The organism is Pseudochelatococcus sp. B33 (assembly GCF_053570585.1).
Genome location: NZ_JBSEFH010000019.1, coordinates 1 through 56,805, shown reverse-complemented (window position 1 = coordinate 56,805; position 56,805 = coordinate 1). Strand labels below are relative to the sequence as shown.

The 56,805-nt window shown below is 62.6% G+C and carries 53 protein-coding genes and 1 tRNA gene (1 of these 54 only partly in view); 32 read left to right on the top strand and 22 right to left on the bottom strand.

Annotated elements, in window-relative coordinates; genetic code table 11:
- The 8 genes from ACUSIJ_RS20200 to ACUSIJ_RS20165 all read right to left on the bottom strand — a co-directional run.
- On the bottom strand, positions 1–531 hold the 5' portion of the coding sequence (locus ACUSIJ_RS20200) for a 2-keto-4-pentenoate hydratase (RefSeq protein WP_449310218.1). Its footprint begins 261 nt before the window's first position; the window shows 531 of its 792 coding nt (coding positions 1–531); its start codon is at positions 529–531; its stop codon lies beyond the left edge, outside the window.
- Positions 528–1,610 carry an Ldh family oxidoreductase gene (locus ACUSIJ_RS20195; protein ID WP_449310217.1) on the bottom strand — a complete coding sequence of 361 codons (1,083 nt, stop codon included), beginning with the start codon at positions 1,608–1,610 and terminating at the stop codon, positions 528–530. Before ACUSIJ_RS20195 ends, ACUSIJ_RS20200 begins: the two co-directional genes overlap by 4 nt.
- Positions 1,611–1,629: 19 nt before the next feature.
- Positions 1,630–2,295, bottom strand: a complete 666-nt coding sequence (gene ehuD / locus ACUSIJ_RS20190; RefSeq protein ID WP_449310216.1) for an ectoine/hydroxyectoine ABC transporter permease subunit EhuD — start codon at positions 2,293–2,295, stop codon at positions 1,630–1,632.
- Positions 2,292–2,957: an ectoine/hydroxyectoine ABC transporter permease subunit EhuC gene (gene ehuC, locus ACUSIJ_RS20185; protein ID WP_449310215.1), complete on the bottom strand. Its 666-nt coding sequence runs from the start codon at positions 2,955–2,957 to the stop codon at positions 2,292–2,294. Before ehuC ends, ehuD begins: the two co-directional genes overlap by 4 nt.
- 65 nt (positions 2,958–3,022) lie before the next feature.
- Positions 3,023–3,781, bottom strand: coding sequence for an ectoine utilization protein EutA (gene eutA / locus ACUSIJ_RS20180; protein ID WP_449310214.1), 759 nt, complete (start codon positions 3,779–3,781; stop codon positions 3,023–3,025).
- A gap of 297 nt (positions 3,782–4,078) precedes the next feature.
- The gene (gene ehuB, locus ACUSIJ_RS20175; protein ID WP_449310213.1) at positions 4,079–4,924 is read right to left on the bottom strand and encodes an ectoine/hydroxyectoine ABC transporter substrate-binding protein EhuB; all 846 of its coding nucleotides are present in this window, start codon (positions 4,922–4,924) and stop codon (positions 4,079–4,081) included.
- 50 nt (positions 4,925–4,974) lie between these two features.
- Positions 4,975–5,763 carry an ectoine/hydroxyectoine ABC transporter ATP-binding protein EhuA gene (ehuA, locus tag ACUSIJ_RS20170; RefSeq protein WP_449310212.1) on the bottom strand — a complete coding sequence of 263 codons (789 nt, stop codon included), beginning with the start codon at positions 5,761–5,763 and terminating at the stop codon, positions 4,975–4,977.
- A 99-nt stretch (positions 5,764–5,862) separates the two neighbouring features.
- A complete protein-coding gene (locus ACUSIJ_RS20165) occupies positions 5,863–6,810 on the bottom strand; it encodes a LysR family transcriptional regulator (RefSeq protein WP_449310211.1) in 948 nt (315 codons plus the stop codon).
- Between the two features lie 122 nt (positions 6,811–6,932).
- Between ACUSIJ_RS20165 and ACUSIJ_RS20160 the strand changes: the two genes are divergently transcribed.
- The 11 genes from ACUSIJ_RS20160 (at position 6,933) to ACUSIJ_RS20110 (ending at position 19,027) form a co-directional block, all read left to right on the top strand.
- Positions 6,933–8,201: a M24 family metallopeptidase gene (locus tag ACUSIJ_RS20160; protein WP_449310210.1), complete on the top strand. Its 1,269-nt coding sequence runs from the start codon at positions 6,933–6,935 to the stop codon at positions 8,199–8,201.
- A 64-nt stretch (positions 8,202–8,265) separates the two neighbouring features.
- Positions 8,266–9,513, top strand: coding sequence for a hydantoinase/carbamoylase family amidase (locus ACUSIJ_RS20155; protein ID WP_449310209.1), 1,248 nt, complete (start codon positions 8,266–8,268; stop codon positions 9,511–9,513).
- Positions 9,510–10,415: a DMT family transporter gene (locus ACUSIJ_RS20150; protein WP_449310208.1), complete on the top strand. Its 906-nt coding sequence runs from the start codon at positions 9,510–9,512 to the stop codon at positions 10,413–10,415. Before ACUSIJ_RS20155 ends, ACUSIJ_RS20150 begins: the two co-directional genes overlap by 4 nt.
- A gap of 294 nt (positions 10,416–10,709) precedes the next feature.
- Entirely contained in the window at positions 10,710–11,690 is a 981-nt protein-coding gene (locus tag ACUSIJ_RS20145; protein ID WP_449310207.1) for a Bug family tripartite tricarboxylate transporter substrate binding protein, read from the top strand.
- A 128-nt stretch (positions 11,691–11,818) separates the two neighbouring features.
- Complete coding sequence (locus ACUSIJ_RS20140) at positions 11,819–12,937, top strand: CapA family protein (RefSeq protein WP_449310206.1); 1,119 nt, start codon at positions 11,819–11,821, stop codon at positions 12,935–12,937.
- A gap of 26 nt (positions 12,938–12,963) precedes the next feature.
- On the top strand, positions 12,964–13,866 hold the full coding sequence (locus tag ACUSIJ_RS20135; RefSeq protein WP_449310205.1) for an HpcH/HpaI aldolase family protein: 903 nt from the start codon (positions 12,964–12,966) through the stop codon (positions 13,864–13,866).
- Between the two features lie 63 nt (positions 13,867–13,929).
- The gene (locus ACUSIJ_RS20130) at positions 13,930–14,379 is read left to right on the top strand and encodes a tripartite tricarboxylate transporter TctB family protein (protein ID WP_449310204.1); all 450 of its coding nucleotides are present in this window, start codon (positions 13,930–13,932) and stop codon (positions 14,377–14,379) included.
- A gap of 4 nt (positions 14,380–14,383) precedes the next feature.
- Positions 14,384–15,937 (top strand): tripartite tricarboxylate transporter permease, encoded by a 1,554-nt coding sequence (locus ACUSIJ_RS20125; protein ID WP_449310203.1) that lies wholly within the window; start codon positions 14,384–14,386, stop codon positions 15,935–15,937.
- Positions 15,927–16,967, top strand: a complete 1,041-nt coding sequence (locus ACUSIJ_RS20120; RefSeq protein ID WP_449310202.1) for an amidohydrolase family protein — start codon at positions 15,927–15,929, stop codon at positions 16,965–16,967. The genes ACUSIJ_RS20125 and ACUSIJ_RS20120 overlap by 11 nt, the downstream gene beginning before the upstream one ends.
- 34 nt (positions 16,968–17,001) lie before the next feature.
- Positions 17,002–17,949 (top strand): ABC transporter substrate-binding protein, encoded by a 948-nt coding sequence (locus tag ACUSIJ_RS20115; protein WP_449310201.1) that lies wholly within the window; start codon positions 17,002–17,004, stop codon positions 17,947–17,949.
- A gap of 40 nt (positions 17,950–17,989) precedes the next feature.
- Positions 17,990–19,027: an AbrB family transcriptional regulator gene (locus tag ACUSIJ_RS20110; protein WP_449310200.1), complete on the top strand. Its 1,038-nt coding sequence runs from the start codon at positions 17,990–17,992 to the stop codon at positions 19,025–19,027.
- Between the two features lie 271 nt (positions 19,028–19,298).
- Here the strand turns inward: ACUSIJ_RS20110 and ACUSIJ_RS20105 are convergent, their stop codons facing one another.
- Complete coding sequence (locus tag ACUSIJ_RS20105) at positions 19,299–20,513, bottom strand: LysR family transcriptional regulator (protein WP_449310199.1); 1,215 nt, start codon at positions 20,511–20,513, stop codon at positions 19,299–19,301.
- A 163-nt stretch (positions 20,514–20,676) separates the two neighbouring features.
- Here ACUSIJ_RS20105 and ACUSIJ_RS20100 point away from each other — a divergent pair, with 163 nt between their 5' ends.
- From ACUSIJ_RS20100 to ACUSIJ_RS20080, 5 genes are all read left to right on the top strand, one after another.
- Complete coding sequence (locus tag ACUSIJ_RS20100; RefSeq protein WP_449310198.1) at positions 20,677–22,032, top strand: MmgE/PrpD family protein; 1,356 nt, start codon at positions 20,677–20,679, stop codon at positions 22,030–22,032.
- A 177-nt stretch (positions 22,033–22,209) separates the two neighbouring features.
- Positions 22,210–23,184, top strand: coding sequence for a Bug family tripartite tricarboxylate transporter substrate binding protein (locus tag ACUSIJ_RS20095; RefSeq protein WP_449310197.1), 975 nt, complete (start codon positions 22,210–22,212; stop codon positions 23,182–23,184).
- A gap of 100 nt (positions 23,185–23,284) precedes the next feature.
- Positions 23,285–24,166: an isocitrate lyase/PEP mutase family protein gene (locus tag ACUSIJ_RS20090; RefSeq protein WP_449310196.1), complete on the top strand. Its 882-nt coding sequence runs from the start codon at positions 23,285–23,287 to the stop codon at positions 24,164–24,166.
- A gap of 30 nt (positions 24,167–24,196) precedes the next feature.
- On the top strand, positions 24,197–24,649 hold the full coding sequence (locus tag ACUSIJ_RS20085; RefSeq protein ID WP_449310195.1) for a tripartite tricarboxylate transporter TctB family protein: 453 nt from the start codon (positions 24,197–24,199) through the stop codon (positions 24,647–24,649).
- A gap of 3 nt (positions 24,650–24,652) precedes the next feature.
- Complete coding sequence (locus tag ACUSIJ_RS20080; protein ID WP_449310194.1) at positions 24,653–26,158, top strand: tripartite tricarboxylate transporter permease; 1,506 nt, start codon at positions 24,653–24,655, stop codon at positions 26,156–26,158.
- A gap of 5 nt (positions 26,159–26,163) precedes the next feature.
- Here ACUSIJ_RS20080 and ACUSIJ_RS20075 read toward each other — a convergent pair whose 3' ends face one another.
- From ACUSIJ_RS20075 to ACUSIJ_RS20065, 3 genes are all read right to left on the bottom strand, one after another.
- The gene (locus tag ACUSIJ_RS20075; RefSeq protein WP_449310193.1) at positions 26,164–26,643 is read right to left on the bottom strand and encodes a PaaI family thioesterase; all 480 of its coding nucleotides are present in this window, start codon (positions 26,641–26,643) and stop codon (positions 26,164–26,166) included.
- Positions 26,644–26,734: 91 nt separating this feature from the next.
- Positions 26,735–27,691, bottom strand: a complete 957-nt coding sequence (speB, locus tag ACUSIJ_RS20070; RefSeq protein WP_449310192.1) for an agmatinase — start codon at positions 27,689–27,691, stop codon at positions 26,735–26,737.
- 93 nt (positions 27,692–27,784) lie between these two features.
- Positions 27,785–29,053 carry a hypothetical protein gene (locus tag ACUSIJ_RS20065; RefSeq protein WP_449310191.1) on the bottom strand — a complete coding sequence of 423 codons (1,269 nt, stop codon included), beginning with the start codon at positions 29,051–29,053 and terminating at the stop codon, positions 27,785–27,787.
- Positions 29,054–29,319: 266 nt separating this feature from the next.
- Here ACUSIJ_RS20065 and ACUSIJ_RS20060 point away from each other — a divergent pair, with 266 nt between their 5' ends.
- The 6 genes from ACUSIJ_RS20060 (at position 29,320) to ACUSIJ_RS20035 (ending at position 34,450) form a co-directional block, all read left to right on the top strand.
- Entirely contained in the window at positions 29,320–30,156 is an 837-nt protein-coding gene (locus tag ACUSIJ_RS20060; RefSeq protein ID WP_449310190.1) for a GntR family transcriptional regulator, read from the top strand.
- 312 nt (positions 30,157–30,468) lie between these two features.
- Positions 30,469–31,158, top strand: a complete 690-nt coding sequence (locus tag ACUSIJ_RS20055; protein WP_449310189.1) for an ABC transporter substrate-binding protein — start codon at positions 30,469–30,471, stop codon at positions 31,156–31,158.
- Positions 31,159–31,187: 29 nt separating this feature from the next.
- Positions 31,188–31,967, top strand: a complete 780-nt coding sequence (locus ACUSIJ_RS20050) for an amino acid ABC transporter ATP-binding protein (RefSeq protein WP_449310188.1) — start codon at positions 31,188–31,190, stop codon at positions 31,965–31,967.
- A gap of 19 nt (positions 31,968–31,986) precedes the next feature.
- Entirely contained in the window at positions 31,987–32,679 is a 693-nt protein-coding gene (locus ACUSIJ_RS20045) for an amino acid ABC transporter permease (protein ID WP_449310187.1), read from the top strand.
- 52 nt (positions 32,680–32,731) lie between these two features.
- The gene (locus tag ACUSIJ_RS20040; protein WP_449310186.1) at positions 32,732–33,448 is read left to right on the top strand and encodes an amino acid ABC transporter permease; all 717 of its coding nucleotides are present in this window, start codon (positions 32,732–32,734) and stop codon (positions 33,446–33,448) included.
- Between the two features lie 69 nt (positions 33,449–33,517).
- Positions 33,518–34,450 carry a 3-keto-5-aminohexanoate cleavage protein gene (locus ACUSIJ_RS20035; RefSeq protein WP_449310185.1) on the top strand — a complete coding sequence of 311 codons (933 nt, stop codon included), beginning with the start codon at positions 33,518–33,520 and terminating at the stop codon, positions 34,448–34,450.
- Between the two features lie 163 nt (positions 34,451–34,613).
- Here ACUSIJ_RS20035 and ACUSIJ_RS20030 read toward each other — a convergent pair whose 3' ends face one another.
- The 3 genes from ACUSIJ_RS20030 to ACUSIJ_RS20020 form a co-directional block, all read right to left on the bottom strand.
- A complete protein-coding gene (locus ACUSIJ_RS20030) occupies positions 34,614–36,575 on the bottom strand; it encodes a tripartite tricarboxylate transporter permease (protein ID WP_449310184.1) in 1,962 nt (653 codons plus the stop codon).
- A 75-nt stretch (positions 36,576–36,650) separates the two neighbouring features.
- Positions 36,651–37,778 carry a tricarboxylate transporter gene (locus tag ACUSIJ_RS20025; protein WP_449310183.1) on the bottom strand — a complete coding sequence of 376 codons (1,128 nt, stop codon included), beginning with the start codon at positions 37,776–37,778 and terminating at the stop codon, positions 36,651–36,653.
- A gap of 34 nt (positions 37,779–37,812) precedes the next feature.
- A complete protein-coding gene (locus ACUSIJ_RS20020; protein WP_449310182.1) occupies positions 37,813–38,208 on the bottom strand; it encodes a cupin domain-containing protein in 396 nt (131 codons plus the stop codon).
- A 494-nt stretch (positions 38,209–38,702) separates the two neighbouring features.
- On the opposite strand from ACUSIJ_RS20020, the gene ACUSIJ_RS20015 reads away from it, so the two are divergent.
- Positions 38,703–39,248, top strand: a complete 546-nt coding sequence (locus ACUSIJ_RS20015; RefSeq protein ID WP_449310181.1) for a hypothetical protein — start codon at positions 38,703–38,705, stop codon at positions 39,246–39,248.
- 5 nt (positions 39,249–39,253) lie between these two features.
- On the opposite strand, the gene ACUSIJ_RS20010 is transcribed toward ACUSIJ_RS20015, so the two are convergent.
- From ACUSIJ_RS20010 to ACUSIJ_RS19995, 4 genes are read right to left on the bottom strand one after another with little or no spacing between them, the layout of a single operon-like run.
- On the bottom strand, positions 39,254–40,489 hold the full coding sequence (locus ACUSIJ_RS20010; protein ID WP_449310180.1) for an LVIVD repeat-containing protein: 1,236 nt from the start codon (positions 40,487–40,489) through the stop codon (positions 39,254–39,256).
- Positions 40,486–41,469, bottom strand: coding sequence for a CobW family GTP-binding protein (locus ACUSIJ_RS20005; protein ID WP_449310179.1), 984 nt, complete (start codon positions 41,467–41,469; stop codon positions 40,486–40,488). Before ACUSIJ_RS20005 ends, ACUSIJ_RS20010 begins: the two co-directional genes overlap by 4 nt.
- Entirely contained in the window at positions 41,469–42,140 is a 672-nt protein-coding gene (locus ACUSIJ_RS20000) for a TetR/AcrR family transcriptional regulator (RefSeq protein WP_449310178.1), read from the bottom strand. The genes ACUSIJ_RS20005 and ACUSIJ_RS20000 overlap by 1 nt, the downstream gene beginning before the upstream one ends.
- A gap of 58 nt (positions 42,141–42,198) precedes the next feature.
- A complete protein-coding gene (locus ACUSIJ_RS19995; protein ID WP_449310177.1) occupies positions 42,199–43,176 on the bottom strand; it encodes a cyclase family protein in 978 nt (325 codons plus the stop codon).
- 210 nt (positions 43,177–43,386) lie between these two features.
- On the opposite strand from ACUSIJ_RS19995, the gene ACUSIJ_RS19990 reads away from it, so the two are divergent.
- Complete coding sequence (locus tag ACUSIJ_RS19990) at positions 43,387–44,262, top strand: 3-keto-5-aminohexanoate cleavage protein (protein ID WP_449310176.1); 876 nt, start codon at positions 43,387–43,389, stop codon at positions 44,260–44,262.
- A gap of 667 nt (positions 44,263–44,929) precedes the next feature.
- Here ACUSIJ_RS19990 and ACUSIJ_RS19985 read toward each other — a convergent pair.
- Positions 44,930–45,421 carry a MarR family winged helix-turn-helix transcriptional regulator gene (locus ACUSIJ_RS19985; RefSeq protein ID WP_449310175.1) on the bottom strand — a complete coding sequence of 164 codons (492 nt, stop codon included), beginning with the start codon at positions 45,419–45,421 and terminating at the stop codon, positions 44,930–44,932.
- 225 nt (positions 45,422–45,646) lie between these two features.
- Here ACUSIJ_RS19985 and ACUSIJ_RS19980 point away from each other — a divergent pair, with 225 nt between their 5' ends.
- The 6 genes from ACUSIJ_RS19980 (at position 45,647) to ACUSIJ_RS19955 (ending at position 52,239) form a co-directional block, all read left to right on the top strand.
- A complete protein-coding gene (locus tag ACUSIJ_RS19980; RefSeq protein ID WP_449310174.1) occupies positions 45,647–46,012 on the top strand; it encodes a Rieske (2Fe-2S) protein in 366 nt (121 codons plus the stop codon).
- Positions 45,999–46,298, top strand: coding sequence for a hypothetical protein (locus tag ACUSIJ_RS19975; RefSeq protein ID WP_449310173.1), 300 nt, complete (start codon positions 45,999–46,001; stop codon positions 46,296–46,298). Before ACUSIJ_RS19980 ends, ACUSIJ_RS19975 begins: the two co-directional genes overlap by 14 nt.
- A 108-nt stretch (positions 46,299–46,406) precedes the next feature.
- Entirely contained in the window at positions 46,407–47,660 is a 1,254-nt protein-coding gene (locus tag ACUSIJ_RS19970; RefSeq protein ID WP_449310172.1) for an amidohydrolase family protein, read from the top strand.
- A gap of 2 nt (positions 47,661–47,662) precedes the next feature.
- On the top strand, positions 47,663–49,141 hold the full coding sequence (locus ACUSIJ_RS19965; RefSeq protein ID WP_449310171.1) for an aldehyde dehydrogenase family protein: 1,479 nt from the start codon (positions 47,663–47,665) through the stop codon (positions 49,139–49,141).
- A 101-nt stretch (positions 49,142–49,242) separates the two neighbouring features.
- Positions 49,243–50,292 carry an ABC transporter substrate-binding protein gene (locus tag ACUSIJ_RS19960; RefSeq protein ID WP_449310170.1) on the top strand — a complete coding sequence of 350 codons (1,050 nt, stop codon included), beginning with the start codon at positions 49,243–49,245 and terminating at the stop codon, positions 50,290–50,292.
- Positions 50,293–50,436: 144 nt separating this feature from the next.
- On the top strand, positions 50,437–52,239 hold the full coding sequence (locus ACUSIJ_RS19955; protein WP_449310169.1) for a thiamine pyrophosphate-binding protein: 1,803 nt from the start codon (positions 50,437–50,439) through the stop codon (positions 52,237–52,239).
- 425 nt (positions 52,240–52,664) lie between these two features.
- Here the strand turns inward: ACUSIJ_RS19955 and ACUSIJ_RS19950 are convergent.
- Positions 52,665–52,740, bottom strand: a tRNA-Glu gene (locus ACUSIJ_RS19950).
- A gap of 357 nt (positions 52,741–53,097) precedes the next feature.
- Between ACUSIJ_RS19950 and ACUSIJ_RS19945 the strand changes: the two genes are divergently transcribed.
- Both ACUSIJ_RS19945 and rpoH read left to right on the top strand, forming a co-directional pair.
- Positions 53,098–54,123, top strand: a complete 1,026-nt coding sequence (locus ACUSIJ_RS19945) for an RluA family pseudouridine synthase (protein ID WP_449310298.1) — start codon at positions 53,098–53,100, stop codon at positions 54,121–54,123.
- Positions 54,124–54,333: 210 nt separating this feature from the next.
- Positions 54,334–55,233: an RNA polymerase sigma factor RpoH gene (gene rpoH, locus ACUSIJ_RS19940; protein ID WP_449310168.1), complete on the top strand. Its 900-nt coding sequence runs from the start codon at positions 54,334–54,336 to the stop codon at positions 55,231–55,233.
- An 82-nt stretch (positions 55,234–55,315) separates the two neighbouring features.
- Here rpoH and ACUSIJ_RS19935 read toward each other — a convergent pair whose 3' ends face one another.
- The gene (locus ACUSIJ_RS19935; RefSeq protein ID WP_449310167.1) at positions 55,316–56,740 is read right to left on the bottom strand and encodes a methyl-accepting chemotaxis protein; all 1,425 of its coding nucleotides are present in this window, start codon (positions 56,738–56,740) and stop codon (positions 55,316–55,318) included.
- Between the last annotated feature and the right edge of the window lie 65 nt (positions 56,741–56,805).

Sequence of the window (56,805 nt, the reverse complement as noted above, 5' to 3'; positions counted from 1 at the left end):
GTCAGGCAGGTGGCCGGCGCCGTAGAACAGCGCGCCATCGGTGCCGTTGTCGGCGATCACCGAATGGATGTCCTGATCGGCCCAATCCTTGAGATGGCCGGCGACAAGCTCGATGGCGGGGTGCACCGCTCCGGCGGCGTCGGCCACTTCCTCGCGCGTGTAGGGCGTCTCGCGGACCGGCAGGTCCCGCGCCAGAACGAAGACGAACTCGCATTCGAGCACGATGGGCGGGAAGTCGCCGGCCGACACCTCTGCGGGGCTCGGCCGGATGAGATCGCCGAACAGGCGGGCCCAGTAAGGGCCGTCGAGCCCGAGGCGGCGCTGGATGACGGGATTGGTTCCGCCGCTGAACCAGCCGCCGACGGGCCGGCCGAGCTTCTCGGCCAGCCGGTCCTGGATCCGGTACGCATCCTCGAGGCTGCGCGGACGCGCATCCGCGGGAAGACCGTCGATCACGCGCACACTGCGCCGCGCTTCCAGCAGGGCCTCGGCCGCCTTGTCGACCGCCGCTTGAGACAACCGCGATGTCATGCCCGCCCCTCCGCATCCGCGCGCCGGAAAGCCTCGGGAACGGTGACGCCCAGCCGTTCGGCGAAAGGCTGCACGTTCCGCCAGCTCGCGCTCAGCACCGCGACTCCGGAGGCGAGCTGGCGCCGGCGCGTCTCGGCTGCGCGCTCGCCGGGAATGCGGATGCCGTCGAGATCCGACGCCTTCGCCGAATGGCGCAGAACATCGAAGTACCATTCGCTGCGCTCGATGAACCGCTCGGGCGCTCCGAACGCGGCCGGGTCGATAGCGATGAACAGATGGCCCTGGGTCTGCGTCTCCCCCGCCGCCTGCCAGCCCGCCAGCTCGGGGCCTATCCCGCTGCCGGTCAGGGGGCCGCACAGAAGCGCGACGCTGAGCGCGAGGCCGAACCCCTTGTGTCCTCCCAGCGGGCTAATCGCTCCCTTGCGGATCGCGGCGGCCTCCGTCGTCGGGAGACCGTCCGGCCCCCGGCCGCTGCCCTCCGGCAGATGCCCCCCTTCGTAGGCCGCCTGACGGACGCGCGAACTCGCGACCGCGCTCGTCGCCATGTCGAAGACGTAGGGATCGTCGCCCGCGCGCGGAAAGCCGAAGGCAATCGGATTGGTGCTGAGCAGCCGCTCCGTCCCGCCGTGCGGATGCACCAGCGGCGGTCCGGAGGTCACGACGATCCCGACCTTGCCGCGACGCGCAATCCGCTCCGCATAGTGGCCGATCATGAAGATATCGGTCGAGTTGCGCACGGCGACGGTCGCCGAACCCGCCTCGTCCGCGATCGCGGCGGCGAGATCCGCGGCCATGATCGCGGCCGCCTGCCCCAATCCGCGGTGACCGTCGATCACGGCCGCGGCCGCCCTGCGGCTGACCACTTCCGGCTCGGCCCGCCCGTCGATGAGGCCGCGCTCCAGGCTGTTCAGCGTGTAGGGCAGATAATCAAACCCCTGCACGCTGGTTCCCTTGAGGTCGGCGTCGAGATGCACGTCCGCCGCGCATTCCGCATTTGTCCGCGAGGCGCCGGCAGCGCACATGAGGTCGACCATGAACCGCCTCAGTTCGGCGGCATCGAGAATGACGGTGTGAGCCATGTTTCCTCCGATCCGTTCTTCAGACGGCTTTTTTCCGTTTGTCCTGCCGCGCCTCGATCCAGCGCACGAACCAGGCGGCGGCGACGCTCATGACGAAGTAGAGCGCCGCCACGAGGGTCATCGGTTCGAGATAGCGGTATGTATCGTTGCCGATGTTGCGCGCCATGCTCATGAGCTCCGGCACGGCGATGATCGACAGCAGGGACGAATCCTTGAACATGAAGATCACGTAGTTGCCGAGCGCCGGTATCATGGGAGGAATGGCCTGCGGCAGGATGATGCGCCGCCACATGTCCCACTTCGTATAGTTGAGCGCCTGCGCCGCCTCCCACTGCCCGCGCGGCACGCTTTCGATGCCCGCGCGGTAGACCTCCGACATGTAGGCGCCCGTATGCAGGCCGAGCGCGATGATGCCGGAGACGAACCCCGGCAGCAGGATCCCGACTTCCGGCAGCACGAAATAGATGAAGTAGATCTGCACCAGGATCGGCGTGCGCCGGATGAACTCGACGAAGCCGTTGATCGGCAGGCGGATGAACGGATTCGTGGCCCGTTTCGCCATGGCGAAGACGAGGCCGACCGCCAGCGCCAGCAAGGTCGCCAGAAATGCCGCCGACAGCGTGACGCGAAGCCCTTGCAGAAGCAGCGGAAGAACCTCGAAGGCAAAGTCCCAGTCCCAGGTCATCGCGCGTTCACTCCCACGTCCATCCCGCGCGAGACGCGGACTTCGAGCCGGCGGATGCACCAGACGATGAAAGTCGAAAACAGGAAGTAGCCGAGCATGATCGCGCCCAGCGCAAAGGCCGTGTTGCCGGTCTGCTGGCGCACGAGGATGGCGTTGTAGGTGAGATCGGACACCGTGATGAGCGACGTCAGCGGCGTCAGCTTCAGAAGGTCGATGAAGAGGTTCCCGGCCGGCGGCAGCATGGTGATCAGCGCCTGCGGAAACGTCACGTGACGAAAGCGCTGGAAAGGCGTGTAGTTCAGGGCGACGGCCGCCTCGTACTGGCTGCGCGGCACGCCGGCGAGCGCCGAACGCACCACTTCCGACCCATAGCTGCCGACATTGCTGCCCAGAACGAGCACGGACACGGTGAAGGCGTCGAGCAGGATTCCCATCAGCGGCAGCGAGAAGAACACCCAGAAGAGCTGCACATAACAGGGCGTGCCGCGAAAGATCTCGACGAATGCGGTCGGCAGCAGGCGCACGAAGAAGCTGTGCGACATGCGCATGATGCCGGTGGTGAAGGCGACGAACACGGCGACGACGGAAGCGACGACCGTTATCTTCACCGTGACCCATGCACCCTGCAGAAGAAGAACGCCATAGACCGAAAGCTCATCCATCGCACCCCCCGGCCTCCCGTCGCAAGAGTTCGTACAAGAGTTTATCAAGGTCCATGCCCGTCTCCTCAGAGAGGAAGGCCGAAGAGCCGCGCGCGGGAGGACACGGGCGTGTCGATCCCCGCGAGCCGGCGGACCATCCACGCCGTCGCCAGATTGCTCGTGACGACCGGCTTGCCGATCCGCGCTTCGATGTCCGCCGCGGCGGAGGCCGCCCGCAGCGCGGTGCAGGAGATGAACAGCGCATCCGCCTCGTCCGAACAGGCTTCGGCCGCGGCCTCCACCAGCGAGGCGGGCGCGATGCGGGCCATGTCCCGGTCGTCTTCGAGGCCGAAATAGGTCAGATGCTGTACGTCGAAACCGGCCCCGGCGATGTATTCGCCCATCATCGTGCTGGTTTCGCGGTTGTAGGGCGTCAGTATATCGACCGTGCGGGCGTCGAGGGCGCTCAGGGCGGCGACCACGGCGCGCGTGGGCGTCACGACGGGCACGCCCGGCTTCACGGCCTGAATGGCACCAGCCACCGCATCGTCGCCGATGACCATGGAGGCCGATGTGCAGGAATAGCAGATCGCGTCGACCTCCTGATCCGGGAAGATCAGCGACGCGGCCTCGGTCAGCCGCGGCAGCGTCTTGCGCAGGTTCTCGGGCGTGGTCGGGTTCTCATAGAAGATGCGGGCCGTATAGATGCCGACGTCCGGCCCGCCGACGAATGCATGGAAATCAGGCTCCGATGAATGACAGGTAGCCAGAATGATAAGTCCAATGCGCTTCCTGCGCGGCCGTTCATCGAAATGAAGGCGTGTTTCCGACTGCTCTACTTTCATTTGTCGTTCAATCCCCGCCGATTTTCATTTGTTTTTATCATTCCGCCGTGCGAGCGGCAGAGAGAGCTTAGAAAGGTCGATAGTTTGCAAAAATCGGAAAGTCCCCGAATTCAGTTTGATCGAAATCAAAAGAAATTCAAGAAAACCGGTGATGACGCCCCAAGGGGCGTGCGGCGGACGCGCGCTGGTCCCGGCCTCGTCCGGCCTAACAGATCGCGGCCTGGAAACGGTGCCCGGAAGAAAAAAGCGGCGCCCGCAGGCGCCGCACGACGACGTGACGAACGCGACAGCGGCGGCTCAATTCTCCTCGCCGCCGCAATGCGTTGCGCGCGTTTCCGCCAGCACAAGGTCCGGATCGAAACCATAGGGTGCGACGATCTTCGCGAACTCGCCGCTCGCCTTCAGCTCGGCAAAGGCCACGTCATAGGCGTCGCGCAGATCGCGATCCGCACGGTTGAACGCCACGCCCGAGCAGCTTATCGGCTCGCCCTGCACCGGCGACACGACCTCAAGGCCCTCGTCATTCAGCGTCGCGATGATGCTCTTCAGCGTCGCATCCGGCCAGGCCACGGCGTCGACGCGGCCGGCCTGCAGCATCTTGATGGCGTTGAACGCGTCGGCGGCGATCACCAGACGGTCGCGCGGCACGCCGACTTCGAGCGCGCGGCGCTCCTCCACGCAGGAGCCGCAGACCGCCGTCCGGGTCGCACCCTTCACGAGATCCGCATAGGTGTTGAGGCCCAGCGGGTTGCCCTTCTTCACGGCGAAGCCCTCCGCCGTGCACAGATCCGGCTCGGAGAACAGCACCGCCTTGCAGCGCGGTCCGCGGATCATCAGCCCCGTGGACACCGCGTCGAACCGCTTCGCCTGAATGCCCGGGATGAGGCCGGCAAAATCGATACTCTCCACCTTGATGGCCTTCACGCCGAGCTTCTCGAAAACGACCTTGTTGAGATCGAGCGCCGCGCCGCTCGGCGTTCCGTCCGGCGAGATGATGGCGTAGGGAGGTTCCTGCGTCGTGCCGATATTCACCGTGCCGGCCTTCTGGAGCCGCTCGACGGCCTGGGCGTTCGCCGCCGCGCCGCCGGACGCCACGAGGAAGGTGGCAAGCAGACACCGCGTGATATTCCGTAAGTATTTCATAGCCCTGTTCCCCTTTGTTTTTGCCTCGTTTTTGCCTCCCGTGTTTGTTGTCAGTGCCGGGTGGCGAGAAATTTCCTCAGAAAAAACCGCGTCCTCTCCTCGCGCGGGTCCTTGAAGAGCTGCTCGGGCGCGCCCTGCTCGACGATCCGGCCGCTGTCCAGAAAGAGGACGCGGTCCGAAAATTCGCGCGCGAACCCCATTTCGTGGGTGACGAGCATCATGGTGGCGTCCGTCGTATGCGCGACGTCGCGCAGAACGTTCAGCACCTCGTCCACCAGCTCCGGATCGAGCGCGGACGTCGGCTCGTCGAAGAGAAGGACGTCGGGGCGCATGGCCAGCGCGCGCGCAATCGCCACGCGCTGCTTCTGGCCCCCGGACAGTTCCGCCGGATAGTTCTTCGCCTTGTCCGCCAGGCCGACCATGCGCAGGAGATCGAGCGCGCGGCTTTCCGCCTCGCTCTTGTCGAGCTTCAGCGCCACCTGCGGCGGCAGCGCGACATTCTCGAAGGCCGTATAGTGCGGAAAGAGATTGAAATGCTGGAACACCATGCCGATACGCCGACGCATGGTGCGCAGGTGGCGTTCGGATGCGGGAACGAGGCCGGATGCGGTCTGCATGTGCCACAGCGGCTCGCCGCCGACCCACACCGTGCCGGACTGGAAGTCCTCAAGCGTCATCAGGATGCGCAGGATGGTCGTTTTTCCCGACCCGCTCGGGCCGATGAGGCTCACCTTTTCCCCGGGCGCAACCTTGAGATCGATCCCCGAAAGAACCTGGCAATCGCCGAAGGATTTCGAAACCTGCCTGAATTCGACGGCATCCATGCTCTGGCCCGACATGCTTTCCTCGGCTCTGGGCGGCTGTTGCGGTTATGCCAAGGAAAGCCGCTCCCAGCCTTCGAAAGAATACAATCCATTCAAGCTATACTTCAGCGCGGGTCAAACCTTGGCCGCGACCTTGCCGCGGGGCGCCGGCGCATCGCGGGGAGCATCGAGCGTCAACGCATCGATCAGGGACAGGAAGGTGATGAAGGCGGATGCCATCTTGGACGCCCGCCCGGTGATGAGCATGTGGCGCGAGGTGTAGCTGAAGTCGCGCGCCTCGACCATGCGCAACTGCCCCTTGTTCACCCAGTCCCGCGCGTAGTGGTCCGGCAGAAAGCCGATATAGGCGCCGGTCAGCAGCAGGACGAGCATGCCCTCCATGCTGTGCACCGTCGCCGCGCAGGAAGCCGAGGCGAAACTCGTCAGGTCGAACTGCTCCTGATAGCCGCGCAGCACGAATTGCTGGCGCGCGATTTCCTCCGTCGAGACCTCCCCCGGATCGCGATCGAAGAAAGGATGCCCCCGCCCGACATAGAGGTGATGCGTCTCCCGCAGCACCGGGCGGCAGTCGATACCGTTGATCTTGCGCACGTAGGGCACGACGGCGGCATGCAGGTGTCCGTTGAGAACCGCCTTCTCAAGCTCGAGACGCGACGCCACGACCAGCTCGACATGAACATCGTGGTCGAGTTCGTTGAAGCGGCGCAAGGCGTGCACGAGCGGAAAATCCGGATGGGTCGTCAGGCAGTCCACCATGCCCAGCAGCAGCTTTCCGGCAAGGCGTTTGCGCAGGGTCGCCATGCTGCCGGCGAAATCGTCGAGCTGGGTGAGGATGCGCTTCGTCTCCTCATAGGCGGTCCGCCCACGGTCTGTGAGGTGGAAGCCGCTGCGGCCGCGCTCGCACAGCCGGAACCCCAGCCGCTTCTCCAGATCCGACATATGCAGGCTGATCGTCGAACTGCCGATGTTGAGCGTCGTCTGCGCTCCCGAATACCCGCCCGCTTCGACCACCGCGATGAAAACGCGCAGCAGCCGCAGGTCCATGTCCATAACGCGTGTCATTGTGTTCCCCCGGACAGTCAGTTTGACACGGTTCAAACTGAATTCAAGAACCTTCACATTTTCCCCGAAGAATTGCCGTCCGAGAATGAACTTGTGCTTTGCTGGAGTTCAGGGAGGTGAAGATGGCATTGCCGAACGACCGCGATATTTTGAGCATCGCGGAGCACACCGAACACATCACGTTTCAGGCAACGACGCGCACGAGCGCGAGCGGCTTCGAGCTGCCGATGATCCTGCACGACCGTCTGGCGTTCTCGCCGGAGGAGTTCGTGCGGCGTTACGATCTCGTGCAGGCCTCCATGGCCCGCGCGGATCTCGACGCGCTGCTGATCCGAAGCCCGGAAAACATCACCTACTTCACCGGCTACGAAACGCCCGGCTACTACCGCTATCACTGCATCGTGGTGCCGAGGAACGGCGAGCCGGTTTTCCTCGTCCGCGATTTCGAGTGGATCAACACGCCCGAGTTCGCCTGGACGACGAAATTCGCCAAGGTCTACGACTGGGATCATGCCCCGACCGTCACGGCCAACGTGCTGGCGCAGCTCGGGCTCAGTGAGAACAGGCGCATCGGTGTCGAGAAGCAGACCTTCTTCTATACGGTCGACGAGCATGAAACCCTCGTCCGCGAAGCGCCGACGAACCAGTTCGTCGATGCGACGGCGATCCTGTGGAACGCGCGCATGCTCAAATCGGCCGAGGAGGTCGAGGTGATGAAGCGTTCGGCCGCCCTTGTCGACAAGGCCATGCTGGCGGGCTACGAGGCCACGCGCCCGGGCGCCACAGGCGATGCCATCAACGCGGAGGTGAACCGCTCCCTCTTCGCCAATGGCGGTGAATACATGGGCCTGCCGCCGTTCGTGCTCGCAGGCGAGCGCAGCTGCCTGCCGCACCAGACCGGCGGCAAGAACGCGCTGGCGGACAACGATCTCATGTATTTCGAGATTTCCGCCTCCCAGCGCCGGTACACGGCCGCGCTGATGCGCACGATCTTCGTCGGCAAGCCCAAGGACGAATGGCTGCGCGCGGCGCAGGCCTGCATCGACTCCGTCACCGCCGCGCTCGAATTCATCAGGCCCGGCGTCACCTCGCACGAGGCGGATACGGTCGCCCGCGCCGTGACCACGAAAGCCGGCTTCGGCGACTACCACCGCAACCGGCTCGGCTACAGCATCGGCGTCAGCTATCCGCCGGACTGGGGCGAAGGCGAGATCATCTCGCTGCAGCAGAACGAAGAGCGCGTTCTCCAGCCGGGCATGACGTTCCACATGCCGCCGCTGTGCCTCAAGTACCGCGAATACGGCATCGGCTTCTCCGAGAGCATTCTCGTCACCGAAACCGGGTGCGAACGCTTCTCGCGCCTGCCGCGCGAGATTATCATCAAACCCTGACAGCAACAGGGTCGACAAGGCAAGCGCGGCAAGGCCTTGGCAGCAGGACATGGGGCGGCAGGACATGGCCAGGAGCTTCACACTTCCCCTGAACGGCCCGCGCCTGCTCGGCGATATCGAGGCCCTGGCCAAGTTCGGCGCGCGCCCCGAGGGCGGCATCTCGCGGCCCGCCTTCTCCCCCGCTTTCCGGAGCGCCGCCGACTGGCTGGCGCGCCGCATGCGGGAAGCGGGGCTCGACGTGCATACTGACGCAGCCGGCAACATCATCGGACGGCTGGGCCCGCCCGGTCCCGCCGTCGTTTGCGGATCGCACATCGACACCGTTCCGGGCGGCGGCGCCCTCGATGGCGCGCTCGGCGTTCTGGCCGGCCTCGAATGCGCCCGCGTCGTCCGCGAAACTGGTTTGCCGCTGGCGTGTGCGCTCGAAATCATCGCCTTCGCGGATGAGGAAGGCGCCTATGTCGGCCTGTTCGGCTCGCGCGCCATGATGGGCGAACTGCACGACGGCATGCGCGCCTCGGCGGGGTTCGAAAAACTGTCGGCGGCGATGCGGCAGGCGGGTCTCGACCCCGGACGCATCGGCGAGGCGCAGCGTCCGTCCTCCGACATCGCCGCCTATATCGAACTCCACATCGAACAGGGGCCCGTGCTCGACAACGCAGGCATCCACGTCGGGGTGGTCGATTCCATCGTCGGCATGGACATGGCGCGCTATCGCCTGACGGGCGAAGCCCGCCATGCCGGCTCGACGCCCATGGCCGTGCGGCGGGACGCGGGACGCGGCTCCTGCCTCGCCGTAAGCGCGGCGTTCGAGGCCATGCGGGCAGAGGGCCTCGACGCGACGGGACGCATGACGTTCGGCTCCATCCGGTTTCTGCCCGGCGCCAGCAACGTCATACCGGCCGAGGCGATCGTCACGAGCGAGGTGCGCGCTGCTTCCGCACCCGAGCTGCGGCACCTGCGCGGGCTCGTCGATACGGCCTTCGCCGAGGCGGCGCGATGCAACGGCCTGTCGCTCGCCACCGAAGACGCCGGGATCGACGAGCCTGCTCCGCTCGCCCCCTCGCTCATCGCGACGATCACCCGGACGGCGGGTGCGATCGGCGTGCCGGTGCTGCAACTGCCCTCCGGCGCCTGCCACGATGCGCAGATCCTGGCGCGCAAGGTGCCGGCGGGCATGATCTTCGTGGCGAGCCGCGACGGCATCAGCCATCACCCGGACGAATATTCGACGCCCGAATCCATCGTCGCCGGCGCGCGGCTGCTTCTGCAGACGCTCGGCGAACTGCTCTTCGCCGGTGAGCCGCCGTGAGCCTGCGCGACGGCGGCCTGCCGGTGCGCGACGTCGTCTTCGCGCTCATTTTCCCGATCGCGATGGCAGCGGGCTTCGTCGCTTCCAAGACGGTGCTGGACGTCCTGCCGCCGGTTCTCCTCTCCGCGCTTCGCCACACCATCGCGGCGGCGATCCTCGTCTGGTTCGTCCCGCCGCCGCGGGGGGCGATGCTGCGGCTGTTCTGGATCACCTTCATCGGCGCGACCGTCCAGTTCAGCCTCACCTATGCGGGCATTGCCCGGCTCGATGTGACGACGGCGGTGCTTCTGGTGCAGTGTGAGGTTCCCTTCGCCATGATCATCGCGGCCGTGATCACGCGGCGCATGCCGACGCGGGCGCAGATCGCCGGCACGATTCTCGGTCTCCTCGGCGCCCTCATCGTCTTCGGCACACCGTCGGTCCGCGGTGAATATGGAGCGGCGCTGATGGTCGTTCTCGGCGCGCTCGCCTGGGCGATCAGCCAGAACATGATCCCGACCCTGCGCCATGTCGGCGCTTTCCAGCTCGCGACATGGCTTGCCGTCTTCGCGACGTTCCAGCTCTGGCCGCTGTCCTACCTGCTGGAAGGCAACCCCCTGCCCTATCTCGCCAGACTGGAGGTGGAGGACACGATGGCGCTTCTGACCGTCGGCATCGGGCCGACCATCATCGGTTACGGCCTGTGGTGCCTCCTCATCGGCCGGCACGGCATCGTAAGGCTCGCGCCGTTCCTGCTGACGATTCCGGTCATCGCGATCGGCTTCGGCGTGTTCCTGCTGGGCGAGGAGCTGGCGCCGATGACGATCGTCGGCGGCCTCATCACGCTCGCCGGTGTCGGCCTGACATTGCTGCGCGCGCCCGACAAGCGCCTCGCAGAAGCGACCGGCGGCGAGAAGGCCTGAGACCGGCGACGCGCGGGAGAGCGACAGCTGGCACGCGGGCGAGACACGCCTTATCGATAAACAAATTCGATACCATTCCATACCAGTTAGAATTGGCATGGAGCATCCATATTTGTGATGCTGCTCGCAGAAACGCCTTCTGGCGCCTGTGGGGAGCCTTCCGTGACGCAGTGGAGAAAGGCTACGCTTTTCTCCAGCAAGTGGCTTTTTGCATGGCTCTTCGGCGATACGGCGTTTCGATCGTCGCCGTGCGGCAGGACCGCCGGCGATGCAAGAACAGACCGGGAGGAGGCCATGAACCATATTTACAGAAGAACCCTGTTTTCGCTGATGCTCGCGGTTTCGCTCGGCGCTGCCGTCGGTCCGGCCTGGGCCGACTATCCCGACCGTCCCATTCGGCTGATCGTGCCTTATGCGCCCGGCGGCGGAACCGACATCGCGGCGCGCGTGATCGCGGCCCATCTGTCGCCCATGCTGGGCCAGCCCGTCGTGGTGGAAAACAAGCCGGGCGGGGGCGCGCAGATCGGCACGCGCGAGGTGGCCGATGCGGCGCCAGACGGCTATACGCTTCTCATGGGCAGCAACAGCATGTGCATCGACATCTCGCTGTACGACAGCCTGCCCTACGATCCGGCCAAGGATTTCATCCCGGTGGCGCCGGCCGGCATCTCGCCGAACCTGCTGCTGGTGAATGCCGCCTCCCTGCCGGTCAAGTCGGTGTCGGAACTGGTCGACTATGAGAAAGCGCATCCCGGCAAGCTGAATTTCGGCTCGGCCGGCCTTGGGCAGACCCCTCATCTGGCTGGCGAGCTCTTCAATCTCATGGCCGGCACCAGGATCACCCATGTGCCTTTCAAGGGCAGCGGCGAATCGACTGTGAATCTGCTCTCCGGCACCGTGCAGATGTCCTTCGCCACGATGCCGTCGACGATCGAATACATCAAATCGGGCCAGCTGGCCGCACTGGCGATCGCCGCGCCCGAGCGCACACCCTTCCTGCCCGACGTGCCGACGATGATCGAAATGGGCTATCCGGAATTCATCGCGCAAACCTGGACGGGCATTTTCGTTCCGGCCGGGACGCCTCCGGAGATCGTCACCAGGCTGAACTCGTCGATCGTCACCGTTCTTGAATCGCCCGAGGTCATCGACCTCCTGAAGAAGAGCGGGCTCGAGACCCAGCCAATGACCCCGCAGCAGTTCGCCGACTACTTCAACGCCGAAGTGTCGCGGTGGGGCAAGGTGATCAGGGAAGCCAAAATCAGCGTCGAGTGATCGGCCCGACCGCCAAGGGATATTCCGGCAAGAGACGTCCCGGCAGGAGATGTCCCGGCCGGACCAGCGGGCGCGCCCGCGCGCCACCCTTCCCGAAACCAGACGACAATCCAGGAGCTGAACTGAGCATGGCCCAGAACACCTTGACACTTATGGCCGGCGGCGATGTCGGGCCGATCATCGAGCCGGTCGACCGGCTGGCGGAACTCATCAAGCCGGTCCTGGCGCAGGCCGACTTCCGCGTTGCGCAATGCGAACGGGTTTATTCGGAACGCGGCTTCTATGAGGAATGGAAGACGACCATCCCCGGCGGCAAGCATGTCCGCCAGCCGCCGCGCCTCGCCTCCATCTTCAAGGCCGCCGGTATCGACGTCGTCTCCCTCGCCTCCAATCATGCGCTCGACTGGGGTTACGATCCGCTGCTGGACAGCCTCGACCTCTTCCGCGACATGGGTCTGCAGACCATCGGCGCCGGCCGCAACGCCGAGGAAGCGCGTCGTCCGGTGATCCTGGAGAAGAACGGCGTCAAGGTCGCGATCATCGGCTATTCGTCGGTGATCCGCGACGGCTGGGCCGCCGGCGCCGCCAAGCCGGGCGTCGCTCCCATGCGCGCCTGGACGCACTACTCGCCCATCGACTTCCAGCCCGGCTCTCCTCCCAAGATCCTGTCGCAACCCGTCGAGGAAGATCTCGTCGCCATGCGCGAGGACATCGCCAGGGCGAAGGAAAAGGCCGACGCCGTCGTGGTGTTCATCCACTGGGGCATCCGCCTGGTTCCCAAGATCCTTGCCGAGTACCAGCAAACCATGGCTCACGCGATCATCGATGCAGGCGCCGACCTGATCCTCGGCCATCACGCGCATGTCCCGAAGGCTGTCGAGGTCTACAAGGGCAAGGTCTGCTTCTACAGCATCGGCAATTTCCTGACGACCGGCAGTTGGGAGAAGAAACTGCCGCTCGAATGGAACTTCTTCTGGTATCAGCCCGACAACAAGAACGACCCCGACTCGCTCTACGACATGCCCGTCCATTGCAAGCAGACGATCGTTCCGAAGATCGTCTTCAGCAAGAAGGGCGTCGAGCGGGTGAGCTTCATTCCGGCCTACATCAACCGGCTCGCCCAACCCGAACCGCTCGACATCTCGGACCCGAGGTTCGGAGAGCTGCTCGAGTACATGGAATGGGTCTCCGACTACACCCCCCACACGTTCCGCGTCGAGGACGGCGAAGTCGTGGTCGACTTCTGACCTGCGGGGGCGCTCAGGACGTGACGATGTCAGACATTCCGAGACTGAACGGCGCCATTCGGGCGCTCACACAGGGGCGGCCCGCCTTCACCACGTTCGCGACCCCCGAGATCGGGGCCGCGCAGATGGTGAACGCGGCGCCGTTCGACGCGGCGGTGTTCGATCTGGAGCACCATCCCTACGACGTCAGGACGCTGCGGGACTGCCTGCAGTACATGCTCAACCGGGCCCAGATCCTGCGCATCGGCACGCCAGCTCCGGCCGTCACGCCGATGGTGCGCATCCCGGCCAATGGCGCCGAGATGAACGAGTATCTGGCAAAGCAGGTGCTGGATTGCGGCGTCTACGGGGTGATCTGGCCGCATGTCGCGACGGTAAGGGAAGCACACAGCGCCGTCGCGGCCTGTCGCTATGCCCGGCCGCCCGATGCGCCCTATCACAATCCTCCCGGGCGGCGTGGCGACGCGCCGATCCATGCCGCTCCCTACTGGGGGCTCACCTCGCAGCAGTATTACGAGCGCGCGGACGTATGGCCGCTCAACCCGAAAGGAGAGATCCTCGTCGGCATCATGTGCGAGAAGGTCGAGGCGATACGCAATCTCCCCGAGATTCTGGACGAGGTGCCCGGCATCGGCCTCGTCCTCATCGGCGAGGGCGATCTGTCGCAGGAACTGGGCTTTCCCAGGCAATACGACCACCCTGCCCTGCTGTCAGCGATAGACGACATCCTCGCCATCTGCGTCGAGAAGGGCGTGCCCTGCGGCCATCCCCATGTCGGGACTGACAATGTCGAGACCCTGCTGGGCAAAGGGTTCCGCTGGCTGATGACGGCGCCGACCCAATCCTTCGCCGCCCTCGAGGAAGGACGGCGGCTGTCGAACAGGACGGACGGCGGGGGACACCAGCCGGCAGGACCGGCAATGACATGAAGCCGGCCGCGGCGCTTCGGCGAGCCGGACAACGGGAGAGAGACAAACTAGGGAGGGCGACACATGCGCTCGAAAGACTATCGGGACGTGCTGGGCGGTTTCGCCCTGATCATGATCGGAATCGGAGCCGTCGCGACGGTGCTTGCCACGCTGCGTCTGGGAACCGCGACGCAGATGGGCCCCGGCATGTTTCCCGCCGCGCTGGGAGCGCTGCTCGCGGCGTTCGGTGCGTTGATCATGGTGCCAGCCATGCTGCGGGCCGGGGATATGCCGCATTTCGAGTTCCGCCCATTCGCGACGGTCATCGTCTCGATGCTGGCGTTCGCGCTGCTGGTCAAGCCGTTCGGACTGGCGCCCGCGATCGTGGCGGTCATTCTGATATCGAGCCGCGCCGACGGGAAGCTGTCGCCGCGCCGCGCGCTGGCGCTCGGCCTGTGTCTCGCCGGGTTCTGTTCCCTGCTCTTCAAATATGCCATCGGCTTGCCGATCGCCTTCCTTCGCTGGCCGTGGTGACGTGATGGACGATCTTCTTTCCAACCTGTCGCTCGGCCTCTCCATCGCCCTGACGTCGGCCAATCTGGCCTACTGCTTCATCGGCGTGACGCTCGGCACCATCGTCGGCGTGATCCCCGGAATCGGGGCGGTGGCGGCGATCTCCATGCTGTTCCCGATCACCTTCTACCTGGACCCGACCGGCGCGCTGGTCATGCTGGGCGGCATCTACTACGGCACCGCCTACGGCGGTTCAATCGCATCGATCCTGCTCAACCTGCCCGGAACGGCGTCGAGCACCGTCACCTGCATCGATGGCTATCCGATGGCGCGGCAGGGGCGCGCGGGCGTCGCGCTGTTCATGACGGCCATCGGCTCCTTCGTCGGCGCCAGCATCGGCATCATCATCATGATGCTGTTCTCGCCGCTGATCGTGCAGATCGCCCTGGGTTTCGGGCCCGCCGAATATTTCTCGCTGATGTCCCTTGGCCTGGTGGCGGCGTCGGTGATCACCGACGGGTCGCCGGTGAAGGGCTTCGCCATGGTCCTTTTCGGCATTCTCATCGGCATCGTCGGAACCGACATCTACACCGGCGCGGCCAGGCTCACCTTCGGCGTCGTCGAGCTCATGGACGGCGTCAGCCTCGTCGCCCTGGCCATGGGCCTTTTCGGAGCGACCGAGGTGATCGCCAGCGTCCGCTCCATGGCCGGGGGCACGGTGAACACCAGCGTTACGATGCGTTCCATGCTGCCGACGCGCGACGACGTGCGGCGATCGTGGTTCCCCATGGCGCGCGGCACGGCGGTCGGATCGTTCTTCGGCATGCTCCCCGGCACGGGCGGCACGATCGCCGCCTTCATGTCCTACGCGCTCGAAAAGAAGGTGGCGAGAGAGCCCTCCCGCTTCGGCAAGGGTGCGATCGAAGGCGTCGTCGCGCCGGAATCCGCCAATAACGCCGCGGACCAGACAGCTTTCATCCCCACCCTCACGCTCGGCATTCCGGGCAGTGCGACGATGGCGCTGATCATGGGCGTGCTGATGATCCACGGCATCGCGCCGGGGCCGCGGCTGATGACCGATCACCCCGACATGTTCTGGGGTCTGGTCATGAGCTTCTGGATCGGCAACGTGCTTCTGGTGATCCTGAACATTCCGCTCATCAGCCTGTTCGTCCGCATCCTCACCATCCCCTATCACGCCCTCTATCCGGCCATCCTGATGTTCGTCTGCATCGGGGTCTACACCGTGAACTACAGCGCATTCGACGTGCTGGTCGTGGTCGTCGTGACGACCATCGGCTACGGCATGCGCGTGCTCGATTTCCCGTCCGCGCCGCTGCTGCTCGGCTTCGTGCTCGGGCCGCTGATGGAGGAGCATTTCAGGCGGGCGATGCTCATTTCGCGGGGCAGCTTCGACATCTTCATCGACCGGCCCCTCAGCCTCGCATTCCTCGCGGCGATCCTGGCGCTGATCGTCTGGAGCGTGTGGGACGCCTACCGATTCAAGAAGAGCGGCTCGCTCCTCGGCCTCGATACCGAGCGCCTGCTTGCCGATGCGGAGACCAGAAATGATCATTGACTGCCACGGCCACTACACGACCACCCCGCCGCAGCTCGATACATTCCGGGAGCAGCAGATCGCCGCTGCTTCGGGAGCCGGACGTCCGCCGGCGACGACGTCGCTCAGGATCAGCGACGACGAGATCAGGGAAAGCATCGAACCGGCCCAGCTCAAGTTCCAGCGGGAGCGCGGCACGGACGTGACGATATTCTCGCCGCGTGCGTCCGGAATGGGCCACCATGTGGGTGGCCACGACATCGCCGTCCAATGGGCGGAGGTCTGCAACGACCTGATTCACAGGGCCTGCAGCCTGTTCCCGACGAACTTCATCGGCGCGTGCCAGTTGCCGCAGGTGCCGGGCCTTTCGCCACGCAACTGCGTGCCGGAACTCAGGCGCTGTGTCGAGGAACTGGGCTTCGTGGCCTGCAACCTCAACCCCGATCCCTCCGGCGGTCACTGGGCCGACCCGCCGCTCACCGACCGCCACTGGTATCCGCTCTACGAGACGATGGTCGAGCTGGACGTGCCGGCGATGATCCATGTCAGCGCGTCCTGCAACGCCTGCTTCCACGCCACGGGCGCGCACTATCTGAACGCCGACACCACGGCGTTCATGCAATTCCTCACCGCCGATCTCTTCAAGGATTTTCCGACCCTCAAGTTCGTGATCCCCCATGGCGGCGGCGCGGTGCCCTACCATTGGGGCCGCTATCGCGGGCTGGCGCAGGACCTTTGCCTCCCGCCGCTGCAGGAGCACCTGCTCAAGAACGTGTTCTTCGACACCTGCGTCTATCACTATCCCGGCATCGCGCTTCTGCTGGAGGTCGTTCCCGTCGACAACATCCTGTTCGCCTCGGAGATGATCGGCGCCGTGCGCGGCAAGGACCCGGACACCGGACACTACTTCGACGATACCAGGCGTTACGTCGACCAGGTCGTCGACCTCGACGAGCCGAGCCGCCGCAAGATCTTCGAACTCAATGCGCGCCGGGTCTACGGCAGGCTGGATGACGCGCTGGAGAAGAGAGCCGCGGCCATGTCCGCATAGCGAGATGTCCGCATAGCCCCCCCGGGAGACTGCCATGGTCGATCACCTGCCAGAACTGAACGTCGCGCTCGGCACCTACGGCCATACGGTGCCGCTGAAGACCGGCGCCGTGCCGATCGCGGGGTTCCGGGCCGTCTTTCCCGACGTCTCGCCAACGCATGAGATCTTCCGGCGCATGATCCAGGAGGAAGCTTTCGATGTCGCCGAGATGGCGCTGACGACCTACCTCGTGGCCAGGTTCTACGGCAAGCCGCTGGTGGCCCTGCCGGTCATGCCGATGCGGATGTTCCATCACGGCACCATCTGGTGCCGTGCCGGGCGCGGCATCCGGAGCCCCAAGGATCTGGAGGGCCGGCGGGTCGCCGTGCGTTCCTACGCGCAGACCGGGCCGATGTGGAGCAGGGGCATCCTGCAGACGGCATACGGCGTCGACCTCGACCGCATCGAATGGGTCACGTTCGAGGGCTCCCATGTGCCGGAATGTCCGGACCCGCCCAACGCGTCGCGCGCGTCGGCCGGCGACACCATGCGCGCCATGCTCGAAGCGGGAGAGGTCGACGCGGCGATCAGCCTGGAAAGCCTGTCGTCTGGCGATGTAAGGCCCCTCTTCGCCGACGCGGCAAGGCTGGAGGCCGACTGGTTCACCGGGACCGGGATCTATCCGATCAACCATCTCGTGGTCGTCAGGGCCGATCTGGCGGCGCAGCATCCGGAACTGCCTGCCACGCTGTTCGAGGCCATGGCGCGCGCCAAGCGCATCTACCTGCAGCAGCTCGCCGCGGAGGGTCCGGCGAACGCCGCGGACGAAGCTATCGTCCGCGTGGGACGACTGGTCGGAGGCGATCCGCTCCCCTTCGGCGTCGGGCCGAACCGCCTTGCGCTCGATACCGCGGCGGATTTCGTGCAAAGGCAGAAGATCATCCCGGTCCGCTACGCCGCCGCGGAAATCTTTCCGGCGGAGCTTTCAGGGCTGTCCGGCTGATGCGGCGGGGTCGACGCCCACCGCTCGCGGGGGCGCGGCGATGAAAGGCGCCGTGATCCTGCCACTGACTTACGCGCTGGGACTTGCAAGCGGCTATCTGTTCTCCTCCATTCATTTTCCGCTGCCGTGGATGATCGGACCGCTGATCGCCGTCGGCCTTGCGGCGACGCTGGGCTGGCCGGCGAGGGCGCCGCGCGTCACGCGTTCGATGGGGCAGATCGTGGTCGCCGGATCGATCGGCGTCTCGATGACGCCGGCGGCGGCCGAGACCGTTCTTGCGCACTTGCCGGAGATGATCGGCGCCGGGCTCTACGCGATCGTCTCGGCGCTCGCCGCGGCGGCGCTGCTGTTGCGGCTCGCGAAGATCGACCTCGTGACGGCCTGTCTTGCGTGCGTGCCCCTCGGGCCGATGGAGTCCGCGCGGCTGGCGGAGCGGTATGGCGTGAGCGCGCCGACCGTCGCGCTTTCGCAGGCGGCCCGCACGGTCACGCTCGTCATGATCATCCCGCCGGCGATTTTCTATCTCAACGGCGTGTCCGGAAGCGACGCGACGCTTGCCCAGGCCGAGCGCGACTCTCTCGGCGTGGGTCTGCTGCTGCTCGGCAGCTTCGCGACCGGAGGGGTCGCGGCGAGGACGGGCGTCCCGAACGGCCCCTTCATCGGCGCGCTCGTTTTCTCGACGCTTGCCGCCTTTCTGACGCTGCCCATCAGTCCGATGCCACCCGCGCTGCTCGCCGTCGCCCAGGTGCTGCTCGGCGTTTCACTCGGCTGCATGTTCAACAGGCAGATTCTCCGGCAGGCGTGGACGTTCGTCCTCTACGCCTTCGCCGCCAATCTGGGGCTGCTGGCCCTCTGCACCCTGGGCGCCGGCGTCATGGCCCTGATGACGGAGATGAGCTGGTCGTCCGCCGTGCTGGCGATGGCGCCGGGAAGCCTCACCGAGATGGCGCTGACGGCAAAGTTCATGCATGCCGACGTGCAGCTGGTGACGGCGTTTCACATATTGCGGATATTCCTCGTCCTCTTCGCGATGCCCTTCATCTTCCTGGCCATCCGCTATCTTCTCGCCCGCTCCTAGAATCGCCACCGCCCGGCGCGGGCCGGCATCCCGGACGAACGGGGGCGCCGATGCCGATAACGAGATTCGATGGCATATGCCGCTACATCGAATTGGTTAGCCGAAGGAGATTTTGAGAGTATGGGGCTTGCAGAATACGCTCTTGTCCATCCCTGGGGCTGCTGGTGACGGTTGGACGATCATGGAAGAACATACCTGTCAAATAGTTTTGTGCATAGCCGAACGGCCGGCCACGACGATCCGCGGCCGGTGCTGCGCGCGCAGCAGGTCCCTAGCCGGAAGCGGACTGGCCGGCGTTCGGCTTGGCGAACTCCCGCGAATATTGACGGATTTCGTCCATCAGCATGGTCGCAGCGGTCGACGGATGGCCATCGGCGCGATAGGTGAGGCCGATCGTGCGCGATGTCTCCGGAAGGGCGATCGGCAGCGCGGAAAGAACGCCGGTGCCGAGTTCGTGGTCGAACTGTTGCGGCGAGACCGCGGTGATCAGGTCCCCTTGCAGCAGCAGTTCCCGCAACATCGTGAGATCACTCGTTTCGATGACCGTCAGCGGCGGCTTGAGGCCACGGCTGGCGAACATGCGCTCAAGCCGCTGCCGCGTCGGCGTATCGCGGTGCGGCAGAATCCAGCGGGCGTCCTTCAGATGTTCGAGGCGCGGCATGGCCTGCGAGCGCAGCGGATGGCCCGGGCGCGTCATGATCGCCAGTTCGTCGACGAACAACGGTTCGCCCACCAGCTGCGTCTCCATCGCCTGCGGGCGCAGGGCGCCGAACAGGAAGTCGATGTCGCCGGCGCGCAGGTCTGCGGCGGTGACCTCGAAAGGTGCTTCGACCACGCTCACGAGCAGGCCGGGATGAGCGGCCAGCAACCGCGAAATGGTGCGGGGAAGGATCAACGCACGCCCGAGCGGGCTCGCGCCGACGACGACCTTGCCGACCAGCGCACCCTGCAGGCTTGCGATCTCGTCGCGCGCGATGCGGATTTCGGACAGCGCCCGCTTGATGTGGAAGGCGAGCGCCCTGCCCTCCGGCGTCGGCAGCATGCCCTTCGCGGTGCGCTCGAAAAGCGGCAGCCCGAGGCTCGACTCCAGCCCGCGAATCGAGGCGCTCACAGCGGGCTGGCTGATGCCCAGGCGCTTCGCGACAGTCGGCATGTGATGGCTGGCGACGAGTTCGACGAAGGCGCGCAGCCGCTGTTCGCTGACCTGCATGGAGAAGATCGCAGCGTTGGCGGCTTTGCGCGAACCATTCTCCACATCGAGGATCTCGGCGCGAGCACGCTGCAGTTCGGCGGCGATCCGGCGCGCGCGGACGAGCAGCGCGGCGCCGTAACTCGTTACCAGCAGCCCCTGCGGACGCCGTTCGAAGAGATCGACGCCCAGCGTCTGTTCGAGCTCGAATATGGCGCGCGTCACGCTGGACTGCGCGCGGAAAAGCGCGGCAGCGGCCTTGGTCACGCTGCCGCGCTCGGCGGCCGCCAGAAACATCCTCAAATGTCCAAGCCGGATATCCATGGAAATGCCCGTTCAACACTTCGCGCTGCCGCATCGTGAGCTGACGCAAGGCCGGACGGCACGAAAAACCAGACGCACCCGACGAAACCCTCTTCGATGTTTTGCCGGAAAAAAGGCACTATAGGGAGTTTATAAATTGAGCGAAACAAGACAGTTGGCGGAATTCGCCGCCCAGCTTCGCTTTTCCGACCTGCCGCCTGCCGTCGTCGAGAAGGCAAAGGAACTCATTCTCCATGCGTGGGGCGTTCAGCTCGCCGGCAGCACGCTGCCCCTGTCCAAGTCGGTCTACCGCTACATCCGCTCCCAGGGCGGCACGACGGAAAGCACGACGCTCAATTACGGCCTGAGGACGTCGGCGGCGAACGCCGCCTTCGTGAACGGCGCCTTCGGGCATGGCTTCGAGATGGACGACAACCACGCCATGACCAGCGTCAAGGGCGGGTGCGTCGTCGTGCCCGCCGGCCTGGCGATCGGCGAGCGGCAGGTCAGCTCCGGCAAGGATTTCATCCTGGCCGTCGTCGCCGGCTACGAGATCATGGTCCGCGTCGCGCTTTCCGTGACGCCGGTTCTCATGCAGCGCGGCCATCAGCCCACCGGCTCCTGCGGGCCTTTCGGCGCGGCGATCACCGCCGGCAAGCTCCTCGGCCTGGACGAAAACGGCCTGCTGCAAGCCCTCGCCACCGCCGCGGTGCATGCCGGCGGCCTGGTCGAGGCCCCCGCCAGCGGCCGCGGCGACCTCAAACGCATATTCGGCGCCATGGCGGCTTCCGGCGGCATCCGCTCGGCGCTGCTGGCGGAGGCCGGCCTTACCGCGCCGGCGACCATGCTGGAAGGAGAGCGCGGCTACTGCCGGGCCTATGGGGACTCCGTCAACATGCCGGCGCTCACGGCGGCGCTGGGCTCGAAATGGCACATCCTCGACGCTCACTACAAGGTGTATGCCCAGGATGGCTTCCTGCAGCCGATGACGGAAGGGCTTGAACGCATCGTCGGCAAGCACAGGTTCACCGTCGACGACATCGAGAGCATCAAGGTCGGCGCGAGTCGGGAAGCCCAATACTGGGTCGGCGTGATCCGGGAGCCGCAGGACATCACCAGCGCCCAGTTCAGCGCGGCCTTCAGCCTGGCGATGTACCTCGTGAAAGGCGACGTCGGCTTCCTCGAATATACCGACGAGAGCCTGCGCGATCCGGAAATCCTCGCGCTCAGCCGCCGCGTCGAACTCGAGGTGGATGACGAGATCGAGGCCGAGTTCAGGAAGACCCGGCCGCGCGGCGCGCGCGTCACGGTGCGCCTGCGCTCCGGCGAGACCTTCAGTGAGCTGGTCCCGTCGCTGCGCGCCCTGACGCCGGCGGAGGTCGAGGAGAAGTTCCGCAAGCTGGCCTCGGTCGCCCTGCCGGAGGAGCGGTACGAGCAGGTGGTGTCCGCCGTCCACGGCCTGACCGAATTCCGCAACGTGGCGACGCTGGCTCCTCTGCTGACGCGCGCCTGAATGCTCCGGCGAAAACCGACGGAGCATTGGAGAAAAATGCATTAAAGCTGAATCGCTATTTTTCTCTATCCATTTGTTAACGCATCAAATTTTTCCAGAAAGTGCGCACATCTTCTGGTTTGATGCTGTAAGAAACCAAACAAGAAAATCCGAATAATAATGAATCGGGAGGAAGACATGAAAAAACTGATCGCGAGTTCCATCATCCTGGCTGCGGCGAGCTGGCTCGCCGCGATGCCCTCGGCGGTTGCGGAAGACGCCGCGTCCTTTCCCTCGCGCCCCGTGCGCTGGATCATTCCGTCGTCGCCGAGCGGCGGCACGGACTTTGTCGCACGCGCGATCGCCGACAGCCTCAGCAAGCGGTGGAACCAGCCTGTCGTATCCGAGAACCACGGCGGCGCCGGCGGCGCGGTTGGCCTCGAGCTCGTGGCGCGCGAGGCCCCCAACGGCTACATTTTGGCCGCGCTCAATGTCGGCCAGATCGTCGCGGCGCAGCTCCATTCGAAAGGCATCAGCTTCGACAGCTTCACGCCCATCGCGCGGACCGCCGTCAGCCCGCAGATGCTCGTCATCAGCAAGGATGTGCCGGCGAAGACCGTCGATGAACTCATCGAGCTGGCGAAAGCCGATCCCGGCAAGCTGAACTATGGTTCGACCGGGCAAGGCGGCACCACCCATCTGGCGATGGAGGCTTTTCTCAAGATGGCGGGTGCCGAGATGACGCATGTGCCCTACAAGGGCACCGGCCCGGTCGTGCCGGATCTGCTCAAGGGGCGCATCCAGGTTGCGATGGCAAGCCCCCCGTCGGTTCAGCAGTTCGTCAAGGACGGCCAGTTGCGCGCGCTGGCGATCACCGGCACCAATCATTCGCCGGAGCTGCCGGACGTGCCGACCTTCGCCGAGGCGGGCTACCCGGACTATGACATGTCGACCTGGTTCGGCATCCTCGGACCGGCGGGCATGGCGCCCGATCTGGTGGCGAAACTCAACGCGGACATCAACGCCGTCGCGAACGATCCCGAACTGGCGTCGCGGCTCGCCGCGCAGAGCATCGAGATCTCCGGCGGCCTGACCCCCGGGCAACTGACGGACTATATGAACCAGGAATCCATCAAGTGGGACGAGGCGGCCGAAGCCGCCGGCCTGAAATAGAGCCCCGGGGGGCGCGCCGGCCTGTCGTCAGGGCGCGCCGGCGCGCGATACAGCAATGAATTGCAATATCGAAGCTGCCAGCCCGGCATGAGAGGATGTCATGACCTACACTGAAAGACGACAGGCACTCCGGGTCATTCTGCAGGGGCCGGAATGCCTTTCGCCGGCGAGTGTCTACGATCCGCTCTCCGCCCGGATCGCGCAGGACGCGGGGTTCAGGATCGGGCTGCTTTCCGGGTCGGTGGTTGCGGCGACCACGCTTGGCGCGCCCGATCTGCTGTTGCACACGTTGACCGAATTCACGGACCAGATCAGGAAGGTGACGCGGGCAAGCGACATCAGCCTGCTGACCGACGCCGACAACGGTTTCGGCCATGCGCTGAACGTGATGCGAACCGTCCAGGAATTCGAGCATGCCGGCGTGTCCGCGATGAGCGTCGAGGACACAGCGCCGGCCGGCTTCGGCGAGCCGATCAGTTCCACCCGGCTCGTGCCGGCAGAGGAGATGGCCGGCAAGCTCAAGGCCGCGCTCGCGGCCCGCAGCGATCCGGCGTTCATCCTGGCGGCGCGCACCAAGTCCCTTGCCGAAGAGGGGCTTGACGCCGCCGTCGCGCGCGTGAAGGCCTATTCCGCGACCGGCGTCGACGCCATCTGGCTGGTGACCGTCGAAAGCCTCGAGCAATTGCGCGCCATCCGCGCGGTCACGAGACTGCCCTTCATCATCGGGACGAACCACGGCGCGCTGACCCGCGACCAGTTGGCCAGCGTCGGCGCAAGAATCATGTTGCAGGGGCATTTGCCCATAGCTGCGGCGGTCAAGGCGCTGACCGAACTCTACGACCGCCTGGCCAGAGGCGACGAACCCGCCGCCTTGGAGGCCGACGTCGCGTCGGCGGGCGACATGGACCGGTGGCTGAACGCGCAGTCCTTCGAAAACTGGGCGAGAGAATTCATGCAGACGGATACCGGCAATCAACAATAACGGTCAGGCTGTCTTTTCAGGGAGGAAAAGATGACAAACATGAAAGAGACCGCGGTGGGAGGGATCTTCGTTTTTTTCGGGATCTACTTCCTCATATCGACACTCGGGACGCTTGAGGTCGGTTCTGCCCTGCGCATGGGGCCTGGCTATTTCCCGATGCTCCTTTCCGGTCTGCTGATTCTGGTCGGCCTCATCATCGCCGTGCGGGGCATCAGCACCCAGAACATCGCGGCCGGGCCCGTCGCCTGGCGGGGCATGGTCTTCGTCGCCGGTGCGCCGGTCTTCTTCGGGGCGATGATCTCGCGTCTGGGACTGATCCTGTGCCTGTTCCTCACCTGCATGATCGCTGTCCTGGGCAGCCGCGGCGTCTCTCCCGTCTCGTCGATCCTCATCAGCCTCGTCCTGACCGCGTTCTGCGTGGCGCTCTTCAGCTACGGGCTCGGCCTGCCGATCCCGCTGTTCGGCTCGTGGTTCGGAGCCTGACCGATGGACCTGATCAGCAATCTCGCCGTCGGCGTCGACGTCGTCTTCGTACCCGTCAATCTCCTTTATTGCTTCGTCGGCGTGACCATCGGAACGGCGATCGGGGTGCTGCCCGGCGTCGGCCCGACGGCGACCATCGCCATGCTGCTTCCGATCACTTTTTCGCTGTCGCCGACAGCGTCGCTGATCATGCTCGCCGGCATCTACTACGGCGCGCAATATGGCGGCTCGACCACGGCGATCCTGCTCAGCCTGCCGGGCGAGTCCGCCTCCGTGATCACCGCCATCGACGGCTATCAGATGGCGCGGCGCGGGCGCGCGGGCGCCGCCCTGGCCGCCGCCGCGATCAGCTCCTTCGTCGCCGGCTGCATCGCGACCGTGCTGATCGCCGTGTTCGCCTTGCCGCTGACCTACCTGGCTCTGGAGTTCGGGCCGGCGGAGTATTTCTCCCTCATGGTGCTCGGCCTCGTTTCGTCGATCGTGCTGGCCAGCGGTTCGCTCCTGAAGGCCGTGGCCATGATCCTGCTCGGCCTTCTGCTGGGGCTTGTCGGCACGGATCTCTACAGCGGCGCGCCGCGCTTCACGCTCGGCTTCCTTGAACTTGCGGACGGGCTCGACTTCGCCGCCGTCGCCGTCGGCATCTTCGGCGTCGCCGAGATACTGCGCAATCTGGAGGGCGCGGAGGAACGCGGCTCCGTCGTGGCCAAGGTTTCGGGACTCCTGCCGACGCGCGGGGATCTCAAGCGGATCGTCGGCCCCAGCCTGCGCGGCACCGCCGTTGGCTCGATCCTCGGGATATTCCCCGGCGGCGGCGCGCTGCTCTCGTCCTTCGCGGCCTATACGCTGGAGAAGAAGGTGTCGCCGAACGCCGGCGAGTTCGGCCACGGCGCGATCGAGGGCGTGGCGGCCCCGGAAAGCGCCAACAACGCCGGCGCACAGACCTCCTTCATTCCGATGCTGACGCTCGGCATCCCGTCCAATCCGGTCATGGCCATGATGATCGGCGCGCTGATGATTCAGGGGATCGCGCCCGGACCGAATGTGGCGGCCGACCGGCCGGACCTGTTCTGGGGCATCATCGTCTCGATGTGGATCGGCAACATGATGCTGCTGGTGCTGAATCTGCCGCTCCTCGGCGTCTGGGTGCGGCTGCTGAGAATCCCCTACAGAATGATGATCCCGGCGATCATCGCCTTCTGCAGCATCGGCGTCTACAGCATCGAGACGAACACGTTCGGCCTCTACGAGATAACGCTGTTCGGGCTTCTCGGATACGGCCTAGCCAAGCTCGGCTGCGAGCCGGCCCCCCTGGTCCTCGGCTTTATCCTGGGACCGATGGTCGAGGATCATCTGCGCCGCGCACTGATCCTCTCCCGGGGCGACCCGTCCATTTTTGTGACGCAGCCGATCAGCCTGGGGCTGCTCCTCGCGGCCACCATCGCCCTGATCGTCATCTGCCTGCCGAACATCGCGAAGAAGCGCGAGGAGGTGTTTATCGAGGAGGACTGAACCGTTCAATGAGGGGGATCACCCGCCGTAATGGCAAATACGGCGCACGTGCTGACTCCGTGGGCGCAAAGTCGCTCCTCTTCATCGAAGAGCCGCCCTTCCACGGTCACGATCCGACGGCCGGCGTGGACGACGTGGCCTACTACGCGCAGCAATCCGGATCGGCGATTCACGGCGCGCACGAAGTTGGTCTTCAGTTCGATGGTGGTGTAGCTAGATCCGGCCGCCACCTTGGTGTGAGCCGCGCATCCCATGCCCATGTCGAGCAGCGTCGCGATGTAGCCGCCATGCATACTGCCGAGTGGATTGTAGTACCGCTCGTCAGGGCGTGCCCGCACCACCGCCTCGCCGTCGCCGATCTCGCATATGACTGCGCCGAGTTCGCGATATATCGGCGCATGCGGCAACGATCCGTCGCGGACCGCGGACATCAAGTCGAGACCGGAGCGGGAAAGAAGGTCGGAGCGATCGAAAACACCGAGCATGAAAGCGCTGGTCCTTTCCGGCTGCCCGTATCGTCGCAGGCCGCGCTGGCGCGGCGCCCCCCTCTGCGATGCCGGGGGGCACCGGCGTGTTTCACTGACGCGCCCTGGCGGCCGCCTGCACGGAGATGAATTCCCAGGTCAGCGACGCGGCGAGCATCGAGGTAACGCTTCCCACGTCGTAGGCGGGCTGAACCTCGACAATGTCGAAGCCGACCATCTGCTTGAAGCCGGAGAAGGCGCGCACGATGGCGATTGCGTCGCTGCTGTTGGGACCACCCGGAACAGGGGCCGTCGTGCCGGGAGCATAGGCGGGGTCGATGCCGTCGATGTCATAGGTGCAGTAGCAAGGAGAATCCCGCAGCGTCTTGATCTGCTCGATGACCCAGGGGAAACCCTTCTCGTATATCATCTCCCCCGTGATGCAGGTGGCGCCGTGATCGCGGATGAAATCAAAATCGTCGGAAGCGTATACGGAGCCGCGGATCCCGATCTGGAGCCACTTCTTGGGATCGATCAGCTTCTCCTCGACCGCGCGACGGAATGGCGTCCCGCCGCCGAAACGGGTGCCGAAATACGCCTCTCCCGTGTCAAGATGCGAATCCACCTGAACAAGCGCCACGGGGCCATGCTTCTTCGCCAGCGCCCGCAAGATCGGCAGGGTAATAGAGTGGTCGCCCCCAACGGCGACCGGCGTCGCACCCGCCGCAACGACGCGTTCGACAAACGACTGGATCAGCTCCCGCGACTTCGCCGGATCGAGCGGATTGACCGGACAGTCGCCGAGATCCGCGACCTTCAGGTGATCGTAGGGCGAGACCTGCAGCGCGGGGTTGAAGGGCTTGATCGTCGCCGACATCTTTCGGATTTCGGCCGGGGCGAAGCGCGACCCGACGCGATAGCTTTGACCGCCGTCGAACGGCACGCCGAAGACGGCGAGATCAAGACCATCCGGATCGGCGACGGTGGGAAGCCGGAAGAATGTCGAAATGCCGGCGAAACGGGGGGTCTCAAGCGAATTCGCAGGTTTTGGTGCAGTTGTATTTTGCAAGATGACGCACTCCTTCGGGGTTAGCGATCACGCTATGAAGAATGTCTGGCTCTCGGGCCGGAAAGACTTCGACGATCGGGCAGTTCGTTTCATTCAGCCGGGAGCCGGACCAAGAAGGAGTTCGCGGACGCTCTCCGGGTTCTGCAGCAGTTTGCCCAGCTCGGTCATGGATGCATCAACGGCCTTCGCGAACGCGGCCGCGCCGCCGAAGGTGTGCAGCAGCTCCGGCGGGATGAACTTCAAGAGGAGATTCGCGCCGCCGGGCGGCAGGCCCACGAAATGCACCGTGATCATTCCGTAATCTCTCAGCATGAGCATGCAGAGCGCCGAATTGGCCTCGAACGGGACGATCGGGGGATGATTGACGCCCCCGCGCTGCATCGCCATCTCCAGGATGTCGTCGGCGCGCAACTGGACCGTGCCCGGCGTTTCGTAGAGCTTGTCGCCGAAATAGGGCCGCAGCGCCTCCGCAACTTCCCTCGTGGCGGCCATCAGGTCACGCACCCGCTGGGGGGAGTATTGTTCGAGGCTGCGAACGACGGCGGGGTAGAGCAGTTGCCTCGCCTCGAGGCCGCATTCGAACCCCTTCGCCCGGATTTTGGCGACGAGCTCCCTGTCACCCGCCATCAACCCGAGCCGCGGGCCAACCGTTCCGTACTTGTCCAGGCCGGTTGCTCCGATGTCGACGCCGAGGTCGAGCATCTTCGGGTGATCGAAGACGGCGGGCCCGACCCGCGCCCCGCCGGCGTCATCGACATAGACCGGTATGCCGCGCGCGTGGGACGCTTTCACCACCCTGTCCACGTCTGGGATCGGCATCATGTCGTAGGTGGTCGCAAGACGTGTCAGGACGACGAGCGAAACGCTCTCCTCCCGGTCCAGCACACGCTCGAACTCGTCCACCCCTGATGCATCGATGAAATTGGCGTTGACGTGCCGGGCGCCCCGGATCACCGAGGGGTGGCTGTGGGTTGGCGTGATGCCGAGCACGGTGTCGCCGGCCTTCACGAGCGTCAGAAACGTCGCGAGCGTCGCGCCCGTCAGACGGTTGAACACCGCGATGTCGTGGACGTCCGACCGCCCGCCCAGATGATCGAGCGCCAGCGACTTCATGCGCTCGAAAAAGATGCCGGGCGCAATCTCGTCATCGGCCACGGGCAAGTCCTCCGGCAGCATCGGCAGCCTGTGCTCGAGGCCGGTGAACACGAAGTTGGCCTCCGCACCGCCCGCTTGGATGTTGCGGCCGATGAAGCGCCAGGCCTGCTCGAGACGACGGAAATCGTCCTCCGTTCCCTTCAGGATATTGCCGCGCGCGTAGGACAGCGTGGGCGCAAACTCGTTCCCGAACCTATCGTACCGCACTGGGAAGCCCTCCCTAGGTATGGATTAATTAGTACGATCAATTAGACAAATAGCCGGGATAATGTCAAGCACCTTGCCTTGCACACGTTGTATGCAGTTGCCCAATTTGTGCATATATAATTGATTTAAAAACATATTTTATTTGAAGCCATCCAGATTGCCGAACTGGGCGAACCATCAAAGGCGGCATTTCCGAAAAGTATTGATCATATGTCTAATTAAGACTATGCTTATCGCCTTTAGTGCAAACAGAAGGTTCGTATCGAGTGGCAAAATCCCGCTTCTTCCACCCTTATCCGAAGCACCTCCAGATCACGGACATCCTGCGAAACAGGGTGCTGACCCAGATGCGGCCGGGGGACCGGATCGAGCCCGAGGTCGAGCTTGGCAAGCAGTTCGGCGTCAGCCGCGAGACCATCCGCCAGGCGCTCGCGCCGTTGGAGAAGGAGGGCCTCATCACCCGCACGCGCGGCCGGGGGAGCTTCGTGGCGAAGCACGTTCCCAGGCCGGCCGGCCGCAAGGGGAGATTGACCGGCCTCGCGGAAGACTTCCTTCAGGGGCTCAGCTACCGGCTGTTGTCCAAGGAACTGGTTCGGGCCGACGAGGAGGCGGCCATGTTCCTCAGGGTGGAGCGCGATGTCATTCTGGTCCGCATCGACAGAACCAGTTTCCTGGAGCAGAAACCCCTAGCCTATCACGAGGCCTATCTGCCGGCAGAGGTCGGCGTCCGTGTCATGCAGGAGGACGTCGAAAGCGCGTCCGTCGCAGCCTTGCTGACCGGCCCGTGCGGCTACACGCTGGAGGAAGATCATCAGATCATCGAAGCGGATGTAGCCGATGTCAGAATATCCGAGCAACTGCAGATCCCGATCGGCGCTCCGGTGCTCGTCATGCGGCGTATCTACTTGTCCGGCAACGAACAGCCCATTGCCTACTTCAAGTCGTACTACCGCGCCGACCGTTACGTGTACACCGTCGTGCTCCGCCAGGATGGAAGATACCAGCCCCAGGACGGCCGCTACCAGCATATCGTGCCCTCGCGGCACGGCCCGGATGCTGCGCAGACGTCGACACCTGAACCCACCGGAGCGTCAGCCTCCTAGAACGCGTCCGATCGGATGGAATTATTTGATCCATAAGCATTCGCTCAAAATCAACGAGTTATGGCATGTCAGCGTTTCCGTGAAACGATGACATGAGAAAAAGGGGAAGCAGGCAGGAACCGCAAGCTCTGAAGCACCGGGTCTCCCGGCAATCCGTGGAGACCTCCGCCAGAAAACGCATAAAAAATATAATATAAACAACGATCAACCAGGGGAACAACAGCAATGACCTTTCAATCTATGCTTATAAAAGTTGCCGTAGGCGCAGTGATAGCGGCATCGTTTGGTCTCGGTTTCGGCACGAATGCGTCTATGGCCCAGGAAACCATCATCTTCGGCACAGACCCCTCATACCGCCCGCTCGCCTTCTACGACGATTCGAACCGTCTCGTCGGTTTCGACATCGATCTGGCCGAGGCAATGGCCGAAAAAATAGGCGTCGAGGCGCGTATCGAGACGATGTCGTTCGATGGCCTGATCCCTGCCCTCCAGTCCGGCCGAATCCATGTCGAGCCGGAGATGGCGATCCGGCCGCAACGGCGTGAGCAGGTCGACTTCTCAAACACCCTTCTCACCCAGACGAATGCGCTGGTGGTTCGCGCCGACCGGCAAGATTTCAATCCCTCGGCTCCCGAGGAACTCGCTGGAGAAAGGATCGGCGTGTCGGCCGGCACCTCCACGGAAATCCTGCTGTCCCAAACGCCCGGCTTGAACATAGCGCGCTTCAACACCGTCGCAGACGCCTTTCACGACCTCATTCTCGGACGACTGGACGTGGTCGCCGTCGACAGCCTCACGGCAGGATATTATGTCCAGCATACATATTCGGACAAACTCCGCGTCAGCAGCGCGTCCCTCGCGGGCAGGGTCGAGATCGGGGCCGCTGTCCGGAAAGGCAACACCGAGCTTCTGGACCGCCTGAACAAGGCCATCGAGGAGATGAAGGCCGATGGCACGCTCGATCGGATCGTCAAGAAGTGGTTCGGAGACATCCCGTACTGACGGCCTGCTGCACCAAGGGGAGGTACGTGATGTCTGGGTCCGTACTTGAGGCCAAAGGCGTTTGCGTGCGGTTTGGCGCGCTGGAGGTCCTGCACGACGTGAATCTATCCATCGGAAAGGGGGAGACGGTCGCGATCATCGGTCCAAGCGGCTCCGGAAAGACGACGTTCCTGCGCTGTCTCAACTTTCTCGTACCCTACTGTGCGGGCGAAGTCCTGCTGAAGGGCGAACTGGTTGGATACCGACGCCAGGGCGACAGGCTGGAAAGGGTCAGCGAGCGGGAAGTGTGCCGCCAGCGGGCGCGCATCGGCTTCGTGTTCCAGCGTTTCAACCTGTTCCCCCACCGCACGGTGCTCGAAAACCTGATCGAGGGACCCGTCTTCGTGCTGGGTGTGCCGCGGGCGAAAGCCGAGGAACGCGCCCGGACCGCCCTGGAGCGGGTCGGCCTGAGCGGCAAGTCCGATCTCTATCCCGACCAGCTGTCGGGCGGGCAGCAGCAGAGGGTGGCGATCGCGCGCGCCCTCTGCATGGAACCGGAGATTCTCCTGCTGGACGAAGTCACCTCGGCGCTCGACCCGGAGCTCGTGGGCGAGGTGCTGACGGTCCTGCGCCGCCTCGCCGACGAAGGCACGACAATGGTCCTCGTCACGCACGAACTCAGCTTCGCCGAAAGAAGCGCCGACCGTGTCGTCTTCATGGAAGACGGGCGGGTCGAGGCTGACGTGTGGACGAAGGAGTTCTTCAAGGCGCCGCCCACACGGCGCATCGCGTCATTCATCGCTGAATCACGGAGCCATATGGGTTCGTGAGCAACCTGCGGAGCAGCCGTTGTTCGAGTTCTTTCTGCGATACTGGCACAGCTACTTGGCCGGGCTCGGCGTCAGCTTTGTGATTGCAACGGTGTCCATGATGGTTTCCATTCTCCTGGGAACCATGCTGGCCACGAGCCGGCTGGGCCAGAATGCGGCACTGAGGGCGAGTGCGGCCATCTACATCGCGTTGTTCCGGGCCGTTCCGCCGCTTCTCGTGCTGTACGTCGTCTTCTTCGGGATTCCCGTCTGGGCACGGGACTCGGACATTCCGGGCGTTGCGGCCCTGTTCGATCCCCTGAACAACCGGATCGTCGCCGCGGTCGTGGCGATGTCTCTGACGAGCGCCGCCTATTCGGCCGAGATCATTCGGGCTGGCATCGTGGGCGTGCCCGCCGACCAGATCGAGGCTGCGCGGTCGATCGGCATGCCATTCTGGCTGAGGTTCCGGCGGGTGATCGCTCCGCAAGCGTTTCGCCTGGCGCTGCCGCCACTCGGAAACGAATACGTCTACGTGCTGAAAGGTACGTCGCTCGTCTCGGTCATCGGTGTGGTCGAACTGACGCGCAGCGCCCAGCTCGCCGCGGGAAGCACCTTCGAATACCTGACCGCCTATACGTTGGCGGGACTGTACTACATCTTCACGGTCGCCATGCTCCAGATAGCGCTGGGCTATATCGACGGCAGCAGGCGTCGCAGGGAGCACGGCTGACGACCCGTCCGCCTCTACGCACTTGGAGCTGGTCTATGATTGGAGGTGCCTTATGATCGCGCTTCTGGCGCAGCACTGGCTCAGCTTCACGCTCGGGTTTGTGTTATCCGTCGCCGTCTCGTTCATCGTCATCGTGCTGTCGGTCCTTGTCGGCTCCCTCCTCGCGCTGGCGAAGACGTCGAGCATACGGCCGCTGCGGAGCCTTGCATGGTGCTACACGGCGTTGTTCCGGGGCATACCGCCTCTGCTGATGCTCTATCTCGTCTACTTCGGACTGCCGAGCTGGGCGCTGAGCTCGGGCGCGCCGGCCCTGGTCGCGCTGACGGAGCCGCTCAACAACCGCTTGTTCGCGGCCGTATTCGCGCTCACCCTGATCAGCAGCGCCTATTCGACCGAGATCATCCGCGCCGCCATCGACTCCGTGCCGAAAGAGCAATGGAGCGCTGCCCGCTCGATCGGCATGCCCTACTGGCTGACCATGCGTCGGGTCATCGCTCCGCAGGCCGTCCGCTTCTCCATTCCGCCACTCGGCAACGAGTATATCGCGGTCCTGAAAGCGACATCGCTGGTCTCCGTCATCGGCGTCGCCGAATTGATGCGTGCCACGCAACTCGTGGCCAGCATGACATTCCGGCACATGGAAGCCTATACGATAGCAGCGATCTACTATGTGAGCTTTGTGATCACCCTCGAGATCGGCCTTCGGCTCATCGGCCGAAGCGGCAGGACAGCACAGGCCGCAGTATCGGGCCAGTGGCGGTTCGCCTGAGATGGCCGAGCAGCCGCGAAGCGGTGTGGCCCGCCGGATGAATCATCGCATACCATAAGGGAGGCATGGATGGCTGCGACGCGTCGCGTAATCATCACCTGCGCTGTAACGGGATCGATCCATACCCCGTCGATGTCGCCGCATCTGCCGGTGACGGCAGCCGAAATCGCCGAGGCGGCGATCGGCGCGGCCGAGGCGGGCGCCGCCATCGTTCACCTGCACGCCCGCGACCCCGAGACCGGCTTCCCGGACCAGTCGCCGGAGCGGTTCGAACCCGTCCTGAAGGTGATCAAGCAGCGCTGCGACTGCGTCGTCAACATCACCACCGGCGGCGCGGCGACGATGACGATCGAGGAGCGGCTGAAGCCGGTCGCTGTCTTCAAGCCGGAGGTCGCCTCGCTCAACATGGGCTCCATGAACTTCGGGTTGTACCCCATGCTCGACCGCTTCAGCGCGTTCAGGCATTCCTGGGAACGGCCCTATCTCGAAGGATCGCGGGACCGCATCTTCAAGAACACATTCGCCGATATCGAATACATCCTCTCCACCTGCGCCGAGAACGGCACCCGGTTCGAGATCGAGTGCTACGACATCGGCCATCTCTATACGCTTGCCCATTTCGTCGACCGGGGCATCGTCAAGCCACCGTTCTTCGTCCAGAGCGTCTTCGGCATCCTCGGCGGCATCGGACCGCATCCCGAGGATGTCCTGCATATGAAGAGAACCGCGGAGCGCCTTTTCGGCATCGATCTCCGCTGGTCGGTGCTGGGCGCCGGCCGGCACCAGTTGCCCATCGCCGCGCAGGCGGCGGCGATGGGCGGCAACGTGCGCGTCGGCCTTGAGGATTCGCTTTGGATCCGCCCGAAGCAGCTCGCCGAGTCGAATGCGGCGCAGGTAGTGAAAGTGCGCCAGATCATCGAGGGCCTTGGCCTTGAGATCGCAAGCCCCGCCGACGCGCGCGCGGCTCTCGCGCTCAAGGGTGCGGACGGCGTCGCCTTCTAGCATCCATCCCAAAACGGCTGACCGTTCCGGGATGGATTTGCGGGAAGGTTGCGCCCGCCATCCGGCGGGCACTATTCTGGCATGAACCGGGGTATGTTTCCGCAACAACGCGCCCCGGTTCAGATCTCGCTGTTATACCGAATAACCTTACAATCAACCAGCTTTAGAATATACTGGGAATATTAGGCTGAAATATTCCTTCTGGATATTCTAATGTCAAAATATAAGCCATTCCATTGAAAATAATTATCATTGCAACTGAACTAATAGCACATGCAACATGCGACAGACCTGCCTTCAAACGCAGGAACCCGTACACGAATGCCATCATCGCAATCACAAAGCCGAAGAGCGCGGTGAAGCCGAGAAGCGCCACCAGCCATGCGATATAGTATTCGTTGCTATGGCCTTTCGCGTCCTCAATAGCCGTAGTCCGATCCAGATCATGCAGCACAGGATGAGGATTTTTTGAGAAGAAAAGTATATATCCTACCGGGATCAGCAGCAGCAACATAATGGCGCTGACAGCACGTGGGAACATGCCATTCGCATACTGCCAACCCATGCTTTGAATCAGCGTGTATCCTGTGAAAGCCACGATGACGAGGAAGAAGATTATCTGTGGAAGTCGCCGCGCGGTTGTGTGCGCGCCATCTTCGCTCGGCTCGCCCTTTACGCCCTTATAGCGGATCGCGGCAATTATCGACGCAATGGCGATAAGAATAAGGACTATGACGATAGGCCTTCCCAGGAAAGACCACCCATACACTTGCGTGGTGCGATAAATGCCTGCCTCCAGTCCCCCAGCAAGCACGAAGCCGATCATAAGAGCGGGACGGGGCCAGCCGAAACGCTTCATGTAAACCCCAAGCGTACCGAGCACCAGAAGCGTGACAAGGTCACCCCAGTCCCTTGTTGGCTGAAACGCCGCGAAGAAGATCAGCGCTATCATGAATGGAGCGATGACCGGATAGGGGATAGTCGTCAACTTGGCGACGGGTTTGGCAAGGATAATGCATGTTCCCGCGCCGATTATGTTCGCGATGGCGAGCGACCAGATGATCGTGAACGTCAGGTCAAGATTGGTAGTTACCATATCGATGCCGGGACGAATGCCGATAAGCACAAAGCCGGCCAGCATGATCGCCATGGCCCCGGAGCCGGGAATCCCGAGCAGCAACGTAGGTATGAGAGCTCCGCCTTCCTTGGCGTTTGTTGCAGCTTCCGGCGCAATCACTCCCCGCACATCGCCTTTCCCGAAGCCTGACTTGTCTTTGGCCGTCTGCACCATGTTTCCATACGCGATCCAGTCGATCACGGAGCCACCCACGCCCGGCAGCGCACCCATAAGCGCTCCGAGCCCGGAGCACCGGAGAACAATCGGCCAGTGCTTGATGGTATCCTTAATCCCCATCAACCATCCACCACCCAGAGGGGCGCTGTCCGAGATAGCACGGTCTCTTCGTAGAAGATCCACGATCTCAGGGACGGCGAACAAACCAAGCCCGACGATGATCAACGGCACACCGTCTATGAGGTATGCCGTTTCAAAAGTGAAACGCTGGAAACCGGAAGCGGGTGCCGAACCGATCGCGCCTATCAGCAGGCCAAGACCACAGGCGACCAGACCTTTGAAAACACTGTCTCCGGTCAACACGCCCACCATGCTGAGCGCGACGATAACGAGCATCATTTGCTCTCCGAAGCCAATCAGGCGCAGAAGCGGCATGGCGCTGAACAGGGCGATACTCAGCACGATTGCTCCGAACACCCCGCCTATCAACGATGACGAGAAAGCCGCTCCGAGTGCGCGCGCAGCTTCGCCCTTCTTGGCCATCGGAAAGCCGTCGACAACAGTTGCTTGCGATGCGGATGTCCCTGGGATCCCCATGAGCACCGCCGGAAACGTATCAGACGTGGTGGTGACGGCCTGCAGGCCAATCATCATCGCGAGAGCGTGTCCGGGATCCATGCCGAAGACAAACGGAAGCAGCATGGCCAGGCCGACCGCTCCGCCGAGGCCTGGCAGGACGCCAATAATGAGCCCCAGATAGACGCCGAAGACTAGGTAAAAGAGGTGCCAGCCACTGACGAGTGTCAGCAGCGCGTCGATAATGACATCCATTATATTTGATCCCGATACTTCAGAAATACGTGACCGGCAGGGCAGCGACGAGACCGACGCCACCCTGCCGAGAGATTAAATCTGAATGTTGTAGCGCTCGCGAAGATAATTCTTCAGGAACGCCTCAGTCTCGGGATCGAGAGATACAGCGCGACGAACCGCATTATCCGCGTCTTCACCCAGGAAATGCGGGTAGTCGCCTTGTATCTCTTTCGCGCGAGCTTGAAATTCCTCATCCGCTATCGTCTGCTCGACGGCTTTCACATACACGTCACGGATGTCGTCCGGCGTTCCCGCCGGCAGAGCCAGACCCTTGGCCGCAATCTGTGCAAGATAGATGAAGGCCTCGACAGCATTCCACATATCTCCCGACGGCGGTTCCCCATGAACCTGCTCATAAAGCTCTCCGATCCACGGCAGATCAGGAAAGACCGGGTCGCGCCCGATCTGCCCATCCTCGACGTAGCCGAAAGTGAACATCGGAACGAGTTCCCCGCGTTTGACATAAGGCATGACGCGATCGATGAAAGCTCCTGACGTGTCGTCGTTGACTGCCATTTCCCCGCGCAGCATTGCTTCCCTGACTTCGCCGCGAGCCACCCCGAAGATTGCATCGAACTTCAGACCCAGGAGGTCAAGCGCCATAATGATCCGCAGTTCGGCGGCGTCAGGTTGCTTTGCTCCATACAGGAGTAACGTTTCGTTATCGATCAGACTACGCACGTCCTTGGCGATATCCTTGCCGTCAATGCCAACATGCGGAGCAAAGTACACCACGGTTCCGAGAGCGGACGCGACGATTTGACGCCAGCCGAGAAGGTCGAACTCGCGTTGCGGAGCGGCCAGAAGTTGCGCCACCGACGTGGAACTGGAGGTTGCGATGATCGAAAGTCCATCTGGTTTGGCGCGCGCCTCGAACCGGTTGGAACCCATTATCGAAGCTCCTCCGGGGAAGTTGCGTATGATAACGCTCGGATTTCCCGGAAGGTATTTCTGAAGATACGGCGCGAATAGACGCACATAAACGTCTGTACCGCCACCTTCTGTATAAGGAACGATGATCTCAACTGTCTTGCCGCTGAAATCGACAGCTTTCGCCTGGACGGCCACGCTGACAGAAGCAGCGACCAGAGTAGCTCCAAACAGTGCATGCTTTGTGTATGCTGCCAGCTTCTGGCTAAGTCGGGTTATATAATGTTTCAATTTCGTATCCTCCCAGGTTAACATCAGAATACGTTTAGTCACTCCCCGGATAGCGTTCTTCTGCCTTCTCGGCATCCTTAACCATCTGGTAATCCTGGTCCATTTTGCCGGTGCCGACCGGACTTTTCACCGTGAAGAACGTTGCTGGGCCGTTTATCGGGCGGCTGCGATGGGGAGTGTTACGCGGGATCAGGACCAGATCGCCCGGACCGACGATGCGATCCTCATCACCCAAGATGAAATGCATCTGTCCCTCAAGAATCAGAGTCCACTGCTCCTCGTTTGGATGTTCGTGCAAAGCAGGTCCCTGGCCTTCGGGCTTTGTCATGACCGCTACCTTCATAAATTCGCCGGCGGCAGTCTTGATTTCGGCATTCGGGTTTCCCTTGCTCTCACCTTTTTGCATCTCTGCGATGCGATAGAACGGCATAGTTCACCTCCACTACGCTGGCTGCACCTCGAAAAAAATCAATCATTCGTTTGAAACGATTATTTGAATGTGGTAGGAATTGTCAATACCCCACAGCGAAAGTAATCTCATCAGCAACTTTCCGCAGGCCAATTTGCAATAAGAGACATGCGAAATGGTGGATTCTTCCACGCCTCTCAGCGGCGTGCCCGGATGAAGCATATCGTCACAAGCCGACGACTGAACGCCCTATACACCGCCTCCGGCGCGCTCCTGGCGGGTTTCCGTGGTGGGTACTGGTTTTGGCTGATGGCAGCCCCTGCCTTGGACATTGGGAGTGCTGACTGTCACCGCGCTTCTGGCGTCCGGGGCAACGACAATGTCCCTGAATAGGTCTTAACGTGATGAAATTATATTATGGCGCAGCTCGCGCACCATCGGAGGGCAAAACCAACTCTCATTTTGTGATTGAGATGAGGCGCTCAGCCCCGCTGTGCCTTTCCGATGCGAGTAGTATGCTTCCTGTGCTCTCTACACCGGGCGGACGCTATGAGCCAGATGAGCAACTCACGATGGTTTATCAAGCCATCGAGAACTTGGCAGACCCATGGTCAAGAACACAGCGAATATTCCTTCGCGGCTATTTCGATCTCATCCGCAGCCAGATCCAACAAAATACACCGGAAATTGAACGACTTCTGAGGCCGCACGGTCCTGCCTTCAGGCCTGAAGACAGAATTTTTTCCGCCCTTCTTCCCTTGCCACAAGCCTATCTGGAAAGCGGGAAAACGAGGGTGCGGGCTGACTTTGCGTTCATCACCGGCGACAGTGTCATTGCGGTCATCGTCTCGGCTCACGAATTGCCAGATCGGCTAGGCCCTCCGCACTCGACGATCTTCGTCAGGCCGGACCAACTGGAAAGCGCTTCAATCTGCTACTTACGCTCCCGGCTCCCGGAGACCATCGCGAATTTCTGGCGAGAGGAAAGTATTCCTCTCGCTCCATACGGCACGCGGCTTCCCGAGGACGCTGGAAGCATTGTCGATGTCGCAAAAGGATGAGCTCCCTAGATGTCGGTTTCCAGTATGTAGAGGCCGCCAGTAAAGCGCTCGACCGCATATACAATCGCCCGTTCATCGACGTATACGTCGTTGATCTGTGATGAGTTGACCGGTGAACCGTTGGGCACTGGCGGGACGAAATGTCCGATCTCCAACGGTTGCAACGGATCCGCGATGTCGTAGACGCGAAGGCCGCCACTAAACAGTGTCGAAAAGATGATCGTATCGGACCTGAATGATGGCCCCGGCCGATTTTCATGAAGATTGTGGGATCCGAATCGACCGCCACGCGGCCCAAACTCGGCAACCGGAGGCATCGGAAACGTGCCCAGCGGGACGAGATTGTCCTCACAGCGCGCGTCTACGATCCATGTCAGCTTGGGGGCGTCCGCCCCGCTGTCTCTGATACTTTCATCGGTGACGATCAAAAGCTCGCGCTCGAACAACGGCAGTACTGTATGCGTGAACCCGTTGAAGGGTGGATGAGGATTCCAGTGAGCGACCACCTTTGGCGCCGACTTGTCAGCGATGTCAAGGATGAACACACCGCCGTCCAGATAGGCCAGATAAACCCGATCGGGGCGCTCCGGATATACATTCGTATTATGCGCGCGAAAGCCGGTGTCGAATCGCGGATGGCGCCTGGGCGCGGGTTCTTTATCGCCTTCGCGCGTGCCCGGATACCACCAGCGGCCGACTTCCTCCGGGCGAGAGGGATTGCGCACGTCGATGCAGCGATAAAATTGGCAGTCCCTCCGATCGCGCGGCTGAAAATCGGCGGAGCCCGCGGAACAATGGATGTATTCGCCGTCCACAAACCACAGTTGATGCACGCCCATCGAATGAGGGCCCGAACAATCGAAATATGAGATACGCTTCGGGGTTTCCGGCACACTTACGTCAAACAGCTCTATGCCTGCCGGCGTCAGTCCCAGGCCTGGATCACCAAGTCCCTTTGGTCCGAGTGTCTGGTAACAGACCGCGAGAATGTCGCCGGTCAGGTCCAGCGAGTTCGACCTCATGTCGCCGTGGGGAAGTTCGGTCTGTACGATCACTTTCGGCTTTCGCGGGTCCGTGACATCAACTCCTGTGAAGTTCTTCGGCGGCCCCTCGTGAGCCAGCCACATGATGCGCCGGCCACTGGCAGTGGTTTGGATGACCATTCCTTCACCGATTCCACCAAATCCTTCGAGAGGATCTTGAGCGATAAGGCGCACATTTCTGGCATCGATAGCGGTCATTGCTGGTACGGATCCTCCCTGTTGCTCGGCACATGTGGTTTCGGCAGCTCTATGGTGGCGGGCCCCTTGCTGGTCGTTATGAAAACAAGGCGCGTCGAGATGTCATCGTCCGGCCAGGCCGACAATGCCCTCGGTCGATCCAGCCAGTGATACGCTCCCTGAATCAAAATGGGAGCATCGCTCTCCGCAATGCGTACTAGCCCCTTGACACGCGGTATTTCCGCTCCGCGCAGTGAGAGGACCGCGGAAAGCCATTGTGAGAAATGCGACCATAAAACCGGTTCGCGATCCACCAGGAGGTGGGATACGAAACCCTCACCACCGGCAACGGCGGAAAAGCGTGTATTCACGAGCCTGCTGCCCGGTTCATCGAGACACAGCGTTCCGCACGACCCCGGTTGCCGGCTGACTATCTTTGCATGGGGGTTGATGGCTCTGATGTCCGCGGCAAGCTTATCGAGCGACTTGCCAGGCAGGAGGTCCGTTTTTGAAACGACGATATGATCAGCCATCGCTATCTGACGTCGGGCTTCGAAATGGCGTTCGATATGCAATGATCCGTGAAGCGCATCCACGACGGTCGTGACAGCGCCGGGGCGAAACCCCGCTGCGCGTGTGGCCGGCGAGCAAAGCATGTCGATGAGATGCCCAGGATCAGCGCCACCGCTCATTTCCACAACGATGCGCGAAATATCGGGAAGCGCTCCCAGGCGCCGCCGTGAGGACAGATAGGTCAGGGTCGCGCTGACGTCGCCTTTCGAGGCGCAGCACAGGCATCCGGAAGGAAGCAGAAACACATTGTCTCGCGCGATCTCCACCAACGCATGATCGATCCCGATCTTGCCGAACTCGCTGATAATGACAAGCGTGTCCCCACCGAGATAGCCGGCTAATTCGTCGTTCAGCAGCGACGTTTTCCCGGCGCCGAGAAAACCGGTAAGCACGTAAACCGGTAGCTCGATCGAAAGTGAGGGAGCCATCAACCCAGCGATCCGGCACGAAATCCCGCGGTCAGAAAAGGGATGAGATGGGCAATCACTGAGGCTGCATCGGACGTGTCGATCTTTCCGCCGCCTATAGACTCGACACGGCGCTGTGTTCCCCATGTGTAGACCGTCGTCCCCAACATGAAATGGAAGCGCCAGTGAACATCTTGCGGCGTTAGTTCGGGCAATGCCTTTTCGAGCGCCTGGAGAAATGCCCTGCTGGATTCATCAAAGACTCTTCCGAGAAGATCCTGCGCAAACTCCGCCGGTTCGGTGGCAAGCCGAGCGCGCAGACGGGCGACACGTAGAAGCGTATCCCGCTCCTCGGGCGTACGCCCGAACGAGGGAGTGATAAACGCCCTCAGAATATCCTCCAGCTCGGGACGGCCGTCTGCCTGCTCTTCAGCTTTACGCAGCAGCCTCAAGCGCTCCGCAGCGATCGGCTTTGTCCGACGCAGGAACACCTCTTCAAACAACTTTTCCTTGGTACGGAAGTGGTAGTTGATCGCCGCGATGTTGACCCCGGCGACCCTTGTTATCTCCCTCATCGAGACCCCGGCAAGGCCATGCTCTGCAAACAGATGTTCCGCCGCTGTCAGGATGAGTTCTTTTGTTTGGCCCGAAAAAGCAATTTTTACAGCCTCGTCGATTTTTGGTTCGGCCATTTCTTCATTCCTCCAAGCGCTTGTTACGCCTTGACAAGGCAGCTCCAAGAGCCTGCTTCTACTTGATCGCCAGCGGATTTGTGGGTGAGCCTACCGCTCCCGTAATGGGCAAGGCCGGCGCCACAAACATGAACTCGTATGCGCCATCCGATGCACAGCTTTCGGCGAGATCGGCCAGGTAGAAAATTTCGCCCATCGTCAGCCCCATTATAGGGATCGTGATCCAGTGCCAGGGCTGGATGATGCCCGCCTCTGTCCCATTGGGCCTCACTTCGCAACCCCACGTGTCGCTGGCAATCGCAGCGATCTTTCGATCCTGTATCCACTCAAGCGTTTCGAAGGCGAAGCCCGGTGCATCTCCGCCATTGTATCCGTCCCAGCTTCCTGCCGCGATCTTAGCCTCCATCTGTCCGGTGCGCACGATAACGTAGTCGCCACGCCTGACTTCCACTCCGTGCGCCTTGGCGGCGCGATCCAGATCGTCGCAGGTGATACCATATCCATCATCCAGCGTATCAACGCCGAAGACACGCGGCATGTCGAGGAAGACGCCTCGCCCAACCATCTTCGTCTTGGTTTTTTCGATTCCACACTTCTGCGCACCGAGACTGCTAACCTCCCGGCAATCGTATCCGTTCCACATATAGTCTTCGTAAAACACGTGGCCCAGACCGTCCCACTGGGTGCCACTCTGAAGCGGCAGGACGACGAGGTCATCCGCGGCGCGCATGCCACGTTTGTCGAGTACACCTGCATAGGCATCCGTGCCCGTTCTCAACATGACGTGAAGCGGATTGATTCGTCCGGGAACCTGGTAGGGTGTCTTTCCGGCCTGTGGTCCATTCTGATCATAATTGAGGGCCAGGGAGATAACCTCTCCCTTCCGCACGAGCCTGCTCGCCGCGACGATGTCCCCCGGCTGCACATGGTTGAGAGTACCGATTTCATCGTCCGCACCCCAGCGCCCCCAGTTCTTGTACTTCTCCGCAGCGGCCTTGAGGTCATCGCGCGTAATGAGGTGTTTACTATCGGACATACCCTGCTCCATCGTTTCTGAAATAAACCACCGCAAAGAGACGGACGTCCCCGGGGCGGGCTCGAATTTTGAACGCGTCGCTTCAGTCGGCATAAATTTCAATCATTCGTTTGAAACGATTATTTGGATATGCTATCGCCTTGTCAAGCTGTCACCGGATCGAAAATGCCGGTGCGGCTCATTACCGCGATTTTGAGGAGAGCAATCCGCATGAAGCCCACGATATTGACCTGCGCAATCACCGGCAATCACACCACGCGCGAACACCATCCGGGGCTTCCCGTGACGCCGAAGGAGATTGCCGATGCTTGTATCGACGCAGGAAAAGCTGGCGCCGCCATCGCGCATATCCATGTGCGCGACCCGGACACCGGCTCGCCGAGCATCGCGCTTGAGCACTACGAGGAGGTGGTCAAACGTATCCGTGACAGCGGATCGGATATCTTGATCAATCTGACGACGGGGCCAGGCGGGCGTTATCAGCCTTCGCCAGATGACCCTGCGAAGCCCGGTCCTCGCACGATGCTCCTGAAGCCCGAAAAGCGCGTCGAGCACATCGTCACTCTCAAGCCGGATATTTGCAGCCTGGACTTGAACACGATGTGGTTCGGCCCGACTGCTGTCATCAACGCGCCGTCGGTGGTGCGCGAAATGGCGCGCCTCATGTACGAAGCCGGCGTGAAGCCGGAACTCGAAGTTTTCGATTCCGGTGACATCGCGTTGGCGCACGATCTCATAGCCGACGGCACCTTGCGTGGCCCCACGCTTTTTCAGATCGTGCTTGGAGTCAAATACGGCGCGACGGCGAGCCCTGCCAGCCTGATGTACTCTAAATCGCTGCTGCCGGATGATTGTGTGTGGGCAGCTTTCGGCGTTGGACGCCACTCCTTTCCGATGGTTGCACAGGCCACGCTGCTTGGAGGGCACTGCCGTGTCGGGCTGGAAGACAATGTCTACATCAGCAAAGGCGTGCTGGCACGGGACAATGCCGAACTTGTGGAGAGGGCGGTCAGTATTATCGAGTCCATAGGGGGCAAGGTAGCGACCGCGGCTGAAGCGCGGGCGGAACTGGGACTGGCAGTTTGATTCTGCACGCCGTGGCGGAAGCCGCGTCCATGCTCCTCTGGTCGATCGAGTGACTAGAGGCTACACGCGACGCATTCAGATGCGCCTTGTAGAGGGATTTTGAGCCGGCGATGGAGGCGTGGGCCGGATTCCGGCCGACGCCTCATGGAAAGAGTGCGCGGAGATATCGAGGCCCCACGAACGATTTATCGAAGCCCATCGCAAAAGCGGCTCAGCAACTCATCTCGGGACCCCATGTTTCAGCGATAGCTGGCATCGAATGGAGCGATGTGCCTTGAGCCATTCCTCGCGTGAGACGACCGGATGATGCGGCATCATATCCTCTACAATTAATGCTCACCTATTTATGTTGATATCAACCTAAATACCCCGCGGCTGTCAACATTCCAGACGAACCAGCCTGCCGGCATGGCTGTGGAGTGCCCCACTGACGTGGTCCGATTGGAGTGGTTTTCTCGCGCAGAGGCTTTGTTGCGCAAATGCCGGAGCGACCGGACTTTCCCTCTCCCCGGACAGAGCTATCCCGCGCGCAGCATGAGCGGGATAGCGAAAGCGGCGAAGCGGAAGTCGCGCAATACGATGCCCGGGCAGATATCGGTAGGATCTGCGATTTCTTCACAGCCGAAGAATGCCGAAACTGCACCAAACATGCAGATTACGCGTTCGCTTAAAAGTCCGAGGCGTCAAGTGTCTCGTCTTGCAGATTGTCGATCATCTTGCGCAGCAGCGAAACGAGAAGGAGCACCTCGTCCTCGTGAAAGCCCCTTATCGCCTGGAGTGCAACCGTGTGGGCCGTCGGCAGGAGGGTCTCTTTCAATTCCTGGCCCTTTTCCGTCAGGAAGACATTGACCTTCCGCCTGTCTTCGGCGTCACGGGTGCGCCTGATGAGATCCTTGGTCTCCAGCGAGTTGAGAACGGCCGTTGAAGAGGCTTTTTCGATGCCGATACGCTGCGCCAACTCGATCTGCGGCACCCCGTCCTGCGCCCAGAGCGCGCGCAGATGCAGATATTCCGCCAGACCTATGTTGTGGACGGCCAGCCTCTCCTGAAGCAGCCTGTTCCAGACCTTGCTGGCTTCCCTGAGCACTCGACCGATACCGGGGCGCGCCCCTTCTGCATAGGGTGAGGGAACCAGGTTTGCCTTTCCGGCTGACTCCATGGCACGTCTTGTCCAGTTTCGGTATCGGTTAACGCTTCCAGACGCTCACCCATCCTGCGAGCCCTAGAATCCATCTATCGAACAGCACGTTTCCCGGTTCCTGTCCATCGGCAAATATGTCGCTCCCATCACGACAGCCCGCACACTCTCATTCCTCTAAAAAAAGATTGACCATATTAGTATGGTTCCATACAGTATGGGATAATACCTATTGAGGAGGGGGAAATGCCGGAAATATTCGTCACTGCTGCATCCGAGCTAGCGGAAGGCACCGTCAGGGTGGTGGACGTCGGCAACACGGAAATCGGCGTCATTCGTCACAAGGGCCGGTGTTACGCCTATCTCAACCGCTGTCCGCATCAGGGAGGGCCTGTCTGCGAAGGCGTACGCATGCCAAAAGTCGAGCCCGTGCTCAACGACGAGCAGCAATTTTTTGGCCATCGTTTTTCGGACGTTGAGGAACACATCGTCTGCCCTTGGCACGGATACGAGTTCAACCTCGAAAACGGCCGCTGTGTCGGTGACGCCGGTTTACGCCTGAAGCGTTACGAAGTCGTGGAGCGCCAGGGAGGCATCTATGTCGTCGTCTGACGCAGCCAATGCCACGATATCCAGCGCAGCCGCCACACTCGCCAATGCCCTGGAGCGGGACGAACTCTGGCTCATATCGGATGCCGCCCTCCAGGAGCTTCTGTCACAAGCCGTTCGCGTATTCTCCGCGAAACGACAGGCAGGGGGCCAAAAGGTCAGCGCCTTCCCTGCCCGGTCCGAGGTCACGGCAACGGATGTCTCCATCATGGCGCTCTCAATGTTGCGCGCGGCGGATCTGCAGGTCTTCGAACTGGGGCTCTGGCAATCATGGGCCGGCGAAATCTAGAAGTCCATAAAACGGTTATTTTCCAGAAAATATTACATGCAGATAATTATAGTAGTTTCTTTTTCGAAACGTGAAAAACAAGCGCACTGCCCATAGGGGGGATTTGTCGTGGATCAGTTTGTACATAACGTTCGAGATTTGTCGTCGGAAGAGTTCGACACATCAACCTTACTGAAGAACGCGTCCCGTCAGGCCAAGGATCGCAACTATGATGATGTTTTCATCATGGACGTCGATTCACACCACTATGAAAACGAATCCTTCGGTCAGATCGCCGAATTCATCGAGGATCCGACGGTCAGGCAGCTTGCCGTGAACAAGGCGAAGATCGGCGGCGGGCGCACCAACTTCCAACCAAGCCAGATCGGCTTCCAGGACATGGCGGGCCGCGTGACGCGCTATACGAAACGCAAGACCGAGCAGACGCCGCCCTCGCCGCATCGCGACATTACGCTTGCCCGTCGCTGGATGGATGCGATGGGCGTCGACATGTCCTGCCTGTTCCCCACGCCGATGCTTCATCTCGGCATGCACCCGCAAGTGGAAATGGAGGTCGTGCTATCGCGCGCCTACAATCGCTGGCTCTGCGAGACGATCCTCGTCGAGGAGCCGCGCATTTGTTCCATGCTCTATCTGCCCCTGAACGACCCGGACGCCTCCGTCCGCATGATCGAGGATTTCGGCAGCCGCAAGGGGGTGGTCGGCTTTATGGTCACCTCGACACGCTACAAGCCCATTTTCGACAATAGCTATATGAAAGTATACCGCATGCTGGAAGAGCGCGGTATGCCGTTGTCCTTCCATGCCGGCTATAACTGGTTCGACCAGGCCATGTCGCAGCTCAATCGGTTCATTTCCGTGCATGCACTGGGCTTCACCGTGTTCAACATGATCCATCTTACCAACTGGATCGTGAACGGCCTGCCGGAACGGTTCCCGAAGCTGAAGGTGATGTGGATCGAAAGCGGTCTGGCATGGCTGCCATTCCTCATGCAGCGCCTGGACAACGAATACATGATGCGCTCGTCCGAGGCTCCGCTCCTCAAGCGCCGCCCGAGCGAGTATATCGCGGACATGTATTACTCATCGCAGCCGATGGAAATGGTGCACAACCGCAAGGCCCTCGAAGTCACGTTCGAGATGCTGCGCGCCGAAACCCAGCTTCTCTATGCCTCCGACTATCCGCATTGGGACATGGATCTTCCAAGCACGATCTATGATCTGCCCTTTCTCGGCGAGCAGGCGAAACGAAACATTCTCGGGGAAACAGCATTGAAGCTGTTCAACATCGACCCGGTATGGTCGGAAAAGAAATTGCAGACTCGCGAAAAGAAGCGCGTCCCCGCAGGTCAGGACGCATGACCATGACGGGAAAGGAGAAAACGCCCACGACGTTGATGCTTATCGATGGCGAGCTGACGAGCGCGAGCGACAACGGCTGGATCGATTCCATCAATCCAGCCGACGAGAATGTCCTCGGCCGCTTTCCCGCTGCTACAGCCGCGGATGTCAACCGGGCAATCGATGCGGCCAGAAGGGCCTATCCGGCGTGGGCAGCGACACCCATGCGCGTTCGTGGCCAGGCGTTGCGCGAAATTGCTGGCCGCATGCGTGCGCGCGCCGAAGAAATCCTGCGGCTTGAAGTCATGGATACCGGCAACACCATCACCAAGATGCGCAAGGACGTGGAATCGGCGGCAAATGCGCTGGAATACTATGCCGGCCTGGGCACGGAGCTGAAGGGCGAAACGGTGCCGGCGAGTGCCGACAACCTGCATCTGACCCTGCATGAACCCTATGGGGTCGTCGGCCGCATCATCCCCTTCAACCATCCGATCAAGTTCGCCGCCAATGCGCTTGCTGCGCCCCTGATGGCCGGCAATGCCGTTGTTGTGAAAACGCCCGAACAAAGCCCGCTTTCGGCCGGCATCCTGGCCGAGATCTGCCGGGACGTCCTGCCGCCGGGCGTGGTCAATATCGTGTCGGGCCATGGCTATCCGGTCGGTGACGCAATCGTCCGCCATCCCCACGTGAAACGCATCGGCTTTACGGGATCGGCCGCTACCGGCATGGCTATCCAGCGCGCAGCGGCAGAGGCCGCGGTAAAGACCATCAGTTTGGAGCTTGGCGGCAAGAATCCGCTGATCGCATGTCCTGATGTCGATCCGGACATCATTGCCGATGCCGCGGTGGCTGGGATGAACTTCGCCTGGCAGGGACAATCCTGCGGATCGATGAGCCGTCTCCTTTTGCACGAAACGCTCTACCAACCCGTCCTGGATCGGATTGTGGCCAAGGTGAAAGCGCTGCGGCTCGGCAATCCACTCGATCCCGGCAGCGAAATGGGGCCGATCAATTCGCAACGGCACTACGAGCGGGTTAAGGCAGCGATCGCCTCGGGCGTTGGCGAGGGGGCGAAACGGCTCACCGGTGGCGGAAAGCCGAAAGGGGCGGAGTTCGAGCGTGGATACTGGCTGGAGCCTACGATCTTTGCCGACGTAGACCCATCCATGAGCATCAGCCAGGAGGAGATATTCGGGCCGGTCCTCTCTGTATTCCGCTGGAAGACGGAGGACGATGCGATCCGGCTCGCCAACGCCACCAGCTATGGTCTTGCCGCCTCGATCTGGACGAACGACTACGGCACCACGCTCCGGATGCTGCGAGCCGTACAAGCCGGCTACATCTGGGTCAACGGTGTGTCGGGCCACTTCTATGGAACACCGTTCGGTGGATTCAAGAACAGCGGCATCGGCCGCGAGGAAGGGCTGAGCGAATTGCTGAGCTACACCGAGACCAAGACGGTGCATCTGATGCCGGCAAAGCCGAAGCTATCAAGGTGACTATACCGACTATAGCCGCTGAATACGCGGGCAATCGGCGGCCTACAGCGAGGAGAGACCGGACGTTTCGAGACCAACTCATCTAATAGGGAGGAAATAAAATGATAGGACGCTCAAGTATTATTGCAGCAACAATGGGCTTTTTCCTGTCGCTTGGCGCGCACGCAGCGGTCGCGGCCGACAGTTCGCTTGTGAATTCGGATGCTATCGACCGACTGGAAAAGCTTGAGGCCGCCGCCCGGCAGGAGGGGTCCCTTACGCTCTACACCTCGTTTGCGAAAGGCGACGTCGACCCGTTGATCAAGCCCTTCGAGCAGAAATACGGCATCAAGGTCAATGTCTGGAGAGCGGGAAGCGACGAGATTCTTCAGCGCACCGTACAGGAACAGAAGGCCGGCCGTTTTACAGTGGATGCCGTCCATACGAGCTCGCCGGAACTTGAAGCCCTTTCACGCGAGGGATTGCTCCAGCCGTTCAACTCGCCCTATTTCGGCGATCTCCATCCCGGCTCGGTGTCGAAGCAGCGCGATTGGGCGGGCACGTTCCTCGCGGTCTGGGTGCAGGCCTACAACACCGATCAGGTCGCGGTCGAAGATTTGCCGAAGTCATACGAGGATCTTCTTGATCCGAAATGGAAAGGCAAGCTCGGCTATGAATCCACCGACATCGACTGGTTCATAACTCTCCTGGATATTCTGGGAGAAGAGGAGGGGCTCGCCTTCTTCGAAAAGTTGTCGGCAGGCAACGGGCTTTCCGTTCGCAAGGGGCACTCTCTGCTCAACAATCTCGTCGTCGCAGGGGAAGTGCCTTTGGGCCTCACCGTCTATAACTACATGCCGGCCCAGGCCAAGCGGCTGGGAGCGCCTATCGACTGGACCATCCTTGAACCGGCTATCGCGCGTGTCTCCGGCATCGCGATCCTCAAACATGCCAGCAACCCCAATGCAGCCGCGCTTTTTGCCGAATACATGCTGAGCGAAGCCCAGCCGACCCTGGCGTCGCTCGACTATGTTCCGGCGTCCGCCAAGGTCGAGGCGTCGACGGTGGGCGATGTCGAGATCAAGGTGGCGGACCCCAGCGAGCAACTCGACTCTTTCAAAAAGTGGGACCAGCTTTACAAGAAGCTGATACTGAGCCGGGGGTCCAACTGATCAGGACGAATGATGGCCGGCGGACGGACGGGCGTCTGCCGGCATCCATCACCATGAATGACAATGCGGATTCCGCTCCTGGATCCGCGCATCTTCGGTTCCGATACCGACCGGGCTCGGAGCGGATCAGCGAGGCAGCTTTCCATGAACGAGATGACCAAACCCGCCATCAGCAGCGGCAGCGAATTTGCCGCTTCCCCTATCGCTCCTGTTGACCAGCGCACGTCATGGGGGAGCGACGTTGCCGCGGATGTACTTCGTGCGCTCGACATTCCCTTTATCGCGCTCAACCCCGGCGCCAGCTATCGCGGACTGCATGACAGCTTGGTCAACCATCTCGGCAACGAAACGCCTACCATGTTGATGTGCCTGCATGAGGAGCATGCCGTAGCCATCGCTCATGGATATGCGAAAGCGGCAGGCAGGCCGATGGCTGTGGCCCTTCACGCCAACGTCGGCCTGATGCACGCCACAATGGCCATCTTCAACGCCTGGTGCGACCGGGTGCCCATGCTGATACTGGGTGCCAACGGGCCGGTGGACGCCACCAAGCGGCGGCCATGGATCGATTGGATCCACACCTCACAGGATCCGGCGGCACTGATCAGGCCGTTCAGCAAATGGGACGATCAGCCTGCATCCGTCGCGGCCACGCCTGATAGCCTGTTCCGGGCGTGGCAGATAACTCAGACCTCGCCATGCGGCCCTGTCTATGTGTGCCTTGACGCGGCCTTGCAGGAACAACGTCTCGCGACGCCTGTCAGGCTGCCGGATGTCAATCGTTATGCGCCGCCGTTGCCGTCCGGGCCGAATCCGGCCTCACTGAAAGCCGCCACGGATCGGCTGCGTGCGGCCGGCAAGCCAATCCTGCTCTTCGGAAGGGGTGCCCGCACGAGAGAAGCGATGGATCTGCGGCTGGCGCTTGCCCGGCATGTGGGAGGCAGGATGGTCTCGGACCTCAAGGCCGGCGCCATGGTGCCGACCGATCATTCACTTCATGTGGGGCAGCCCTTCAACAAGCTCACGCCAGAGGCAAAGGCTGCCATCAAGGACGCCGATCTTATCGTCAGCTTCGGATCAGTGGATCTCGGCGGGGTTCTACATGCCGCTTTCGAGGGCGGCGTACCGGGCGTCCCCGTCATCCATGCGAGCGATGACGTGCATCTTCACAACGGCTGGGGCAAGGAGCACGGGGCATTGCCCGTTGTCGATGTCAGCCTGCTGTGCAATCCGGATGTGGCGGTCGCTGCGCTGGTGGACGCGTTGGGCGCACAGATCGGACGGACGGAGCCCGATTGCGGGCGCGCACCGACAGACATGCCGGCGCTCAGGAACGGCAGCCTGACAATGGAATGGATCGCGCATGCGCTCGCCGCCGCAACGGACGGCCAGCCCATAACCCTCGCCAGCCTTCCTCGTGGCTGGCCGTGCGCGGTTTTCCCGCACCGAGAACCCCTCGATTACCTCGGCAAGGACGGCGGCGCCGGTATCGGTTCCGGACCGGGCGTGTCCATCGGCGCGGCACTTGCGCTCAAGGAGAGCGGCCGCCTCACGGTCGGCGTGATCGGTGACGGCGATTGCCTGATGGGCATCAACGCATTCTGGACGGCGGCGAAATATAAGATACCGGCGCTCGTCATCGTGGCGAACAATCGGGCATATCTCAACGACGTGCTCCATCAGGACACAGTCGCTGTCGAGCGCGAGCGCAGCCGGGAAAACCGCTGGGTTGGCCAAGCGCTGGACGAACCAATACCGGATATCGCGGCAATGGTCCGTGCACAAGGCGTCGATGCGGTTGGCCCCGTGAGATCTCCCGAAGGGCTCGAACAGACGCTGCGCACCGCAATCGAAACTGTACGCTCGGGACGTCCCTTCCTTATCGACGTCCATATCGCGCTGGAGGACGGACGACAGCAAAACGCGCGGGGAAAATCATCTGCGTGAGGCGAGTTTCCATATTGCCGACCGAGAGGGCTGCGAGCGGCTTTCTCAGAGCATGTCATCATTTCACGGAAACGATGACATGCTCTCTAAGTTTTTGATTTTGAGCGAATTCTTATCGATCAGACGATTCCGTCTGATCGGAACACGCTCCAGCTGTTTCTGGGGAAGTGAAGAAGACACCCGGTGCCACCTGCGGTCACCTTAGCAGTGCTCGTCCAGACAGGGGCTTTTTGGAAACCGTCTCAGGCTGCACCGGGAGGCGGAAACTTGGCTGCAACAGTCGCTCAAGCTGATGGGCAGCCCGCGCTATCACACGACACACTTGGGCACAGTCATCAACTACCACGGTCCGCAACGTCGCCGGTCAGCTTCTCCGCACAATTAAGACTTTTTGCGCGGATTATAACCTACACGCTTGATTTTAATGGCGCTCCCAAGGGGACTCGAACCCCTGTTTTCGCCGTGAGAGGGCGACGTCCTGGGCCGCTAGACGATGGGAGCGTGCCGGGCAGGTGGTCCGTATATCGGCTGTGCGACGGCATTGCAAGCACCAAGTGCAATAATTTGCATCCGAATGTGGACGCCGGACCGGCCGCTGATATAAAACCGGCCAAGGCCAGGGTTTCCGTTGCGCCCGGTTTCCGTTGCGCCCCATGCATCGCAACGCCATGTCATCGCGACGCCGGCCCCTCCGCTGGAGCGCGTTCCGATCAGACGGAATCGTCTGATCGATAAGAATTCGCTCAAAATCAAAGAGTGAGAGCATGTCAGCGTTTCCGTGAAACGATGACATGCTCTAGAAGCTCCCCGCAAGCTTTCGCTCCCCAGAGGTTTCACCAAGAGGTTTCATTGAGCGCGATTCATGATGACGACATCGACGACGAGCCGCTGATATTCGTCCTGCCGGAGGGCACGCCCGCCGGCCGTCTCGACAAGGCGCTCACAGAGGCGGCCGCCGGGGTGCAGGCCGGATTGTCGCGCAGTCGCCTGCAACAACTGATTCGCGCCGGCATGGCCAGCGTCGACGGCCTCGTCGTCACCGATCCCGGGGCGCGAATCGCTCCCGGCGCGCGCCTCGGCCTCGTCGTGCCCGCGCCCGAGCCCGCCGCGCCCGAGCCCGAAGCCATACCCCTCTCGGTGATCTATGAGGACGACTGGCTCATCGTCATCGACAAGCCGGCGGGCATCGTCGTGCATCCCGCGCCCGGATCGCCGAACGGCACGCTCGTCAACGCGCTCCTCGCCCACTGCGGCGACAGCCTGTCCGGGATCGGCGGCGTGCGCCGGCCCGGCATCGTGCATCGTCTCGACAAGGACACCTCCGGTGTCATGGTGGTGGCGAAGACCGACCGCGCCCACCAGTCGCTCGCCGCCCAGTTCGCCGACCACGGCCGCACCGGCCCGCTGGAGCGGGCCTATCTCGCCGTCTGCTGGGGCTCGCCCCTGCCGCGCGCCGGCACCATCGACGCGCCCCTGGAGCGGATGATCCACAACCGCGAAAAGATCGCCGTGGTGGCGCGCGGACGCGGGCGCGAAGCCATCACCCATTACCGGGTCGAGCAGGACTTTTCCGGCGCGGGCGGGGAACCGCTGGCGAGCCTCGTGCGTTGTGAACTCGAGACGGGACGCACGCACCAGATCCGCGTCCACCTCGCGCACAGGGGGCATCCCCTGCTCGGCGATGCGCTCTACGGCAGCGGCTTCCGCAGCAAGGAGGCGCGGCTCAGCGAGAAGGCGCAGGCGGCGCTGAGACGGCTCGGGCGGCAGGCGCTGCACGCGACGTGGCTCGGCTTCGCCCACCCCGGGACGGGCGAGGAGATGGCGTTCGAAAGCCCGCTGCCGGACGCCATGCAGGACCTCGTCGAGGCCCTGCGACGCGGCTGAACGGACCGTGCGCGCCCGCACCGACCGATGATGGATGCATACGAAATACTGGTTTCCAGCAGAAGCCGGGATGTCGGTGCGTGGAACATGGCGATATTGTCATGTTCGGTCCCTTCCCCACAGACTGCGTCGTGCGCTATACTGAAAGCCGGCCGGCCTTCTGGCGGCCGCATATGATCTGCCTATGAAGGGGATCTGAGAGGAGGCATCATGAGCACATCATCGGCCCTGCCGACATTGGCCAGCGAAAGCGGCCTCAATCGTTACCTCAGTGAAATCCGCCGCTTCCCCATGCTGGAACCGCAGGAGGAGTACATGCTCGCCAAGCGGTGGAAGGAGCATGGCGACAGGCTCGCGGCGCACAAGCTCGTCACCTCCCACCTGCGCCTCGTGGCCAAGATCGCCATGGGCTACCGCGGCTACGGCCTGCCCATTTCGGAGGTCGTGTCGGAGGGCAACGTCGGTCTGATGCAGGCCGTCAAGCGGTTCGAGCCCGACAAGGGTTTTCGCCTCGCCACCTACGCCATGTGGTGGATCAAGGCGGCGATTCAAGAATATATCCTGCGCTCCTGGTCGCTGGTGAAGATGGGCACCACGGCCAATCAGAAGAAGCTGTTCTTCAACCTGCGCAAGGCCAAGGGGCAGATCTCCGCCTATGAGGACGGCGACCTGCTGCCCGAACACGTGTCGACCATCGCCACCAAGCTCGGCGTGCCGGAGCAGGAGGTCATCGACATGAACCGCCGTCTCGGCGGCGATACGTCGCTGAACGCGCCCCTGCGCCAGGACGGCGAGGGCGAATGGCAGGACTGGCTCGTCGATGGCGGCGACGATCAGGAGACCACGCTCGTCAGCGAGGAGGAAGGCAGCAACCGCCTGGCGGCGCTGCGCGAGGCGCTCGGCGTGCTCAACGACCGCGAGCGGCGCATCTTCGAGGCGCGCCGGCTGCGCGACGATCCGGTGACGCTGGAGGAACTGTCGGGCGAGTTCGGCGTCTCCAGGGAGCGCGTGCGCCAGATCGAGGTGCGCGCCTTCGAGAAGGTGCAGGAGGCGGTCAAGCAGGGCCTCGCGCGGATCGAAAACCCGCGCGCGCTCGACGCCGTGTCCTGACGGCCGGCCGGCGGCGGTTTCGATTTCTGTCCGCCGCTGTTCCACATCTCCACACGACGGTCTTTCCTGCCGCCGGCGTCGGTCAGCCGGCACGTACTGTGGCGAGGAAACCGTCCACCTCGCGCCGCAGCAATTCCGCCTGATGGCTCAGTTCGGAAGCTGCTGCCAGCACCTGCGACGAGGCAGTGCTCGATTCGCCCGCAGCTTCCGTAACACCGGTGATCGCTCCCGACACCTGGGCCGCGCCTGAGGCCGCCTCCTGAATGTTGCGGGCGATCTCGGTCGTGGCCGCGGTCTGTTCCTCCACCGCCGCCGCGATGGTGGAAGCGATGGCGTTTATCTCCTCGATGGTGCTGCCGATGCTGTGGATCGCCCCGGCCGCATCGGTGGTGGAAAACCGGATAGCGTCGATCTGGTCGCTGATCTCGGCGGTCGCCCGGCCGGTCTGATCGGCGAGCTGCTTGACTTCCGAGGCGACGACGGCGAAGCCCCGGCCGGCATCCCCTGCCCGCGCGGCCTCAATGGTGGCATTGAGGGCGAGGAGGTTGGTCTGGGCCGCGATGGAGTCGATGAGCTCGATGACGCTGCCGATCTTTTCGGCGGCAGTGGCGAGGCCCTTCACCTTATGATTGGTCTGGCTCGCCTCGTTCACCGCCTTGGCGGCAATCGCCGACGATTTGCTCACCTGCCGGGCGATTTCGGTCACCGATGCGGACAGTTCCTCCGTGGCCGAGGCCACGGACGCGACGTTGGTCGATGCCTGCTCTGAAGCCGCGGCGACGGACGAGGACTGGCTCTGCGTTTCCTCGGCGGTCCCGGCGAGCGTTCTCGCCGAGGCTTGCAGCTCGGTCGCCGCCGAGGCCACCACTTCGACGATGCCGCCGACCGTGCTGTCGAACCGGTCGGCAAGAGCGCGCATATCCGCGCGCCGCTGCTCGGCGACCTGCCTGTCCCTGTCGGCCTGCTCGGCGCGCAGGCGCTCGGTTTCCTGCAAATTATCTCGGAATGTCGCCATCGTCTTCGCGAGGGCACCGATCTCGTCGCCCCGTCCCAGATAGGGGACTTCCACCGACAGGTCCCCTCCGGCCAGCGCCGTCATGCGATCGCGGATGACGGCCAGCGGCCTCAACACCCTTCGCTGCAAGGCGACCATCAGACCAGCCGCCACCACGATCGACGCTGCAAGAAGCCCCGCGTCCCACCAGAAGGTCTTCTCCGCGCGCTCCCGCGCCGCAGCAGCGTGGTCTCTGGCAGCCTTCAGGGCGACATTGGCGACTTCGAGAAGCGTCGTCAGCCGCGGTACCATTTCGGCGGTCCATTCCTGCGCGCTGGTATCGACCCGTTCGCCGGCAAGCAGCACCTTCAGAAGGTCGTTCTGACGTTCGATGGCTCCCGACGAAAAATACTCGCGTTCGGCAGCCACGATCGCCTGCTCGAATTCCGGAGGCAGCGCCACGCCCGCGCTCATGTCCTTGATGGCTTGCCAGGCGACATCAGCGGCGGTCAAGTTCTTGATATAATTGCTAAATGCGCCTGATGGGGGGGGGGGGGGGGGGGGGGGGGGGGGGAAGG

What these genes read in the sequence shown, in the direction of transcription:
- ACUSIJ_RS20005 (WP_449310179.1), bottom strand. Translation starts at nt 41,469, where the DNA reads ATGGCTCCCTCACTTTCGATCGAGCTACCGGTTTACGTGCTTACCGGT.
- ACUSIJ_RS20115 (WP_449310201.1), top strand. Translation starts at nt 17,002, where the DNA reads ATGGTCGATCACCTGCCAGAACTGAACGTCGCGCTCGGCACCTACGGC.
- eutA (WP_449310214.1), bottom strand. Translation starts at nt 3,781, where the DNA reads ATGAAAGTAGAGCAGTCGGAAACACGCCTTCATTTCGATGAACGGCCG.
- ACUSIJ_RS20085 (WP_449310195.1), top strand. Translation starts at nt 24,197, where the DNA reads ATGACAAACATGAAAGAGACCGCGGTGGGAGGGATCTTCGTTTTTTTC.
- ACUSIJ_RS20080 (WP_449310194.1), top strand. Translation starts at nt 24,653, where the DNA reads ATGGACCTGATCAGCAATCTCGCCGTCGGCGTCGACGTCGTCTTCGTA.
- ACUSIJ_RS20130 (WP_449310204.1), top strand. Translation starts at nt 13,930, where the DNA reads ATGCGCTCGAAAGACTATCGGGACGTGCTGGGCGGTTTCGCCCTGATC.
- ACUSIJ_RS20055 (WP_449310189.1), top strand. Translation starts at nt 30,469, where the DNA reads ATGGCCCAGGAAACCATCATCTTCGGCACAGACCCCTCATACCGCCCG.
- ACUSIJ_RS20165 (WP_449310211.1), bottom strand. Translation starts at nt 6,810, where the DNA reads ATGACACGCGTTATGGACATGGACCTGCGGCTGCTGCGCGTTTTCATC.
- ACUSIJ_RS20140 (WP_449310206.1), top strand. Translation starts at nt 11,819, where the DNA reads ATGGCCCAGAACACCTTGACACTTATGGCCGGCGGCGATGTCGGGCCG.
- ACUSIJ_RS19965 (WP_449310171.1), top strand. Translation starts at nt 47,663, where the DNA reads ATGACGGGAAAGGAGAAAACGCCCACGACGTTGATGCTTATCGATGGC.
- ACUSIJ_RS20195 (WP_449310217.1), bottom strand. Translation starts at nt 1,610, where the DNA reads ATGGCTCACACCGTCATTCTCGATGCCGCCGAACTGAGGCGGTTCATG.
- rpoH (WP_449310168.1), top strand. Translation starts at nt 54,334, where the DNA reads ATGAGCACATCATCGGCCCTGCCGACATTGGCCAGCGAAAGCGGCCTC.
- ACUSIJ_RS20125 (WP_449310203.1), top strand. Translation starts at nt 14,384, where the DNA reads ATGGACGATCTTCTTTCCAACCTGTCGCTCGGCCTCTCCATCGCCCTG.
- ACUSIJ_RS20030 (WP_449310184.1), bottom strand. Translation starts at nt 36,575, where the DNA reads ATGGATGTCATTATCGACGCGCTGCTGACACTCGTCAGTGGCTGGCAC.
- ACUSIJ_RS20000 (WP_449310178.1), bottom strand. Translation starts at nt 42,140, where the DNA reads ATGGCCGAACCAAAAATCGACGAGGCTGTAAAAATTGCTTTTTCGGGC.
- ACUSIJ_RS19995 (WP_449310177.1), bottom strand. Translation starts at nt 43,176, where the DNA reads ATGTCCGATAGTAAACACCTCATTACGCGCGATGACCTCAAGGCCGCT.
- ehuC (WP_449310215.1), bottom strand. Translation starts at nt 2,957, where the DNA reads ATGGATGAGCTTTCGGTCTATGGCGTTCTTCTTCTGCAGGGTGCATGG.
- ACUSIJ_RS20145 (WP_449310207.1), top strand. Translation starts at nt 10,710, where the DNA reads ATGAACCATATTTACAGAAGAACCCTGTTTTCGCTGATGCTCGCGGTT.
- ACUSIJ_RS20035 (WP_449310185.1), top strand. Translation starts at nt 33,518, where the DNA reads ATGGCTGCGACGCGTCGCGTAATCATCACCTGCGCTGTAACGGGATCG.
- ACUSIJ_RS20050 (WP_449310188.1), top strand. Translation starts at nt 31,188, where the DNA reads ATGTCTGGGTCCGTACTTGAGGCCAAAGGCGTTTGCGTGCGGTTTGGC.
- ACUSIJ_RS19975 (WP_449310173.1), top strand. Translation starts at nt 45,999, where the DNA reads ATGTCGTCGTCTGACGCAGCCAATGCCACGATATCCAGCGCAGCCGCC.
- ACUSIJ_RS19960 (WP_449310170.1), top strand. Translation starts at nt 49,243, where the DNA reads ATGATAGGACGCTCAAGTATTATTGCAGCAACAATGGGCTTTTTCCTG.
- ACUSIJ_RS20040 (WP_449310186.1), top strand. Translation starts at nt 32,732, where the DNA reads ATGATCGCGCTTCTGGCGCAGCACTGGCTCAGCTTCACGCTCGGGTTT.
- ACUSIJ_RS20155 (WP_449310209.1), top strand. Translation starts at nt 8,266, where the DNA reads ATGGCCAGGAGCTTCACACTTCCCCTGAACGGCCCGCGCCTGCTCGGC.
- ACUSIJ_RS20105 (WP_449310199.1), bottom strand. Translation starts at nt 20,513, where the DNA reads ATGTTTCTGGCGGCCGCCGAGCGCGGCAGCGTGACCAAGGCCGCTGCC.
- ACUSIJ_RS20135 (WP_449310205.1), top strand. Translation starts at nt 12,964, where the DNA reads ATGTCAGACATTCCGAGACTGAACGGCGCCATTCGGGCGCTCACACAG.
- ACUSIJ_RS20020 (WP_449310182.1), bottom strand. Translation starts at nt 38,208, where the DNA reads ATGCCGTTCTATCGCATCGCAGAGATGCAAAAAGGTGAGAGCAAGGGA.
- ACUSIJ_RS20090 (WP_449310196.1), top strand. Translation starts at nt 23,285, where the DNA reads ATGACCTACACTGAAAGACGACAGGCACTCCGGGTCATTCTGCAGGGG.
- ACUSIJ_RS20095 (WP_449310197.1), top strand. Translation starts at nt 22,210, where the DNA reads ATGAAAAAACTGATCGCGAGTTCCATCATCCTGGCTGCGGCGAGCTGG.
- ehuD (WP_449310216.1), bottom strand. Translation starts at nt 2,295, where the DNA reads ATGACCTGGGACTGGGACTTTGCCTTCGAGGTTCTTCCGCTGCTTCTG.
- ehuA (WP_449310212.1), bottom strand. Translation starts at nt 5,763, where the DNA reads ATGTCGGGCCAGAGCATGGATGCCGTCGAATTCAGGCAGGTTTCGAAA.
- ACUSIJ_RS20110 (WP_449310200.1), top strand. Translation starts at nt 17,990, where the DNA reads ATGAAAGGCGCCGTGATCCTGCCACTGACTTACGCGCTGGGACTTGCA.
- ACUSIJ_RS19990 (WP_449310176.1), top strand. Translation starts at nt 43,387, where the DNA reads ATGAAGCCCACGATATTGACCTGCGCAATCACCGGCAATCACACCACG.
- ACUSIJ_RS19955 (WP_449310169.1), top strand. Translation starts at nt 50,437, where the DNA reads ATGAACGAGATGACCAAACCCGCCATCAGCAGCGGCAGCGAATTTGCC.
- ACUSIJ_RS20160 (WP_449310210.1), top strand. Translation starts at nt 6,933, where the DNA reads ATGGCATTGCCGAACGACCGCGATATTTTGAGCATCGCGGAGCACACC.
- ACUSIJ_RS19980 (WP_449310174.1), top strand. Translation starts at nt 45,647, where the DNA reads ATGCCGGAAATATTCGTCACTGCTGCATCCGAGCTAGCGGAAGGCACC.
- ACUSIJ_RS20015 (WP_449310181.1), top strand. Translation starts at nt 38,703, where the DNA reads ATGCTTCCTGTGCTCTCTACACCGGGCGGACGCTATGAGCCAGATGAG.
- ACUSIJ_RS19985 (WP_449310175.1), bottom strand. Translation starts at nt 45,421, where the DNA reads ATGGAGTCAGCCGGAAAGGCAAACCTGGTTCCCTCACCCTATGCAGAA.
- ehuB (WP_449310213.1), bottom strand. Translation starts at nt 4,924, where the DNA reads ATGAAATACTTACGGAATATCACGCGGTGTCTGCTTGCCACCTTCCTC.
- ACUSIJ_RS20075 (WP_449310193.1), bottom strand. Translation starts at nt 26,643, where the DNA reads ATGCTCGGTGTTTTCGATCGCTCCGACCTTCTTTCCCGCTCCGGTCTC.
- ACUSIJ_RS20010 (WP_449310180.1), bottom strand. Translation starts at nt 40,489, where the DNA reads ATGACCGCTATCGATGCCAGAAATGTGCGCCTTATCGCTCAAGATCCT.
- ACUSIJ_RS20120 (WP_449310202.1), top strand. Translation starts at nt 15,927, where the DNA reads ATGATCATTGACTGCCACGGCCACTACACGACCACCCCGCCGCAGCTC.